Source organism: Saccharopolyspora sp. NPDC049357, from assembly GCF_040677225.1.
Taxonomy (GTDB): Bacteria; Actinomycetota; Actinomycetes; order Mycobacteriales; family Pseudonocardiaceae; genus Saccharopolyspora.
Map to the genome: position 1 here is coordinate 111,691 of NZ_JBFAQJ010000013.1, position 56,212 is coordinate 167,902.

Below are 56,212 nucleotides of genomic sequence, written 5' to 3' on the forward strand. Positions count from 1 at the left end.
GCAGCTGCTCGTGCGGGATCGCCAGGACGTGGTGGGCCAGGCCGGTGGACAGCGCGTTGCCGTCGGCGTCGAAGAGCCGGGCGGCGATCTCCGCGGTGGCGCCGCGCTGGCGGATCGACTCGCGTTCGGCGGGGCTCAGCGCGTCGTAGACGGTCGACTCGTTGGCCTGCCAGGCGCCGATGCTGACCACGGCCTTGGTCAGGTGCTGGAACTGCTCGAAGGTCTCGGCGATGCCGGGCTGGTTGCGCAGGATCTCGGTGGTGCGGCGGTCGGGGAGCACCAGCGGCCCGTAGATGGGGTAGGAGTCGCCGCCGCTGGCCGCGGCCACTCGGCCCACCGTTTCCACCGAACGGTCCCGCATGTCCATGCCCGCTTGGACGCCGCACAGCTGCACGATCGGGCACTTGGGCAGGCTGCGGATCGCCTCCGCCATGGCGTTGACCGATCGTGCCCAGGACAGGCCGATGACGTCGCCCGGAACCGTGATCTCGGAGAGGAGCTGGGCGGCGAGCACGCCCACTCGGCGGCGCAGCTCCGGCCGTTCGGCCTTCGATTGCGCTCGGTTGAGCACCAACACCCGGCGCAGGCCGTAGGCCGTGCGGAGTCGTTCGGACTGCTCCACGTCGACCGGGAAAGGTAACTCGAACGAGATCTTGATCAAGCCGTTCTCCTGGGCCGATGCCAGGATCCGGGCAACCTTGAAGCGGCTGATCCCGAACTCCTCGGCGATCTCCAGCTTCGAACTCCCAGCCACGTAGAACCGGTGCGCGATGGACGCCGCGGTCATGGTGTCGATCAGCCCGCTTCGCGGCCGAGGTGTGCTCATATGAGCACTATAACGTGAAAACTTGACCAGAGGTTGACGCAGTCACCAGTGAACCTCTTCAATGCGGGGCAAGTTCAGGGCAGAGTACAGCGCAGTTCGCTCATATGAGCGCTCTGGAGGCGGAGGTTAGATGCGCGCCGCGATCATTGACGAACCCGGATCCATCCGGGTCGGTGACGTACCGGATCCGGTACCGCGGGAGCGGCAGTTGGTGGTGAAAGTCGGGGCCACCGGGATTTGCGGCACCGACGTGCACATCGCCGACGGGCACTTCCCGCCGACGCCCTACCCGATCGTGCCGGGCCACGAGTTCGCAGGCGAGGTCGTCGAAGTGGGCCCGGACGTGCCGGGCGAGTGGAAGGTGGGCGACCGGGTCGCGGTCGACCCGTCGCTGTTCTGCGGCTACTGCACCCCGTGCCGCAACGGGCACGGAAACCTGTGCGCGAACTGGGGTGCCACCGGCGACACCGTCGACGGCGCGTTCGCCGAGTACGTCGCGGTGCCCTCGGCCAACTGCTACCGGATGCCCGAGGCGCTGAACTGGCAGCAGGGCGCCCTGGTAGAGCCGGTCTCCTGCGCGGTGCACGGCGTCCGCCAGATCGGCGTCGAGGCCGGCGAGAAGTTCCTAGTCATCGGCGCGGGCACGATGGGCCTGCTGATGCAGCAGCTGCTCCAGCGCGCGGGCGCGCAGGTCACCGTCGCCGACCGCAACGCGGCGCGGCTGCCGCGCGCGCGGCGGCTGGGCGCGGTCGCCGTCGTGGAGGACGCCACCGAGCTGGACTCCGACTTCGACGCCGCCGTGGACTGCACCGGCGCGGCCCCGGCCATCGAGACCGCGTTCGACAAGCTGCGTCGCGGCGGACGACTGCTGGTCTTCGGCGTCGCCCCGGCGGAGGCGCGAATCTCGTTGTCGCCCTTCCGCATCTACAACGACGAGATCAAGATCGTCGGTTCGATGGCGGTGCTGCACAGCTTCGGTCCCGCGCTGGACCTCATGGCGATGGGCGCGATCGACAGCGACGAGCTGCTGACCGATGCGCTGCCGCTGGAGGAGTTCGGCAAGGCGCTCGAACTCATGCGCAGCGGTGCCGGTCTCAAGGTCCAGGTCCTGCCGGGAGGTGCGGATGCCTAGGCGTTTAGGGCGCAGCCGAATACGGCTCGCGCTGCTGGCGATGGTCAGCCTGCTGCTGACCAGCTGCGCCGGCGCCGGTGCGATCGGTTCCGGCGGACGAACCCTGGTGATCGCGATCGTGTCCAACCCGCAGATGGAGGACGCGGTCGCGCTCAAGAGCGAGTTCGAGAAGGACAACCCCGGCATCAAGCTGAAGTTCGTGCAGCTGCCGGAGAACCAGGCTCGGGCGAAGATCACCGCCTCCACCGCCACCCAGGGCGGCGAGTTCGACGTGGCGATGATCAGCAACTACGAGACCCCGCAGTGGGCGGCCAACGGCTGGCTGGAGAACCTGCAGCCCTACATCGAGAAGACCCCGGGTTACGACGCGAACGACTTCATCCCCAGCATCCGGGACTCGCTGTCGCACCAGGGCTCGATGTACGCGGTTCCGTTCTACGGCGAGTCGTCGTTCCTGACCTACCGCAAGGACCTCTTCCAGCAGGCCGGGCTGACCATGCCGGAACACCCGACGTGGCAGCAGATCGCCGACTTCGCCGCGAAGCTGGACAACCCCGCCACCGGCGTCTCCGGGATCTGCCTGCGCGGCAAGCCCGGCTGGGGCGAGAGCCTGGCGCCGTTCTCCACGGTCGCCAACACCTTCGGTGCCCGCTACTTCGACGAGAACTGGAACGCCCAGATCACCTCGCCGGAGTTCAAGGCGGCGGCGAACTTCTACGTCAACCTGGTTCGCGAGCACGGTGAGGTCGGTGCGTCCAGCGCAGGCTTCTCCGAGTGCGGCACGCACTACGCGCAGGGACAGGCCGCGATGTGGTACGACGCGACGGTCATGGCCGGCACCAACGAGGACCCGGCCGAGAGCAAGGTCGTCGGCAAGAACGGCTACGTGGCCGCTCCGGTCGAGCGCACCGCCGAGGCCGGCTGGCTCTACACCTGGTCGCTGGCGATGCCCAAGGTCGCCAAGGACAAGGACGCGGCCTGGCAGTTCATGAGCTGGATGACCTCCAAGCAGTTCGTCAAGCAGGTCGGCACGACCTTCGGCTGGAACCGGGTTCCGCCGGGCGTGCGCAGGTCGACCTACGAGATCCCGGAGTACCAGCAGGCTGCTGCCGCCTACGCCAAGCCGACCCTCGACGGCATCGACAAGGCGCAGCAGTCCAACACGATGGTGAACCCGGTTCCGTACCCGGGGATCCAGTTCGTCGGCATCCCGGAGTTCCAGGACCTCGGAACCCGGATCAGCCAGCAGTTGTCGGCGGCCATCGCCGGACGGATCACCGTCGACGAGGCCCTGGAGCAGTCCCAGGAGTACGCCGAGTCCGTCGGCGAGTCCTACCGGGAGACGCGATGAGCCAAACGGTGGTCGAAGAAGTTCAGGCGCCCGTGGTGAACAAGAAGGAGACCACGGCGTCGAGCACCTGGCTGCGACGCGCGCCGCTGCTGCCCGCGCTGCTGTTCACGGTGCTGGTGACCCAGATCCCGTTCCTGATGACGGTGTTCTACTCGTTCCAGTCCTGGAACCTGGTGCGGCCGGGCTCGCGGCACTTCGTGGGCCTGCGCAACTACGTCGACGTCTTCGCCGACAGCCAGTTCCGCGGCGCGCTGCTCAACACCGTGGTGCTGACCGTGGTGTGCGTGTTCATCTCGATGCTGCTGGGACTGGGCCTGGCGATCCTGCTGGACCGGAAGTTCCTCGGGCGCGGTGTGGTGCGCACCCTGCTGATCACGCCGTTCCTGATCCTGCCCGCGGCGGGCGCGCTGCTGTGGAAGACCACGATGTTCGACCCCACCTACGGGTTGCTGAACTTCGTGTTCGGCGGTGACACCGACTGGCTGGCCGAGTACCCGCTGGCCGCGGTGATGACCCAGGTCATCTGGCAGTGGACGCCGTTCATGATGCTGCTGATCCTGGCGGGCCTGCAGGCGCAGTCCAAGGAGGTGCTGGAGGCCGCGTCGGTCGACGGTGCCGGCCGGTGGCGGACGTTCGTGTCGATCACGCTCCCGCAGCTGGCCCGGTACCTGCAGCTGGCCGGGTTGCTGGGGGCGATCTACATCGTCAACAGCTTCGACGCGATCTTCCTGATGACGCAGGGCGGTCCGGGCACCGCCAGCACCAACCTGCCGTACTACATCTACCAGCGAGCGTTCGAGGGCTTCGACATCGGCCAGTCCTCGGCGATGGGCGTCGTGGTGGTCATCCTGACCCTGATCGTGGCGAACTTCGCGCTGCGCTTGATGTTCCGGACCTTCGGCCTGAGCGAGGTGCGCTGATGCATACCGCGAACCCGATCGGCCGGTGGGCGCTGACCGCGTTCACCTGGGTCGTGGCGATCCTGTTCGTCTTCCCGCTGCTGTGGATGGTGGTGACCTCCTTCAAGGAGGAGGCCGACGCCTACACCGATCCGCCGAAGCTGCTGTTCACCCCGACGCTGACCCAGTTCGCCGGGATCCTGGAACGCGGATTCCTGCCGTACCTGGGCAACTCGGCGTTCGTGACGGTGGTGTCGACGTTGCTGGTGCTGCTGCTGGCGGTCCCGGCGGCCTACTCGCTGTCCATCGCGGCGGTGCCCGGCACCCAGGGCGTGCTCGGCTTCTTCTTGTCGACCAAGATGCTCCCGATCGTGGCGGCGATCATCCCGCTGTACGTCATCTCGCAGAACATCGGTCTGCTGGACAACGTCTGGGCGCTGGTCATCCTCTACACCGCGATGAACCTGCCGCTGGCGGTGTGGATGATGCGGTCGTTCTTCCTCGAAGTCCCCAGGGAGATGGTCGAGGCCGCGCGGGTCGACGGCGCACCGCTGCCGGTGCTGCTGTTCCGGGTGATCCTCCCGGTCGTGGCACCGGGCATCGCGGCGACGGCGCTGATCTGCGTGATCTTCTCCTGGACGGAGTTCTTCTACGCGGTCAACCTCACCGCCGCGCAGGCGGGAACGGTGCCGGTCTTCCTGGTCGGCTTCATCACCAGCGAGGGCCTGTACTGGGCGCAGCTGTCGGCGGCGGCCCTGCTGGCGTCGCTGCCGGTGATGGTCATCGGCTGGGTCGCGCAGAACCACCTGGTGCGCGGTCTGTCGATGGGCGCGGTGAAGTAGTCGCCGACCGCGGGGCCGCCGACGCGATCGGCGGCCCCGCGGACTCGGACCGGAGATGAGGATCACACGTAAGGACCCGGTTCGATGAATTAAGGACGTTGGTCCTAGCGACAGCGGTCAAACCTTCGGCATGCTGTGTGTGTCCGCCCGGTCACGGGCAGATGCATTTCGGAGGTTGCACGCTTGTTGGCTAGGGAGACGACGATGGAACAGACCAGGATCGGCGCTTCGGCAACGAACGCGGTCCCCAAACAGGCCGATACCGCCCCAGCGTCTGCTCCTCATGATGTCCCGGCACCTCGTTCCGCCGATGAGCTCAGCGGCCGTCCCCGCTTGATGATCAACCGAGGCAACGCCGCCGGGAGCGGTTTCGTGCTCCAGAACGACCGCACCACCATAGGTCGAGACACCATGTGCGACATAGTCGTGGACGACATCACGGTGTCCAAGCAGCACGCCGAGATCCGGCGCCGGGGCGACGCCTACGTGCTCGTCGACGGCGGTTCGCTCAACGGCACCTACCTCAACCGGCTCCCCGTCGACTCCGCCGAGCTGCACGAGGGCGACGAGATCTGGATCGGCAAGGCCCGCTTCACGTACCGAACCGGTCTGTGAGTCAGCGGACGACGGCCACGGCGCAGTCGGCGTAGTGCACCAGGGCGTGGCTCGTGGAGCCCAGCGTCGTGGAGCGCACGATGTGGCGTCCGCGTGAACCGATCACCAGGAGGTCGGCCTTCTCCGCGGCCTGGAGCAGCGCTTCGGTCGGGGGTTCGAGGCTGACCTCCTGGTGCATCTCGACGTCCGGGTTGGCCTGCTCCACACCCGCGACGCACTCGGCGAGCAGCCGCTGGTTGGCCTCGACGAAGTCGGACTCGTAGCGCCACCCCCGGTTCGGCGGCAGCGCGTCGGGTGCGCGGGTCGCGTCGGCCATCAGCGCGGTGAGCGTCGCCGAGTGCCGGTACGCGAGTTCGTGGGCGAAGGTGATCGCCTGCCCGCTGGTCTGCGAACCGTCCACACCGACCACCACCCGCCGGATCGGCCGGTCGGCCTCGGAGCCGCGCACGACCACCACCGGGACGTGCGCGTTCCGCACCAGCTCGCCCGCCGTGGACCCCAGCAGCACCCGCCGGGCGCGGCTCAGCGGCGGCGGGCCGAGCACCACCATCCCCATCTGGTCGGTCTCCTCGCGCAGCACCGACGCCGGATGCCCCATCTGCACCCGGGTGCGCACCAGCAACTCCGGGAACATCCGGCGGCACTCGGTGGCCAGCGCGGCGAGCTCCTGCTGAGCGCAGCCGTGCCGCATCACCGGCTGCTCGCTGGGCAGGTGGACGCGGGTGAGCTCCTCCAGCGGAACCGGGACGGCGCGGACCAGCAGCAACGCCTCGGTGCGGGACAGCGCCTCGCGGGCGGCCCAGCGCATGGCGAGCCGTCCGGCGTCGGAGTCGTCCACTCCGACCGCAACCGCGCGGTGCTCCTGCGTTCTCATCGCCGTCCAGCTCACCACGAGAAGCGCCGGAGGGCATGGTCAGCTCGAAGTCGCCGACTCCAGGTCGGCGGGACGCAGCGCGATGGTGGCGGTGAGGCCGATGAGACCGGTGAGCACCAGGTAGCCGCAGGCCAGCCACGGAGAACCGCCGCCGACGGCGATGAGCGCGGTGATGATCAGCGGCGTCAGCCCCGAGGCGTAGATGCCGGAGAACTGGTAGACGAACGACATCCCCGTGTAGCGGGAGCGCACCGGCGCCAGCTGTGCGTAGAGCGTGCCCTGGGGCGCGTAGAGCAGCGCGTGCACCACGCCCAGCACCCCGACGATGATCAACCCGCACAGCAGCACGTCACGGGTCTGGAAGGCCAGGAACGCCGGGTAGACCGAGGCGGCGAACAGGCCGGCGCCGAGCGCGTAGGCGCGGCGCGGCGTGATGCGGTCGCTGAGTCGTCCGAACACCGGCAGCAGCACGGCCAGCACGCCCGCGGCGAGCATCACCGACACCAGCACGCTGTTGCGCGGAAGGTGCAGGGTGGAGGTCGCGTAGGACAGGAAGAACACCGCCCAGGTGTTGAAGGCGGCGCCCTCGGCCCAGCGGGAGAGCAGGCCCAGCAGCGTGTTGCGGCGGGTGACCGGGTCGCGGAACAGCTCCACCAGCGGGGCCTTCGCGGCGCCCTGGGTCTGCCGCATCCGCTCGAACGCCGGGGTTTCGGCCACTCGCAGCCGGATCACCAGGCCGATGAGCACCAGCAGGATGCTCAGGCCGAACGCGATCCGCCAGCCGTAACCGAGGAACTGCTCGTCGTCGAGGACGTTGCCCAGCAGGGCGAACAGCCCGGTGCCCAGGCCGAGTCCGAGGGCGAGACCGACCTGAGGCCACGCGCCGTACCAGGCTCGCTTGCCGGGCGGCGCGTACTCGACGGCCATGAGCACCGCGCCCGCCCACTCACCGCCGATCGCCAGGCCCTGGACCACGCGCAGCAGCACCAGCAGCAGCGGGGCGAGCAGGCCCACCTGCTCGTAGGTCGGCAGCGCGCCCATCGCCGCCGTGGACAGGCCCATCAGCAGCATCGTGCTGACGAGCGTGCGCTTGCGGCCGATCCGGTCGCCGATGTGTCCGAAGAGGACACCGCCGAGGGGACGGGCGACGAACCCGACGAAGAACGTCACGAACGCCAGCATCGTCGAGACGGTCGGGTCGTCGGTGGGGAAGAACAGCTTGTCGAACACCAGGCTGGCCGCGGTGCTGTACAGGAAGAAGTCGTACCACTCGACGGTCGTGCCCATCAGGCTCGACACGATCACGGTGCGAACGTCCTTGCGCGGCACGGCGCGCACGTCAGGAGCAGGCTGCAGGCCCGCGGTCATCACTGCCTCCAGACGAGGTGCAGGGGAGGGGGAACACGCCTGGTCAGGCAGGTCGTGACCCGATTTCAACGGAATTCATCCCCCCGATTTCCATTGAATTCCGGGTCCTGATTTCCATTGAAATCGGGGACCTGCGGGACCGGGGAGGTGCGGGGAGTCCGGGGACGGGCCGAGAGGCCGGGTGCTCGGCGCGGGAGGTCGGACGCGGCTCGTCTACGCGGGCGTCAACGGCTCGGACACGCCGCGGACGCCACGCGGAGCAGGTCGACGTGGTGGCGCGTGGTCAGCAGTGCGGGAGGCAGCACGGGTCAGAGCGTCGCCGCCAGATGCCCGCGCGGTCAAGTGAAATCGAGGCAGTCCACTTGTTGGGAAGCGCGGTCCGTTCGTTGACATCGTCCTTCCGGCTGCCGAACGATGACGTTCGTGGAACCCCTGACCCGACGCCGCCACGTGGACTTCCAGCGCGTGGTGACGCAGGCGTGTCGCCGCTGACTGCTCCACCCGCTCAACCCGGTTCACAAGTCCACATCGGACTGATGGAGAAGCAGATGTCCTTGACGTTCCACTGGTTCCTGCCCACTTACGGCGACAGTCGCTACCTCGTCGGCGGCGGGCACGGCACGCCCACGCACACCGCGGGCGGCGCCCGCCCGGCGACGCTGGCCTACCTGGGGCAGATCGCGCGCAGCGCCGAGCAGCTCGGTTTCGAAGGCGCGCTGACGCCGACCGGTGCGTGGTGCGAGGACGCGTGGCTGTCGACCGCGATGCTCGCCGAGGTCACCGAGCGGCTGAAGTTCCTGGTCGCCTTCCGGCCCGGGCTGCTCTCGCCGACCCTCGGCGCGCAGATGGCCGCCACGTTCCAGCGACACTCCGGACAGCGGCTGCTGCTCAACGTCGTCACCGGCGGTGAGAGCCACGAGCAGCGCGCCTACGGCGACTTCCTGGACAAGGACGCCCGCTACGCGCGTTGCGACGAGTTCCTGGAGGTCGTGCGCGGTCTGTGGCGAGGGGAGCGGGTCGACTTCGCGGGCGAGCACGTCCGCGTCGAGGGTGCCGAGCTCACGCGCGTGCCCGACCCGGTGCCGCAGGTGTACTTCGGGGGTTCGTCCCCGGCGGCGGGCGATGTCGCAGCCAAGCACGCCGACGTGTACCTGACCTGGGGCGAACCGCCGGCCAAGGTCTCCGAGAAGATCCAGTGGATCCGCCAACTGGCCGCCGCCCAGGGCCGGACACCGCGCTTCGGCATCCGGCTGCACGTGATCAGCCGCGACACCAGCGAGCAGGCGTGGGCCGAGGCGCAGCGGTTGCTCGACGCCCTGGACCCGTCGGTCATCGAGCAGGTGCAGGCGGGGCTGGGTCGCAGCGAGTCCGAGGGTCAGAAGCGGATGCTGGAGCTGCACGAGGGTTCGACCTCGAAGCTGGAGATCTACCCGAACCTGTGGGCCGGGGTCGGTCTGGTGCGCGGGGGAGCGGGAACCGCTCTGGTGGGCAGTCACGCCGAGGTCGCCGAGCGCATCGAGGAGTACCACGCGCTGGGCATCGACGAGTTCGTGCTCTCCGGCCACCCGCACTTGGAGGAGGCGTACTGGTTCGGCGAAGGCGTGCTGCCGATCCTCGAGCGCAAGGGCCTCTGGCGGCACCCGGATCGGGCCGCAGCCGAACCGGTCCCGGCCAGCATCCCCTTCGCGGGAGCCCCGAGCGCGACGTCCTGAGCCGCACGCCCGCGACCGTGCTAGAACGTGGTTATGGGCAAGGGCGAGCAGGTGCGGGCGCGGTTGATCGACGCGGCGGTGCGCCTGCTCGCCGACGAGGGTCCGCAGTCGCTGCAGGCCAGGCGGCTGGCCCGTGAGATCGGCACGTCGACGATGTCGGTGTACCACTACTTCGGCGGCGTGCCGCAGTTGCTGCGCGGCGTTGCCGATGACGGTTTCCGCCGTCTGACCAACCGTCTCGACGCCGTGGCGACGACGGAGGACCCGGTGGCAGACCTGCTGCGCCAGGCGCTGGCCTACCGGGGTTTCGCCCGCGAGAGCCCGCACCTCCACGACCTGATGTTCGGCCTGTCCGCTCCGGCAGCGCATCCCGAGCCCGCGGACGGGGAGGCCGGCTGGCCCGCGGTGGCGTTCGGCAGGCTGGTCGGCGCCACCGAACGCGCCATCACCGCCGAACGGCTCGACCGGGCAGAGGCGGGTGACGTCGCTGCCCAGCTGTGGAGCGCGCTGCACGGCTTCGTCACCCTCGAACTCGCCGACCGCTTCGCCCACGACGACCCGCTGGCGGACGTGCTGGTGCCGCTGACCGCCAACCTGCTGCGCGGACTCGGCGACGAACCGGACGAGACCTGCACCTCGATCGGGTCCGCGTTCAGCTGACCTCGCCGTGGGCGACACGCGAAACCGCCCCTCACGCCGGACGGAGCTCGGCATTCCGGCGAAGGCGATCGCCGAGGCCATCGCCTTCGCCGTCGACCAGCCCGCGACCGTCGACGTCAACGAACTCGTCGTCCGCCCGACGGCCCCGGCGTGAGGGCTCAGCGCCGCAGGGACTTGATGACGAGTTGGCCGATGACGACGTAGACGAGCGCTGCCAGGCCGTAGTTGAGGACGACACCGAGCACCGCGTCGTCCGGCGTGAACACGTCACCGAGGCCCAGGACCAGCGTCTTGGCCAGGACGTAGACCACGGAGACGAACTCGTTGCCCTGGTTGGCGTCGAAGAGCACGAACAGCACGTGGAGCAGGAAGATCGTGAGGACCACGCTGACCACGACGCGGACGGTGTTCGCGATCCGGTCGGAGTTCTCCTCCCGGCGCCGGCGCTCCTCGTAGCGATCGTCGTGCGGGGGCTGGCCGTGCGGCGGGTACGGGCCGTGACCGTGCGGCGGGTAGGGACCCTGTCCCTGAGGCGGGTACGGGCCGTTTCCTCGCGGCGGGTACGGGCCGTGTCCGTGGGGCGACGGGTAATTCATGGGGCCGGATTGTGGTTGCGGGAGAGCGGTGGAAACAACCCCGCCCTGATAGCGGAGCGTGGAGATGATCGCCACGAAATGTGGCCCGCAACGTGAAGAACCGCCAGCAACCTGCGCGGGCCTGGAATTTCGTGAAGTTGCTCCGGGTAAACAATTTTGCGCGGGCAAGAGAAAGTTGTCAGCGCGTGATTCCGGAGTTCCCGCATCGTTGCCAGAAGTTGTGGGATTGCTCCTATTCGGACGGCATGATCAGCTGCCATGCTCGCTCGCCGCAGCAGCTCGGGAGTGCGCGAAATCCGTGCAGGACAACCAACTTCTTCGGATTGGCAGATGAACTACGCTCAGCAACAGATGGTGCACGCACGGCCACCTCATCACCGACCCAAACGACGCCGCCCGGGCCGCAAGATCCTGGCCGTTCTGCTGGTTCTGGTGCTGGCACTGGTCGGTTTCCTGATCTACGTGGACTTCTCGCTCAAGCGCGAGGCCGCACTTCCCACCTCCGGTGAGCGTCCCGCCGACGGCCCCGGCACCAACTGGTTGCTGGTCGGTTCCGACAGCCGCGAAGGGCTCGACGCCGACCGCCAGGCCGAGCTGGGAACCGGTGACACCGCGGGCCGGCGCACCGACACGGTGATGCTGGTGCACATCCCGCAGGCCGGCGGGAAGCCCACGATGGTCAGCCTGCCGCGCGACTCCTACGTCTCGATTCCCGGGCACGGCAAGGACAAGCTCAACTCGGCCTTCGCCTACGGCGGGCCGCCGCTGCTGACCCAGACCGTCGAGGCGTCGACCGGCGTGCGCGTGGACCACTACGCGGAGGTCGGCCTCGGCGGGTTCGCCGACATGACCGACGCGATCGGTGGCGTGGACATCTGCGTCAAGGAGCCGATGAAGGACCCCAAGGCCAACCTCGACGTGCAGGCGGGCTGCCAGGAGCTCGACGGCCCGCAGGCACTGGGCTACGTGCGCACCCGCGCCTCCTCGCGCGGCGACCTCGACCGCGTCGAGCGGCAGCGCGAGTTCCTCGCCGCGCTGACCGAGAAGGCGTCGTCCCCGGAGGTCTTCCTCAACCCGCTGCGCCTGTTCCCGCTGATCCTGGACACCTCCGGCGCGTTCCTCGTCGACACCGAGGACCACGTCTGGCACCTGGCGGGTCTGGCGTTCGCCATGAACGGGATCGCCTCCGGTCAGGGCGTGACCACGACGGTTCCGATGTCCGGCTTCGGCGAGACCAGCGATGGCGCGTCGGTGGTCAAGTGGGACCAGGACAAGGCTGAGACGCTCTTCGGCGCTCTCGCCAACGACACCGAAGTCCCGGCGGAAGTCATCGTCACGGGAATGTGAGTCGAACGCTCGGCGCCCGATCGGAAACAATTGTTCCGGTTGGGCGCCGATTGTTTTTCCGGAAGGAATTCCTCAGGTGTCGGCGGCGCACCGGAAACCGAGATTCCCGCTCGAACTGTCCGGTGAGTTGGACGTTCTCGCGGCGACCCGGTAGCGGTTGCAGTAGGAGTCGTGGCACAGGTACGAACCGCCGCGCATGGCGCGGTTGTCGGAACCGTCGGAGAAGCGGTCCGCGCACCACTCCCACACGTTCCCCGACACGTTGTGCAGTCCGAAACCGTTGGGTGCGAAGGAATCCACCGGAGCGGTGCCGACGTGACCGTCCTCGGCGGTGTTGCGCACCGGGAACCGGCCCTGCCAGATGTTGCAGCGGTGCTCACCGCCGGGCGTGAGCTCGTCGCCCCACGGGTAGCGGGCCTGGTCGAGGCCGCCGCGAGCCGCGTACTCCCACTCGACCTCGGTCGGCAGCCGCTTGCCCGCCCACTTGCAGTAGGCCGCGGCGTCGTGCCACGAGACGTGCACGACGGGGTGGTCCCAGCGGCCGTCCAGGTCGCTGCCAGGCCCCTCCGGGTGCCGCCAGTCGGCGCCGCTGACCCCGCACCACCACGGGGTCTGCTCCGGGCGGGGGGACTCCTTGCGCAGGTGCCCGGGCAGGAACTTGGCGAACACGTAGGTCCAGCCGAACCGCTCGGCCTCGGTGACGAAACCGGTGTCGTCGACGAACTCCGCGAAACGCGCGTTGGACACCGCGTGCGGGTCGATGGCGAACGAGGCCACGCGGACCTCGCGGACCGGTCCCTCGGCGTCGTCGGGGAACCCGTCGGGGTCCTCGGTGCCCATCCGGAACACGCCGCCGGGAAGCACCACCATGCCGGCCAGATCCCCGCTGCCCCGGGTGACCTGCTGCTCAGAACCGGTCGCCGGACCGGAACGAGACGGAGGACAACAGCCCGCCACCAACCACACCTCCCGCAGTCGAACGCTTCGCGCAGCGCGACGTTACCCGCGCGGCACCCGTTCCGGCCGCCGAGGACGGCCACCGGTGTGACGGCGGCAACTCCCGGGAACCAGCGGTTGACCGGAACCGACATCTCCCACGACCTCACCACGCGCGGACGGAGATGAGATGAGCACCGAGGCGCCCCCGGCAGCGGAACAGCGCGGCGGCCCCGCCGGAACGTGGGCGGCGCTGCGGCCGCTGGTCCTGCGGCTGCACTTCTACGCCGGACTGCTCATCGCCCCGTTCCTGCTCGTGGCCGCCTCCACCGGGCTGCTCTACGTGTTCACGCCGCAGCTGGAACAGCTGGTCCACGACCGGGAACTGCACGTGCCGGCGAGCCCGCGCACCGCTTCGGTGGACGACCAGCTCGCCGCCGCGCAGGCCGCGCACCCGGGTGCCTCGCTGATGTCCATCCGCCCGGCGCCCACCCCGACCGACACCACGCAGGTCATCTTCCACGCCCCGGACCTGCCGGAGAGCTTCCAGCGCACCGTGTTCGTCGACCCGCACACCACTGAAGTGCGCGGAATCCTGGAGACCTACGGCAGCAGCCAGGCGCTGCCGCTGCGCGCGTGGATCGACAACCTGCACCGCGGCCTGCACCTGGGTGATTTCGGCAGGCTCTACAGCGAACTCGCGGCCAGCTGGCTGTGGGTGGTGGTGCTGGGCGGGCTGCTGCTGTGGTTCCGGCGCCGCCGGACCTCCCGCAAGCGGCTCGTGGTCCCCGAGCCCGGCGCCACCGGGCGCAAGCGGCTGCTGTCCTGGCACGGCACGATCGGCACCTGCATCGCGCTGGGCCTGCTGTTCCTGTCGGCCACCGGGCTGACCTGGTCGAACTACGCCGGAGCGAACGTCACCCAGCTCCGCGAGGTGCTGGCCTGGGAGACCCCGACCGTGTCCACCGACGTGGTCGCTCCCGAGCACCAGGGCCACCACGGTCACCACGGGCACACCGCGCACACCGGCGGCGACGTCGGTCCGGAACGGGTGCTGCGCGCCGCCGAGGCGCAGGGCGTGACCGGGCCGGTCGAGCTGACCCCGCCGACCTCGGGCGGGGCCTACGTGGTGCAGCAGGTGCAGCGGCACTGGCCGACCGAGCAGGACTCGGTCGCCGTCGACGCCGCCAGCGGGCAGGTCACCGCGACGCTGCGCTTCGCCGACTGGCCGGTGATGGCGAAGCTGGCGCGCTGGGGCGTCGACGCGCACATGGGCCTGCTGTTCGGCCTGGTCAACCAGCTGGTGCTGGCGGCGCTGATGGTCGCGCTGCTGGTCACCATCGTCCTCGGCTACCGGATGTGGTGGCGGCGCCGTCCGGCCGGTGCCTTCGGCGCTCCGGTCGCGCGCGGCGCCTGGCGGCAGGCGCCGTTGCGCGTGCTGCTGCCGCTGGGGGCGGTGACGCTGGTGGTGGCGTTCTTCCTGCCGCTGCTGGGCGTTTCGCTGCTGGCGTTCCTGGTCCTGGACGCCGCGCTGGGCCGCTGGCGGAGCGCGCGGAGCTGAGGCGCGCGCCTAACGTGACGTTCGTCATCCGCTTAGCGTTCCCGCAGGTGGACCGGCCTCTCGCGATCTCGCCCGCGAAAATCGTTTGACCAGCGTGGATGATGGGAAACATCGCGTGCGTTGGTGCCGGGTGTTCGCGCCGTCGCATCCCGTCGCGACGGAATGCCCTGTCGGATCAGGGCGTTAAGCTGGATCGGAGCTCTGGGGGGACGAGCATGCTTGTGAGGGGACGGTTCACGTGACTCCCCGGCACCGGATCATCTGACCGTCGGCAGGCCACCGGCCGCGCCCGAAACCGTCGCGGACCCCACCGACGCGTGGGTCGACCCGACACGTGATCCGGGCTTCCACCGCCCGAGCGCCAGAACTGCATGCCGCAACGCCGTCGGCGATGTCGGCGAATCCGGCCGGTACCCCCGGCCGGGAGGACAACGGCCGTGACCAAGGCCCCACACGAGCGAGGTGCACGACAACCCATGACCGAGACGGCCGCGATCGCGGAGCCCGACCGGCAGGCCACACCGCCGAGAGCAAACGTGCTGCTGAGCGTGCTGGTCGCCTCGGCCTTCGTGATGATCCTCAACGAGACGATCCTGAGCGTCGCGCTGCGCGACCTCACCGTCGACCTCCACGTGTCCACCACCACCGTGCAGTGGCTGACCAGCGGGTTCCTGCTGACGATGGCGGTGGTCATCCCGATCACCGGGTTCCTGCTGGAGCGCTTCACCCCGCGTCAGGTGTTCATGACCGCGATGGTCCTGTTCAGCCTCGGCACGCTGCTGAGCGGGCTGGCACCCGGCTTCGGGATGCTGCTGGCGGGTCGGATCGTGCAGGCGTCCGGCACGGCGGTGATGCTGCCGCTGCTGATGACCTCGGCGATGCGCCTGGTGCCGGTGGAGAAGCGCGGAGCCACGATGGGCACGATCAGCATCGTCATCGCCGTCGCCCCGGCGGTGGGACCGACCATCGGTGGAGCGGTGCTGTCCTCGCTGGGCTGGCGCTGGATGTTCTGGATCGTGCTGCCGCTGTCGTTGATCGCGCTGGCGATCGGCGCGGTGTGGATGCGCCTGGACAGCGAGACCCGTTCGGTTCCGCTGGACGTGCTGTCGGTGCTGCTGTCGGCGATCGGTTTCGGCGGCCTGCTCTACGGTCTGTCGTCGATCGGCGAGTCCGGTGGCTCGCACGCGGTCCCGCCGTGGGTGCCGCTGGTGGTCGGTGCCGTGTCGCTGGTGGTGTTCGTGGCCCGGCAGCTGCGGCTGCAGCGCGAGGACCGGGCGCTGCTGGACCTGCGGCCGTTCACCCACCGCCCGTTCGTCGTGTCGCTGGTGCTGGCGGCGCTGCTGTTCATGTGCCTGCTGGGCGCGGCGGCGATCCTGCTGCCGCTGTACCTGCAGACGGTGCTCAAGACGACCACCTTCGTCAGCGGACTGGCGGTGCTGCCGGGCGGTCTGCTGATGGGTCTGATGGGACGTCCGGTCGGGCGGCTGTTCGACCGGATCGGACCGCGTCCGCTGGTGATCCCGGGCGCCGCCGCGATGGCGGTGTCGCTGTGGTTGTTCGCCACGCTGACCCCGGAGTCGCCGCTGGGCATGGTGATCGGCTTCCACCTGCTGCTGATGCTCGGGCTGAGCCTGATGATGACGCCGCTGATGACCTCGTCGCTGGGCGCGCTGCCGGATCACCTGTACTCGCACGGGAGCGCGATCCTGGGCACGTTGCAGCAGGTCTCGGGTGCGTTCGGCACGGCGGTGTTCGTGACGGTGTCGTCGCTGGCCTCGGCCAACCCGGCGGGCGTCCCGGACGCCGCGGGACTGCGCACCGCGTTCGTCGTCGCCGGCGTGATCGGCTTGGTCGCCTTCGGCACGGCGCTGTTCATCCGCAAGACCGAGGGCGTCACCGCGGCGGTCGCGGCCCACTGAGCGAGTTCTGGGGGAGGGGCGCGTGGTTTCGACCGCGCGCCCCTCTCGCTGTTCTAGGCCCTGGTGACGCGCTGCTCGGAGCGCAGGGCGCGGGCGAGCGCCTCGGAGCCGAAGTGCTGCGGAACGACGTGATTCGCCTTGAGGCCGAACGGCTCTCAAGGCGAATCAGCGGGTGCTCACCTGCGGGAGCGCAGCAGCTTGTTGAAGGACTTGGCGTCCTTGGTCGCGTTGTGCAGCCTGCCCGCCGAGGCGTCGTCGATCAGCGAATCGATGGTCTCCGACGCGCACGCGCGGTTGGCGCCGATGCCGCCCGCCGCGCCGCGCTTGGCCCAGCCGACCACGTAGGTCCCGGGCTCGACCCGGCCACCGGTGTTCGGGATGACCCCGGTCCCCTCGTCGAACGGCAGTTGCGGGATCTGCACCCCGCGGCTGCCCACCGACCACAGCACCATCCCGGTCGCCACGTCCCGGTTGCCCGAGCCGTCACCGATGCGGAGAGCCCGGACCTGCGGATCGCCGACCACCTCCTGCGGGGCGGAGGAGAAGCGCAGCACCAGGCGGCGGTCCTCACCCGGAGCCCGATCCCAGTCGACGTCCTCGACCGGCAGCTCGCGCAGCAGCGCGGCCGTCGTCCCCTCCTCGGCCGAGGCGATCGACTCCGCCGCGCCCCCGTGGCCGTCGACCACGATGCGGCCCTGCAGCCGCTGCTGGATGCCGACCCACTCCGACCGCGTGAACGCCGCGTGCTCGGGACCCCGCCGCGCGAGCAGCACGACCTCGCGGACCTTGCTCTTGCGCAGGGCGGAGAGCGCGTGGTCGGCGATCGGGGTGCCGACCAGCTCGTCGGGGTCGCTGAGCAGCAGGCGCGCCGCGTCCAGCGCCACGTTGCCGTTGCCCACGATCACGACCCGTTCCGACGACAGCTCGACCGCGTCGGCCGGGGTGTCCGGATGCCCGTTGCACCAGCCGACGAACTCGCGAGCGGCCAGCGTGCCCGGCAGGTCCTCGCCGGGCAGCCCCAGCGTGCGGTGACCGGGTGCACCGACGGCGTAGACCACCGCGTTGTGGTGCTCGGTCAGCTCGGCGTGGCTGACGGTCCGCCCGACCTCCACGCCCAGGTGCATGCGGACCCTGGGGTGCTTGTAGCTGGTCGCGAAGGTGTGCTCGATCTGCTTGGTGCTCGGGTGGTCCGGTGCGACCCCGTACTTGATCAGACCCCCAGGGGTGGTCATCCGGTCGATCAGCGTGATCTCGGCGTCGGTGGAGCGCAGCAGCGACTGCACCGCGTAGCCGGCGGCAGGCCCGGTTCCCACGACCGCCACGCTCGGCGCAGCGGCGTGCGTCGGCAGCGATCGTGGGAACTGGGGCTTTCCCCAGGGGTAGTCAGCCGGGACTTCGGAGAACCGCTCCCGGTTGATGTCGGCGTGCACGGACAGGTCCCCGGTGAGCTTGTCGATCGGGAACACCGCGTCCACCGGGCACGCATCGGCGCAGGCGCCGCAGCCGATGCAGGTGCGCGGGTCGATGTAGAGCCGGTCGGTGGTGCCGAAATCGGGCTCGTCCGGAGTGGGGTGGATGCAGTTCACCGGGCACACCGAGATGCACGATGCGTCGGCGCAACAGGATTGCGTGATCGCGTAGGTCATGGCCGTGGGCTCAGATCATGTGCACGCGCTTGTAGAGCGCGGTGGAGGTACGGGTGAGCAGGCCGGCGTCGTCGAGGAACTCCATCAGCCCGGCGCTGGCGTTGCGCATCAGCGACTTGCGGTGCTGGTTGGACTTGACCTCCGCCAGCGCGCGCTTGGTGTCGATCCCGACCGCGGCGTAGACCTTCGGGCTGACCAGGGCGTTGACGATGACGTAGGCGGCCACGCTGATGATCGCGGCGCTGACGTGGCGCTTCACGCGCCCGATGCTCTGCATGTGCTCCTTGATCTCCTCCCGGGCGAACTTCATGTGCCGGGATTCCTCGACCACGTGGATCTTGGAGCTGGTGCGCACGATGTCGAGGACGTTGTCGCCGCGCATCCAGTCGCGCTGCATCACGTCGAGGACCTCTTCGGCGACCAGTCCGGCGCCGTAGGCCACCTCGCCCGTCGCGAGGCTCTTGAGCCCCCGTGCGAGCTCGATGACGAACCTGCTGGGGAAGTACGCGGGGACTTCGAGCTTCTGGCAGATGCGCGCGAACATGATCGAGTGCCGGCACTCGTCGGCGACCTCGGTCAGGGCGAACTGGAACTCGGAGTTCGCGGGGTCCTTGACGTACTGGTCGCGCAGGATCATCTGCTGGAGGATCATCTCGAACCAGATGCCGGTGCTCATGATCGAGCAGACTTCGTGCCTGGTGAGCGCGATCCGCTGCTGCTCGGTGAGCTCATCCCACAGCTCGGTCCCGTAGAGCGTGCTCCACTCGGGGTTGAGGCCGTACTGGTCCTCGGGAAGCGGGCTCTCCCAGTCGATCTCCGTGCTCGGATCGTAGGAGAGCGTCTGTGAGGACTCCAGCAGGCGGCTGGAGAAGTCCTGCTCGGCGCTCTGGCCGGCAACACCGACGGCGGTCATTGCGCACCTCCGCAGTTCGTCGTACTCGAAGTAACAGGAACAGACTGTACCCCATAAATCCGCGGTTGCGGAGCCCCTTTTTTCCGGCGGCTAGACTTCGTGGGTGACCGCATCAACGACAGGGCAGGTGGACGGGCGGAGCGCCCGGTGGGCCGGGTATCGCGAGAAGCGGCGGAAAGAGCTGGTCGATGCGGCGCTGAGGGCGATCGCCAAGCACGGCCCGGAGGTCTCGGTCGAGCTGATGGCGGAGGAAGCCGGCGTGGCCAGGCCCCGGCTGTACAAGTACTTCAACGACACCGCGGACCTGGGTGCCGCCATCGCCGAGCGCGTCGCCGAGATGGTCACAGCCGAGCTCGCGCCGATGTTCAACCCGCGCGGCACGCCCATGGAGATGATCCGCGCCGCGATCGGCGCGCACACCAACTGGCTCGCCGAGCACGGCAACCTCTACCGGTACCTGAGCATGAACTCGGTGACCGGCGAGGCCGGGCAGAACGTGATCACCGACGTCAAGACGGTCATCGCGCGCCAGGTCACCGGGCTGTTCCAGTACTTCTTGGACCAGTTCGGCATCCAGATCCCGGTCGTGCAGCCGCTGGCCTTCGGCATCGTCGGGCTCGTCGAGTCCAGTGCGGGGAGCTGGCTGCAGGAGCCGAACGGTCTCACCCTCGACGAGCTCACCGACTGGCTCTGCGACTGGACCTGGCAGCTGCTCGACCAGTCGCTGCAGGTCTACGGCCTCGAGCTGGACCCGAATCTGCCGCTGGCAGAAGCGGATCCGGTCGACGACTGACTTCTCCGCAACTCGTCTTGCTCAGCGGTGCGGGTAGGGGAAAGTGCAGCGGCTCCGCGGACTCCGCGCGCCGCTCCTGATGTGGTCAAAACGGCGCCGCGGCGTGCTCGCCGCGGCGCCGCCCAGAACCCCCGGCGGTGCCAGCTGCGACAGCTCGCGGCTGCGCCGCTCGCAACTGATCGGGCATCCCTCAGAGCATGTGCGCCCGCTTGTAGACGGCCACTGCGGGCGGCGTGAGCAGGCCCGCCTCGTCGAGGAATGCCATCAGGCCCGCGCACGCGTTGCGCAGCATGGACTTCCGGTGCTCGTTGGCCGCCGCTGCCGCCACGCCGTCCCGGGGCCGAATCCCGACCGCCTTGTAGACGTGCGGGCTGACCAGGCTGGTGATGATCGCGTAGGAGACCACGGAGACCAGCAGTGCGCTGGCCTGGCGCTGCAGCGGTCCGATGCCCTGCACGTGCGCCTTGGTCTCCTCGCGGGCGAACTTCATGTGCCGGGATTCCTCGACCACGTGGATCTTGGAGCCGGTGCGGACGATGTCGAGCACGCGGTCATCGCGCATGAAGTCGCGCTGCATCACGTCGAGCACTTCCTCGGCGACGAGCGTGCCCGCGTAGGCGACCTCACCGCCGGCGACGCTCTTGAAGACCCGTGCCAGTTCGACGACCGCCTTGTGCGGGAAGTAGGCGGGGATCTCCAGCTTCTGGCAGGCGCGGGCGAACATGATCGAGTGCCGGCACTCGTCGGCGACCTCGGTCAGGGCGAACTGGAACTCGGAGTTCGCGGGGTCCTTGACGTACTGGTCCCGGAGGATCATCTGCTGGAGGATCATCTCGAACCAGATGCCGGTGCTCATGATCGAGCAGACTTCGTGCCTGGTCAGCGTGATCCGTTGCTGCTCGGTGAGCTCATCCCACAGCTCGGTCCCGTAGAGCGTGCTCCACTCCGGGCTCAACCCGTACTGGTCCTCGGGCAGGTGAGCGTCCCAGTCGATCTCGGTCATCGGGTCGTAGGACAGCATCTGCGACGACTCCAGCAACCGACTGGAGAAGTCCCGCTCCACGTCCTGGAAGGCGGTCATGTTCAACACCTCCGCGCACTACGTCGTACTCGAAGTAACAGGAACACGAACGTACCCCATATATTCTTTTTTCTGAACTCCCCCAGAGGCCGACCGAGCTGATCAGGACTTGTCGCGCGCCTTGGCCGCCTTGCGGGCCTGCGCCCGCTCCTCCTCGCGACGCGCTTCGACGCGCGTGGTGCGCTCCTGCTGGAGCCACTCGGGGTCCTCGTCGCGGATCGCGTTGATCTGCTCGGTGGTCAGCGGGTCCGCGTAGCCGTTGCGGGTCAGTCCGCTGATCGAGATCCCCAGCTTCGCCGCGACGACGGGGCGCGGGTGCGGACCGTTGCGGCGCAGGTCGCGCAGCCACTCCGGCGGTTCGGCCTGCAGCGCGTTGAGCTCGTCGCGCGAGACGACGCCCTCCTGGAAATCGGCGGGGGTGGCCTCCAGCAGGACACCCAGCTTCTTGGCCGCCGTGGCGGGCTTCATCGTCTGGACGGTTTTGCGCGACGTCATCCGACCAGCGTAACCGGCGACTCCGGCCGGTAGTCTGGGCAGGTGACAGAGTCGGCCCCGTCCTTCGACCTCGCCTACGTCCCCGGCATCACGCCCGACAAGTGGGCGCGCAAGTGGCAGGAGCGCGAACCCCTCGTTCCCCTCAACCTCGTCCAGACCGCGGCCGCCGAAGCGCCCGGCCTGGTCCGCGAGGGTGAAGCCGACGCGGCGCTGCTGCGGCTGCCGATCGACCGCACCGGGCTGCACGCCATCCCGCTCTACACCGAGCAGACCGTGGTCGTGGTGCCCAAGGACCACGTGGTCGCCGCCGCCGCCGAGGTCACCTCCGAGGACCTCGCCGATGACGTGCTGCTGCACCCGCTCGACGACGCCCTCGACTGGGAGCGCCCGCCGGGACTTCCCGCGGTCGAGCGCCCCGCCACCACCGCCGACGCGATCGTGCTGGTCGCCGCCGGGATCGGACTGCTGGTCGTGCCGCAGTCGTTGGCGCGGCTGCACCACCGCAAGGACCTCACCTACCGGCCGATCACCGACGCGCCCGAATCCACCGTCGCGCTGACCTGGATCGAGGACGAGACCACGGACCTGATGGAGCAGTTCATCGGGATCGTCCGCGGTCGCACGGTCAACAGCACCCGGGGCAAGCAGCAGAGCGAACCCGCGGGCAAGACCAAGAAGGCCCCCGCCAAGCCCGCCAGGACCCAGGCGCGCAAGCCGGCGTCGCGCCGTGGTCCGGCTCCGGGCAAGGGGCGCAAACCGCGTCGCCGCTGACCCACGGGCGGGTGACTCGCGTGGAATTCGAACGGGGCTTCTGATGTTGTCGTGGTCACGACCCGGTTCTGCGATGGAGGTACGAAGATGCCGTTGACTGGCCAGTACGAGCCGAGCCCGACCGAGTTCGTGCGCGATCAGGTCGAGAAGTACGAGAGCTCCGGCGGTACCGAAGGCACCACGATGCACGGGCTTCCGGTCGTCGTGCTGACCACCAAGGGCGCCAAGTCCGGCAAGATCCGCAAGGCGCCGGTGATGCGCGTCGAGCACGACGGGCGCTACGCCGTCGTCGCCTCGCTCGGCGGGGCTCCGCAGAATCCCGTCTGGTACCACAACATTCGCGCCAACCCGAGGGTGGAGCTGCAGGACGGGCCGCAGCGCAAGGACTACGAGGCGCGCGAGCTCAGCGGCGAGGAGCGCGAGCTGTGGTGGGACCGCGCGGTCGCGGCGTTCCCGAACTACGCGGAGTACCAGACGAAGACCGATCGGACGATCCCCGTCGTCCTGCTGGAGCCCGTCGCTTCCTGAGCGGACCCCGAGCTCGCGAGAGGGGAGAACGGCTTCCGGAAGCCGTTCTCCCCTCAGCGGGTCACGAACCGATGGTGGCCATCGGCTCGCCGTTCGCGCGCCTGGTGCGGCCGCGCGAGATCAGCCACCAGCCCAGCGCGATCACCGCGATGATGGCGGGGATCGAGAAGAACGCGATCCGCTCGGCGCCGTCGGAGAAGCCCATCAGGGCGATCACCAGGACGAGGAACGCCAGCGTGGCCCAGCTCGTGTAGGGCGCACCGGGCATCCGGTAGCTCGGCCGCTCGATCTCACCGCGCATGGCCCTGGTCCGCAGCCGCATCTGGCAGATCACCAGCGTGGCCCAGGTCGCGACCACGCCGAGCGAGGCGATCGCCGTGGCGATCTCGAACGCCTGCTCCGGAACGATGCCGTTGAGGATGACGCCGAGCACGAAAGCCGCTGCGGTGAAAAGAATTCCGCCGTACGGGACGCGGCGCTTGTTCATCTTCGCGGCGAACTTCGGCGCCTCGCCGTCGTTGGCCAGCGCCCGCAGGATGCGGCCGGTCGAGTACAGACCGGAGTTGCACGACGACAGCGCGGCGGTGAGCACCACGGCGTTCATCACGTCGCCGACGCCCGGGACCCCCAGGCGGGAGAACACGGTGACGAACGGGCTCTCGTCGGCGCTGAAGACCGTCCACGGCAGCAGCATCGCCAGCAGCAGCACCGAACCGACGTAGAAGATGGCGATCCGCCACACCACGCCGTTGATGGCCTTGGGCAGCACCTTGTGCGGCTCCTTGGCCTCGCCCGCGGTGATGCCGACCATCTCGATCGCGGAGTAGGCGAAGACCACCGACTGCAACGCCATCAGGGTGATGCCGAAGCCACTGGGGAAGAAGCCGCCGTGCGAGGTGAGGTTGGCCGGTCCCGCCGGGGCACCGCCGATGTCGGTGGCGGTGAACACCAGGCCCAGGCCCACGACCAGGAACACCAGGATCGCCAGCACCTTCACCAGCGAGAACCAGAACTCCAGCTCGCCGAACAGCTTCACCGACACCAGGTTGACCGCCAGCAGCACGCCCAGCGCGATCAGCGCCGTGATCCACTGCGGCAGGTCCGGCAGCCAGCGGTGCACGTAGATCGCGACCGCGGTGATCTCGGCGATGCCGGTCATCGCCCAGTTCAGCCAGTACATCCAGCCGGAGGCGAAACCCGCCCAGGGGCCGATGAACTCGCGGGCGTACTCCACGAAGCTGCCCGCGACCGGGCGGTACAGCACCAGTTCACCGAGGGCGCGCATGACGAAGAACGCCGCCAGACCGCACAGCGCGTACGCGACCACCAGCGAGGGGCCGACCGTGGCGAGCTTGCCTCCCGCACCGAGGAAGAGCCCGACACCGATCGCTCCGCCGATGGCGATCATCTGCACCTGGCGGTTGCCGAGCGACTTCGAATAGCCGTCGGCGTCGGTCGTGGGCGCAGCATCCTGCCCCGACCGCAACGATGAATCCACGAAAACCAAGTCCCTTCGTGACCAGGACACGCCGGAGAAAAGCGACGTCCAGGCGTTTTTCGTGCCGGTGCTAGGTCATCCGGCGGGGCGATACTAGTCATCGGAATTTCGCGTCCGCGTTGCGTGCGAGTCAGTTCCGCGTGGTTCTCAGGAATCTTTCCCAGAACCCCTCTGATGTGGTGCGGGTCTCGTAGTCCCTGGTGGATGGTCGTTCCGCTGATCCAGTGGGGATCCGGCTACGCCGTCCAGGTGCGCGCGACATCGGCGTTCGTCGTCATCGCGCGTCCATCAAATGGGAAATTCCCGAGCGTTCTCCTCGATCCGGAAAGGGAAGAACAGGACGAAACCACGCGGAGCCAAGCAATTCGAGGGATTCCTTCCGCTTCCTCCCTCGCGGCCGATCGGTCCCGTGCGCGAGGGCGACGGTGGCGGAGCGGCGCGAACGCTGCGTCATCAGCGCGCTCGCCGCGGACGCGCCGCGTGGCGGGAAGGGTCGGTGCGCGTCACCGCCGCGCCGTTGCGATTCGTGCTCGCACGCCCTCGGAACCGACTTTCGGCAGGGGTCGAAATGTGACCCTGCTTACAGTGTCAACAAATAGTGCCCGACCGATTACTCAATGGCTTCAGCGGCCCGCCACGCTCTGTCAATTGGTTGCTCGCATTTCGCATCGCAATTATTGCGGCGCGTGCGCGACTGTTCACGGACAGTTTTCGAAATGAGGAGTCGATCGCTTCTTCATGATCGTGATTCGTGCCTGTGACCAGGGGGGACGATCACGTGACGCGCAGTGAGATGGTGGTGCGGGCCTCAATAGATTGCTCCATTCGGCCCATTAAAGGATCGTCGCTTGGCGTAAGGATATGAAGTTGTAATGATCCCGCCTTGAAACGGAGACCTAGATGCCCCGGCTCGCAGTTGCGGTTGTCCCGATCGGATTGGCCGCAGCCCTGGGCCTCGGTGCATTGGCAAGCGCCGAAACATCGACCCCGCACAGCGTGGACGCTGCCGCGCATCCGGTCGGTGTGCAGAGCCCCGCCCCCGCCCCGGCCCTGTCCCCCGCACTCCCCGAAGCCCCCGCTCCCGTTGCTCTGGCCCCCGCCGCTGTCCCCGCAGCGCCGGCCGCCCCGAAGGCCGATGAGAAGGCTGAGCAGAAGGCTGCGGACGTCAAGCCGCAGCCGGTCACCAAGGAACTCCCCGTCAACTACGCGGCCCAGCTGACCGGCTACTGGTGCGGGCCCGCCGCGACCCGCATCGCCATGTCCTCCAAGACCGGCGACCTGCCGTCCCAGGCCGAGCTGGCCAAGGAGCTCCGCACCACCGAGAACGGCACCGACCACGTCGGCCAGGTCGCGGACGGCCTGAACAAGCTGCTGGCCCCGACCGGCACGCACTACGTCGCCAAGGACCTCAGCAGCCGCCAGGTGTCGCCGGAGATGACCAACGAGCTGTGGGACGACACGGTTCGCAACATCGACAGCGGCAAGGCCATGGTGGCCAACATCGTCGCGCCGCCCGGCAACCAGCCGCCCGGCTACCCGTCGAGCCAGACGATCTACCACTACGTGTCGGTCGTCGGTTACGACTCCGACAAGAAGAACGTGAAGATCGCCGACCCGGCGAACTTCAGCGGCAACAAGGAGTACTGGCTGAGCCTCGACCAGCTGACCTCCCTGGTCCAGCCGCGCGGCTACGTCGCCTGATCGCACAATCGAGTTCCAGCACCTCGGGTGTTGAACGACCACTGCGGCGGTCCCCTGTGGAAGGGGGCCGCCGCAGTCGTTCGTCGGGTGGTCCGGACAACCTCCTTCCGGTTCGGCGCGTCTGAGTGATGGCGTGACCGACTGGAGGAGGACGACCGTGCTGAAGCGGACCGGGATCATCACCGCGCTCGTCGCGGCCGCGGCGCTGGTGGGAGGCGTGGCCAGCGCCCAGGAGACGTGGACGGCGGAGCCGTTCCCGCAGCGGCCGGACCTCTCGTCGACGATCGCCACCGCGTCCAGCGGTGGCGGCGAGACCTGGGCCTTCGGCTCCTACGGGCAGGCCGGCGGCACCTCGTCTACCTCGCAGGCGTACCGCCGCGGAGCCGACGGGACTTGGGCGGAGGTCCCGGTCCCGTCGATCGGTCACCTGGTGTCCTCGGCCGTGGCCGGGCCGAACGACGCGTGGACCATCGGCTGGGGCTACAAGAACTCCACCGGAGCGCTGTTGCACTGGGACGGCGCGGCGTGGACGGAGGTCCCGGTGGACGTCCCCGGTGCCACCCGGGTGCGCCCCGACGACGTGGTCGCGGTCGGTGACGAGGTCTGGCTGATCGGCAAGGGCTACAACGACGGGCAGGAGTCCCGGCAGCACTCCTTCGCCGAGCGCTGGGACGGCGTGGCCTGGCAGGACGTGCCGCTGCCGGAGTCGGCGAACGAGGGGACGCTCGACGCGATCGGGGGCAGCCCGGACGACCTGTGGATCGCCGGCACCCGGGGCGACGCCGCGATGGCCCTGCACTGGGATGGAACCGCCTGGGCCGAGGTGCCGGTGCCGCCGGTCGAGATGCCCGAAGGATCCCTCTTCGAGGTGAACGACGTGGCGGCCCACGCCCCGGACGACGTGTGGATCTCGGCCGCCGCGCGCATCTACGACAGGCCGGAGCAGACCAAACCCGTGCTGCTGCACTGGAACGGCGCGGCCTGGGGCGAAGTTCCCGCCCCGGCCGCGGGCGCACCCGGTGAGTTCGTCCACGCGGAGGGCGCGCTGTGGAACCTCGCCGATTCCGGTCCGCTCCGCTACGACGGCACCACCTGGCGGGCCGTTGACGGCCCCGCCGAAGGCCCGGTCCACGCCGGAACCGAGGCCGACGGCCACCTCCTCGGCATCGGTTCCACCGGCCCGAGCTACGAACCGGCACCGTTCGCCTCGAACCACAACGGCTGACCGGTCGGGATGAGGCCGAAACACCCTCGCGTGAAACGGGAATCCCCTCGCCATCGGTTCGATGACGAGGGGATTGCCGGTGTTGCTCAGAGCGTGAAGGCCGCCTGGGTGTAGCCGCCGACGGTGGCGTTGCGGTCGACTCCGCCGGGGATGCCGGGGACCTGCCCGGCGTCGCTGTGCTGGTGCAGCGCCAGGCGCGGGTGGCCCCAGCCGGGGTTGCCGGGGTCGCCGTTGTAGCGGGCGATCCACAGCAGCACGTCGTCGCCTGCCCACAGGTTGGGGTCGATGATGTTCTGGAACCAGTTCAGGCTCGCGTACACCAGCACCCCGCGGACACCGGTCGCGATGCGCAGCAGCCGGACGAACTCGGCGATGAAGGCGTTCGGGTCGGGGATCTCGGGATCCTCCATGTCGAGCATCGGCCACATGTTGCCCGGCTCCTTGAGCCCGTGCTGGCCCATCCACCAGGCGAAGTGCCCGACCTGCGGGTCGATGGCTCCGGGGCGGGCGAAGTGGTAGCCGCCGGTCATGATGCCGGCGCCGCGCGCTCCGGCCACGTGGGCGCCTGCCGCGTCATCGACCCACGTCCGGCCTTCGGTCAGCTTCATGCTCGCGAAGGTGATGTTGTTGCCGCGAACCGCCGCCCAGTCGTCGACGGCGTTGTGGTGGCTGATGTCGATTCCGTAGTCCATGGGGCCCCCATCTGGTCGTGCTCGGGTTGCGCAACGCTCGCGGAGGGTGCCTCGGCGTTCCCCGGCCGGACGCTCAGCTGAGCCGGTGATCAACCCGTGCTGCGCACACGGTCCCAAGAAAGGATCGTTTTGTGGGGTGAATGACTGGAATTCCCACGTTCGGAGCACCCGCACGACGCAGTGCCGATTGGTGCACCTGGCCCAGTGATCCGGAACCGGGCGATCTCCCTGTGGTGAGTGCGATGTTCGTGGTCCACTGGGGTGTCGACCGCCGGTGTCGATCTTTGGAAGCATCGGGGGCCGTTGGCCTTCGGAGAGGAGCGGCATTGAGCGACGGCGTGGGGGACCTGCGCACGGACGTGGCGCACGGCGCGCGGATCTACGACTACATCCTGGGCGGCAAGGACAACTACGCCGTCGACCGCGCCGCCGCGGAGGCGTCCCAACAGGTCTGGCCCGGGCTGCCGGTGCACATGCGCGCCAACCGCGAGTTCATGCACCGCGCAAGCCGATTCCTGGCCACCGACTGCGGCATCGACCAGTTCCTGGACATCGGCACCGGAATCCCGACCAGGCCGAACCTGCACGAGGTCGTCCATGAGGTGAAGCCGGAAGCCCGCGTCGTCTACACCGACAACGATCCGATCGTGCTCGCCCACGCCCGCGCGCTGATGACGCGGAACGGGCAGGGGAGGACCGCCTACGTCGACGCCGACCTGCGCGACCCCGACACGATCCTGAACTCGCGGGAGTTCCAGGAGACCCTGGACCCGACCCGGCCGATCGGCCTGATGCTGATCGCGGTCGTGCACTTCATCGAGGACGACGACGAGGCGTTGGAGGTGGTTCGCCGCATCGTCGACGTGCTGCCCTCGGGCAGCTACGTGGCGGCCACGATCGCCACCGACGAGTACGCCCCGGAGCTGCTGGCCGAGGTCCGCCGCGCCTACAGCGAGCACGGCGAAACCCTGAAGTTCCGCTCGCGCACCACTGCGCAGCGCTTCTTCGACGGCCTCGACGTCGTCGACCCCGGCCTGGTCCAGATGCACAAGTGGCGTCCCGACGACCTCGAATCCCTCGACGTCCCCGAGGCCGACATCGCCATGTACGCCGCGATAGCCCGCAAGCCCTGAGCCCGGGGGGAGGCAGTTGGGCGTGGAATCGGTCTGAGTCAGGCGCGGGCCGGCCGGTTGGCGATCTGCTGGGTCGAGGGGTCCACCGGCTGGGGCGGGTTGGCGTGGGCCTGCTGCGGGCGGCCGTTCTGCGAGGTGCTCGGCGGGATCGCCGGGGTGAGCTGCGTCTGCGCGGCGCTCGCCTGCGACGCGCTGGGGGCAGCGGCCGGGGTGAGCTGGGTCTGCTGCGCGGCGTGCGAAGGCCCGGGGGTGACCGCTTGGTTGAGCTGCGTCTGCTGGGCGGAGTTGGCCTGCGCGGCCTGGGCGGCCTGGGCCGAGGTGCTCGAGAGGTTCGAGCTGACGATGCGCTGCAGGTTGCGGTGCGCGTTGTTGAGCTCGTGGCGCATGCCGTGGATCTGCTTGGTCAGCGTGTCGCCCTCGGTGAGCGTGTTGGTCTCGACGGCGCGCAGCAGCACGCCCAGCTGACCGTGCAGGCGCTGGTGCACCTCGGCGAACGTGGCGACCTGCTGCTGCATCTCCAGCGGCGGCTGGGTGCGGGAGATCGCCTTGATCATGGTGTCCTGCCAGCGCTGCCCGGCCTGGCGGTAGTGCCGGTCGGCGGCGGTCCGGTAGTGCGGGGCGACCTGCGTGTCCAGGGACATGCGGATGAGCTCGTGGCAGCTGTTGACCAGTTCGCGGGCGGCCGTGGTCAACGCGTAGGCCCACTCCCACTGCTCGGCCTGCGTGCTGACGTGGCGCTCCTCGCGCGCTTCGTCCAGCTGGCTCCGGGACAGCTTCACCTGTTCCCAGGCGCGCTCGGCCTGCTCGGCGGCGGTCGTGGCGGCGCGCCCCGTCTTCTCGGCGTTGGCCTCGACGGCCGCGGCCAGTCGGTGCACGGCTTCGGTGCGGCGGATGGCCTCCGCAGCGGTCTTCCGGGCCGACCACAGCAGCCAGCCGGAGACGCCGGCGGCCACGAGAGCCAGGACAGCCGGGATCCACGTCACCCATACCTCGGTCCCCATGGGCCCGACGATGACACATGTGCGGTTGCTCCGGTCGGGCGCATGAGCAAAAACTCAAGACGACTACGGGCAGTCGCGGGATCTCACTCTCCGAATGCGACTTGCGCCAAGTGATCTCCGGTGCGCTCGGCTGAAAGGCCCCACGGAGGGCATCATTTCGAAACTGCGCGGTTTCCCGGAATCTTGTCTCCGCCGGGCCGCCCCCATAAGGTCACTCGCGCAACTCGGCTGAGCGAAGGGGAAGCATGTACGCGAGGTACGTCGCGGTGGGGGACAGCCAGACCGAGGGTGTCGGCGACGGTGATGATCAGCGCGGCCATCGCGGCTGGGCGGACCGCCTCGCCGAGGAGCTGGCCGCGCTGAACCCCGAGTTCCGCTACGCCAACCTCGCCGTTCGGGGCAAGCTCATCGGCGAGGTGCACGCCGAGCAGCTCCGGCCCGCGATCGAGTTGGAGCCGGACTTCGCCACCGTGGTCGCGGGTCTCAACGACGTGCTCCGCACCGAGTACGACGGTGATGCGGTCCTCGCTCACCTGGAGCAGATGATCGGCGAGCTCACCGAGGCGGGTGCGCACGTCGCGACGGTGACCTACCCCGACATCGGTGAGATCGCCCCGATCGCCCGCCGCTGGCAACCGCGGCTGGTGGAGTTCAACGCAGGGGTGCGCGAGATCGCCGCGAGGCACGGCGCCACGGTGGTCGAGGCGGACCGGCATCCGGTGTGCGCCGACCGGAGGATCTGGAGCCACGACCGGTTGCACCTCAACCCCGCGGGCCACGCGCTGCTGGCCGGTGGTTTCGCGCACGCGCTGGAACTTCCCGGGAGCGACGATTCGTGGAGCCACCCGCTCCCGGAACGCCGGACGCGGGAGTCCTGCGGGTGGTCGCAGGTGAGATCCGTTGGGCTGCTGTGTTCCTGGCGCCGTGGCTGTGGCGGCGGATCACCGGGCGATCCTCCGGCGACGGACGTACCGCGAAGCGGCCGCGACTGCTGCCGATGCGCTGAGTCGCCCGGAACGCACGTCCGAGCTGGACGATGCTCCCGCGAGGGATCACCCTGCTCGGCGGTGCGGGCTGAGTCCGCCGCCCACCGGCTCTCAGTTCTTGCGACCCACCACGCCGGCGATGCAGCTCTCGGCCTGGTTCAGCGGACGCGACTTGGGGCCGTTCGGCCACCAGAGGTCGCAGAGCTCGATGTCGGCCGGGGAGTCCGGGCTGGGCGGCAGGATCTCCAGGCCGGGGAGCAGCGCGAGGATCTCGTCGCGGGTGCGGAAGCGGCCCGAACCCATCGGGCTGTGCAGGAAGAGCTCCTCCATCTTGCGGGCCAGCGCGCTGTGCTCCGGGGTCTGCGGGTCGAAGAAGTGCGCGATGACGACGTAGCTGCCCGGGGCGAGCGCGTCGATGTAGGTCCGCATCAGCTCCGGGCCGTCGTCGCCGAGGTAGTGGTGGAGGGTGCCGACCTGCAGCAGCGCGATCGGCTCGGCGAAGTCGAGGTGCCTGCGGACGGTGTCGTGGGCGAGCACCTCACCGGGGTTGAAGATGTCGGCGGAGGCGAAGTGGGTGTGGTCGTTCTCCTCGAGCAGCGCCTTGCCGTGCGCGATGACCACCGGGTCGTTGTCGACGTAGACGACCTCGGTCTCGGGATCCACCCGCTGCACGGTCTGGTGCGTGTTCTCCGCGGTCGGCAGGCCCGAACCGCAGTCGAGGAACTGCCGGACGCCGGCCTGGGCGGCGAGGTACTGGCATGCCCGGTTCAAGAACGCGCGGTTGGACCACGCCAGGTCCTTGACCTCCGGGGCCGCCTGGCCGACCTCGTGCAGCACCTGGCGGTCGATCTCGAAGTTGTCCTTGCCGTTGAGCGCCGCGTCGTAGACGCGGGCGATGCTGGCTTGGGTCGTGTCCACGCCGACGGGTGCGGAACTCGGCGCCGTCGAAGGCGTCTCGGACATGCCTGCTCCTGCTTGCTCGGTGGCCACGATCTCGAAATTACCGCACGGTATGCCTCCGGGTACAACAGGATTCGGCGCGAAGTGGCTGGTCTTCGTCCTCTTCCGCTGTCCGCGACGTCCTCGTCCGGCACGCGAACAACCTCACATGGAATCTTCTTGAAGGCAAGATAACTTGGCGCGTGTCACCCTTTTCGCGGATGTGATCACTCCTGGGGTGCGTCTCCGCGCTTCGGCCTGACGTCTCCTCGTCGCGTCAGGCGCGGTGGCGCCGCGCGGCAGCGTTGATGAGCCGCAGCGAAAGCGCAGGGGCGAGACCCAGCAGTTGTGCCGCGAGGCCCCGCGCGGTGGGCACGCAGACCACCTGGCGCCGGGATCTCAGCGCGTTGACGAGGCGGTGCGCCACGTCGTCGGGGTCGAGCAGCCGCCCCCGGTGCCAGAGCACTCCTGCGTTCGGATCCCCTGCGTGCCGCCGGACCATCGGCGTGTCGGTGCCGTCGAGGCATGCCACCGTGGCCCGGATGCGCGAGTCGGCGTTGCGGAGGTCGGCGTTCAGCGACTTCGTGAAGCCCAGCACGGCGTGCTTCGAACCGGCGTAGACGGCGAGGTGGGGGACGGCGCCGAAGGCCGCGAAGGACGCGATGTTGAGGATCGACCCACCTGCGGGCTGATCGCGCATCACCTCGACCGCGGCACGCGATCCGTGCATGGTTCCGAGCACGTTGGTCTCGACGCACCGTTCGATCTCCGCATCGGTGTGGGTCCACGCCGGGCCGAGGGCGAGCACGCCTGCGTTGTTCACCCAGACCCGCACCCGGCCGCGTTCGGCCGCTTCCCGCGCGATCCGACGATGCTGCTCGGCATCGCGGACATCGTGCTCGGCCGACCGGGAACCCGGTATCGATTCGGCCGTCTCGCGCGCGGCCGCGTGGTCGATGTCGGTCGCCACCACGGCGAACCCGGCCGCGCCCAGCCGCCGCGCGATCGCGCGGCCGAGGCCGCTCCCTGCCCCGGTGACCACCGCGATCTCCGGCATCGGCACGTCCTCCTCGGACCGTCCGCGCGAACCCAGCGGCCCGCGCCGCATCTGTCCTCTTGCGCTTCCGGGTGATCTTCGACCTGATCGACCTCATCGGCAAGCGCTTCGGCCAGGTGGCCCGCGCCTACCTGCGGGGAGGGGCGTAGGCGCGCAGGAACGTCTGGACGCCGGCGGTGACGATCTCCTCGCGTTCCGCTTCGTCGATGGTCAGCGCGCCGTAGTAGGTCAGGCTCTGCACCTCGCTCCCCGCCAGGGCGACGAAGTGCCGGGCGGCTCGGCGCGCGTCCTCGATTTCGAGCAGGCCCTCGGCTGCCAGGCCGGTCAAGCGGCGCGCGAGGTCTTCCTGCACCCGCTCGGGCCCGGCCTCCTGCCAGGCGTGCAGGACGTCGGTGGGGATGTGCCCGACTTCGGCCTGGATCTGCCGCACCAGCGCGAAGTGCGCGCTGAACCGGGGCATCACCGTGGTGAACGCGAGTCCCAGCGCGATCAGGTCCGACTCCAGATCGACGATCTTGCTCAGGTTCCGGTCGAGGTCGTCGAGCTGGACCTCGCGGACCTGCGCCGCGCTTTCCAGGATCACCGTGCGGAACAGCTCCTCCTTGTCCTGGAAGTGGTTGTAGATCGTGCGGGTCGACACGTCGGCGGTCTTGGCGATCACGCCGATGCTCGCCCGGGTGTAACCGTCCCGGCCGAACACCTCGCGGGCTCCGTCGAGGATCGCCCGGCGCTTCTCCGGTCCGCGTGACGCGACGTTCTCCCTGCTCAAGTCGCCCTCCTGAAAATAAGTACAACGACCATTGCACTAAGTGCATTACACGTTGTACTTTACCACTTGTCAGTCTCCAGCACCCCGACTCCGAGGAGCGAAGATGTCCGCACTGCGCCTGGCCCTGATCATCGGGAGCAACCGCGAAGGTCGATTCGGGCCGACCGTGGCCGACTGGTTCGCCGAGCAGGCCCGGCAGTTCGACCGCCTGGAGGTCGATGTCATCGACCTGGCCGCGATCCCGCTGCCCACCGCCCTCGACTTCGCCGCCGCGCCGGATCCGCACGTCGCCGAGCTGGGCTCCCGACTGGATGCCGCGGACGCCTACGTCGTGGTCACGCCCGAGTACAACCACAGCTTCCCGGCTCCGCTGAAGAACGCGATCGACCTCTACCGCGCGGAATGGCGGGCCAAGCCGGTCGGCTTCGTCTCCTACGGCGGGATGGGCGGGGGCCTGCGCGCCGTCGAGCAGCTGCGCCTGGTCTTCGCCGAACTGCACGCGACGACCGTCCGCGACAGCGTCAGCTTCCACAACGCCTGGGACCGCTTCGACGACAGCGGCCGCCCGGTCGACGAGGCCTGCAACGGCGCCGCCAAGGGGATGCTCCACCAGCTCACCTGGTGGGCACGCGCGCTGCGCAACGCCAAAACCGCCGAACCGTACGACGTCTGAGGGCCGAACCGTGAAGAACAAGCTGACGCTGACCGTCGTGCTGCTCGGGTACCTGGCGTTGCCGATGTCGATGTCCGGTACGACGGTCGCCCTGCCGCAGATCGGGGCCGCCCTGAACGCCTCCGGCGGTCCCCTGCAGTGGGTGGTGACCGGCTACTTCCTCACCGCGTCGTCGTTCATGCTGGTCGCCGGGTCGACCGGCGACCTGTTCGGCAGGCGCCGGATCTACCGCATCGGCGCGGCGACGTACGCGCTCGGCGGCCTCGTCGCCGCTCTCGCACCGAGCGTCCTGCTGCTGGACGTGGCGCGCACGGTCACCGGCGTCGGCGCGGCCGGGGTGATGGCCGGCGGCGGCGCGATCCTTGCCTCCACGTTCACCGGGAGCGAGCGGACCAAGGCCTTCGCCGCGATGGGCACCATCGCCGGCGTGGGCATGGCGATCGGCCCGACGCTGGCGGGCTGGCTGGTCGGCGCCCTCGGCTGGCGGGCCACCTTCGGGGTCTTCGCCGCGACCGGAGCGCTCCTGCTGGCAGGAACTCTCGCGATGGGGGAGTCCCGCGCCGAGCGCCGCGAGCGGGTGGATTGGACCGGCGCGGTGAGCTTCATCGCCGGGCTAGCCTCGATCATGTTCGCGATCACCCAGAGCTCGCGCGCGGGATGGACGAGTCCGCTGGTGCTGGGCCTGCTCGCCGCCGGGGCCGGGTTGCTCGTGGTCTTCGCGCGCGCCGAGCGCCGCAGTCCGAACCCGGTGCTCGACCTGGCGCTGCTGCGCAACCGGCGGTTCGCGGGCTGGCTGCTGGCCGGTGTCGTGATGGTGCTCGGGTTCGGCGGGATGATGTCGTACCTGCCGACCTACCTGCAGGGCGCGAACGCGATGTCGGCGCGGGACTCCGGTCTGGTCATGCTCATGGCGACGGCGCCGACGCTGGCCCTGCCGATCCTCACCAGTCGGCTGGTCAACCGGGGAGTCTCCCCGCGGTTGCTGATCACCGGTGGGCTGCTGCTGATCGCGGTGGGCAACGCCTGGCTGACCCGGCTGCACCCCGGCATCGGCGGCTGGGAGCTGCTCGGCCCGCTGCTGACCGTCGGGTGCGGCATCGGTCTGGCCACCGGCCTGATCGACGCGCAGGCGATGAACCAGGTCGACCGGTCGCGCACCGGGATGGCCGCCGGACTGCTGAACACCGTGCGAGGAGGCTCGCAAACGCTGGTGATGGCGCTGTTCGGCTCGGTTCTGATCACGCTGCTGACCGGACAGGTCGGCGGGGAGCGGGCAGGCCGGATGGCCACCGGCGAGCTCGCCGGGGCGGAGCAGGCCGCGCAGCTGACGCAGGCCTGGCAGATCGTGCTCTGGGGGATCGCGGCGCTGACCGCCCTGGGGGCGCTGGCGGTCGCCACCCTGCTCACCCCGTCCCGCGATGCCGTCCCGACCTCCCCGGCGGTCCCGGCGACCGCCTGAACGAATCGCCGCGGGGCGCGGGTCTCCTGAGGCCACGCGCCCCGCGGCGCTTTCGCGATGGCGCGACGGCCATCAGGGCGCCGCGGCGGCCTCGGTGCACTGGGCGGTGCCGCGGCAGGTGGCGAGGCCGGTGAGGACGCGGTGGAGCTCGTCGCGACGCTCGGGCGACAGGCTCGGGTAGGTGTTGGTCAGCTGGAACGGGTCGGTCCGTGCGTCGTAGAACTCGCGCTCGCCGTTGACGTACTCGACGTAGGTGCCCTCCGGAGTCCTGATCGCGGTGTAGGTCGGCGGGATCCCGTCGGGCTTCTCCTGACGATCGGGATCCTCCCGCGAGCCGCGCGGCTCGCGGTGTTCGACGAGCGCGACCTCCCGGCCCGTGCCGGGACCGCCTCGGAGCAGGCCCGCGAAACTGGCGCCGTCGATATCGGAACGCGTTGCTGCACCGGCGATTTCGGCGAACGTCGGGCGAAGATCGATGTTCTGCACCGAGTCGTCCACCGCCCGGCCGGCGGGCACGCCGGGGCCGGTGGCGACCAGCGGCACCCGCACGTCGGTGTCGAACGCCGTCTGCTTGCCCTCGGCCAGCGCGTGCTCCCCGAGGTGGAACCCGTTGTCGGAGGTGAAGATGACGTGCGTGCGCTGCGCCTGACCGGTCTCCGTGAGCGTGCGCCGGAAACCGGCGAGCATCTCGTCCACCGCCTGCAACGACTGCGCCCGCTTGCGGAACTTCACGTCCGCCGCCTGGACCTTCGCGGCGGGCAGCGGCGGAAGCAGGCGCAGCCACGCCGGTTTGTCCGAGCGGTCCGGTTCGTCGAAAGCCGGGGTGCGCGGTGCGGTCAGCTCCGGGAACGCGTCGGCGTGCCGAGGAGCGGGGGTGAACGGCCCGTGCGGCGCGAACGGGGCCACCTCCAGGAAGAAGGGCGTGCCCTGGGCGGCGTTGGCGCGGATGAAGTCCTTGCCGCGCTTGGCCAGCACGTCGGTCAGGTAGTCGCCGGGCCGATGCCCGTGCGACCGCAACCGGCCGTTGACGTTGAGCTGGTAGTCGTACTCGGCGTAGCCGTCGCCCGCCACGGCCCACTCGTCCCAGCCCGGCGGCACGAACGGCCGCTCACCTCCGAGCGTCCGGCCCGGCTGGTAGCCGTTGAGGTACTTGCCCATGAACCCCGTCCGGTAACCGGCCTGCTGCAACTGGGTGCCCAGGGTGTCGCGCTCGTCGCGGCGGTGGAACACCGCGAACCCGCCGTCCGGAGGCTCGTTGGTGAACACACCGGTGTTGTGCGGGTACTTCCCCGACAGCGACGACGCGCGGGAGGGGCAGCACAGCGAGTCGGTGACGGTGGAGTTCGAGAACGTCACGCCCTCCCGCTGCATCCGCTGCACCTCCGGCATGAACCGCACCAGCCCCTGGTCCATGTCGTCGACCAGCACGAACACGATGTTCGGCCGGGCCGGATCGCCAGCGGGTTGCGGCGGGGGAGCGGTGCACGCGGCCAGGACCAGGCCGATGGCGGCCACGCAGACGGCCAGCCGCGGACGCGGCATATCGATCATCCTCCAGGGGACTTCGGCGCCGCGCACAGCATGCCCGGCAACCAGCGACGGCAAAAGCCAATGACCAGAAGTCGAACGAGCTTGAGAATTTTGTTCTGCTCGGCGGTGCCGGTGGCAGAAACCCCCGAAGGGGAAGGCGCAGCGGCTTCGTGGTCTCCGTGCGCCGCTCCTTGAGTATGTGAATACGCGGCGTCCCGGCGTACTCGCCACGAAGCCGCTCAGAACCTGCGGGTGCGAGCTGAGTCCCGCACCTGAAGCGGCGGCTCCGCCCGTTCTTCAACAGCACCTAGCGGATGGCGGTGAAGCTGGTGAGGGAGGTCAGAACGCGGCGGGAGACCTCGGAGAAGGTGCCGCTCAGCGCTCGCTCGATCCGGTCGACCTTGTCCGCGGAGAGCGCGTTGCTGCGAGTGAGGATCGACGGTCTCGTGCCGCCGTGGCAGGCGATCAGGAGCCGCCCGCCGGGGCGGGTCACCCGGTGCAGCTCGGCGATGCCCGAGTCGAGGTCCGGCCAGATGGCCACGTTGTTCACCGAGACGACGCGGTCGAAAACCGCGTCGGGGAAACCCGTGTCGGCGGCGGTGCCCAGCCGCAGGTCGATCCGGCCCGCGAGGATCTCGTCGGAGTGCGGACGGCTCGCGAGGTCGCGCATCTCCGCCGAGGGGTCGACGCCGCAGATCCGGCTCGCGCGAGTCCGCTTCAGGAGGCGGATCAGTCCGCCGGGCCCGTAGCCGACTTCGAGGACCTCCGCGCCGGCTGGGACGTCGAGGAGGTTCAGCACCTGCTCCTGGCGGTTCACCCACAGCATGAAGCGGCCGGCGATCCGGCCGCGCGCACCGCGCGGGAGCACGAACGGCGAGAGACCCGGTTCACCCCGGCTCCACGACGTCATGGATGCCACGTCCCAAACCTTCCGCTTCAACCCGGGTTGAAGCCCTGCACGGGAGATTCAGGACCAACGGTACCCACGCGCGATGAACCTGGCCGGTCGAGCGCGCTGCCGGCCGGGCCCATCGCGCGCGGGATCAGAAGAAGACGTGCTCGGGATGCGGGTGGCTGAGGAAGTCGTGGTGCGAGATCTCCCAGCCGTAGGCTCCCGCGTGGCTGAAGACCAGCACGTCACCCGCGCGGATGCGCTCCACCGGCACGTCGCGGGCCAGGACGTCCTTGGGCGTGCACAGCTCGCCGACCACGGTGACCGGCCCGCTCACCTCCGGACGCGGCGCCGTCGACTCCCAGCGGTCCACCGGCAGCACCGTGAAGGGGTGGTTGTGCTGCCAGGACGACGGCAGCCGGAACTGGTGGGTCCCGCCGCGCACCAGCGCGTAGTCCACGCCGTGGTTGCGCTTGACGTCCAGCACCTCCACGGCGTAGCTGCCGCACTCGGCGACCAGGTAGCGCCCGCACTCGAAGTCGATCTCCCGCACGTGCGCGGGGAACTCGGCGAGGACCGACGGCAGGCGTCGGGCGAACGTCGGCCAGTCGAACTGCCGGTCCAGCCGGGCGTAGTCGACGCCGATGCCGCCGCCGACGTTGATCACCTCGCAGCGCAGCCCGAACTCCCGCTCCCACTCCGACACCGTGCGCCCGTAGTGCGCCAGCAGCTCCAGGTGGGCGTCGGCGGAGAGGTTGTTGGACAGCGAGTGCAGGTGGAACCCGGCGAGCCGCACACCGGGCAGTTCGCGGGCCGCGGCGACGCAGGCGGGCAGGTCCTGCTCGTCGATGCCGAACTGGGTGGGCTTGCCGGCCATCGCCAGGGTCGCGGTCGGGAACGGGCCCGAGAGGTTGACCCGCAGCAGCACCTCCGCCGTCGTGCCCAGCCGGGTCGCCGCGGACGAAACCCGGTGCAGCTCCAGCAGGCTCTCCACGTGCAGCCGCTGCACGCCCTGCTTGAGGGCCTGCTCGATCTCCGCGGGCGTCTTGGCCGGACCGCCGAACACCACCGGGACGTCGGCGCCGACGGCACGCGCCTTGTCCAGCTCGCCGCCCGAGGCGATCTCGAACCCGGCGACCAGCGGAGCCAGGGCGCGCAGCAGCGGATCGGCGCTGTTGGCCTTCATCGCGTAGAACATCCGGCAGCGGCGCGGCAGCGTGGCCGTGATCGCGCGGACGTGGTCGGTCAGCCTGTCCAGGTCGTAGGCGAACAGGCACACCGGATCACCGCCGACGCGTTCCCGCACGAGTCCTTCGAGTCGCTCAGTCATGGTTCTCCCGGTGTCGGTCGAGGTGGGCGCGCAGGGCGCGGGCGGCCAGGCCGCGTTCTTCGCCGAGCACGAAGGTGCGCACCCCTGCGGCGCGCCACCGCTCGTGGTCCTCGGGGGTGCGGGGGATCGCGCAGTAGGGCACTCGGTGGGCGTCGCACTCGGCGTGCACGCGGGCCAGCGCCTCCTGGACCAGCGGATGCCGGGTCTGCCACGCGACGCCGTAGGACTGCGACAGGTCCGCCGCGCCTTCCAGCACCAGGTCGACACCGCCACCGGCGAGGATCGACGGCAGCTCGTCGACGCCCTCGGCGTCCTCGATCATCGCGATGACCATGGTCTCCTCGTTGGCCCGGCGCACGTACTCGGTGAGCTCGATGCGCCCGAAGCCCGGCACCCGGCCCCCGTTGAGGCTGCGCATGCCCTCCGGTGCGTAGCGGGCGGCGCGGATCGCCGCGTCCACGTCGGCGCGGCACCGCACGTGCGGCACGACCACGCCCAGCGCGCCCGCGTCCAAGGCCTGCAGGATCGCGCCGGGATCGGCTTCGGGGACGCGGACGAAGGGGATCAGGTCGACCGCCTCGGCCGCCCGGATGAGGTTCTCCAGCTGTTGCGGATCGACCAGGGAGTGCTCGGTGTCGAGGATGACGAAGTCGTATCCCGCGCAGCCGATCATCTCCACCAGCGGCGGTGACGGGATGGAGCAGAACAGCCCGTAGCTCTCACCGCCTTCGGCGAGCCGGCGCTTGACGGTGTTGGGCTTCAGCACCGCTCCACCTCCGCCAGCGGGTTGGGCACGGCGTGCAGCCGCAGCTCGGTGTCCGGGTGCAGCCTGCGGGTGGTCAGCTGCTCCACCTCGATCGCCGGGGTGAACAGCTCGAACAGCTCGAAACGGTCCTTCAGCTCCGGGAATCGGTGTTGGTAGGCGCGGATCTCCTCGGCAACCAGCCGCCAGAAGTCCTGTTCGGCGAAGTCGTAGTGGTCGGCGAGGAAGAGGGCGAGCTCACCGAGGTTGATGAAGAAGAACGCGTCCAGCAGGAAGTCGGTGACCAGGCTCAGCTCGTCGGTCTCGACGAAGGAGTTGCGGTTCTGGTGGTGCGCGGGCGTTCCCGCCAGCTCCGGGGCTTCTCCCGCGAGGTGCTCCCGGGAGAAGCGCACGCCGTCGTGGAAGTCCTTGAGCACCACGCGTTCCGGTTTCCCGTCGACGTGCACCAGGGCCATGTTCTGCGCGTGCGACTCCAGCGCGATCCCGTGCGCGCACAGCAGGTGCACCAGCGGCAGGGCGCTGACCCGCACCACCTGACGCACCCAGTCCTCGACCCCGGAGTCGCGCACCCACGCGTCGATCAGCGGTGTCCCGTCCCGCAGGCAGGCGGTCAGGCCGGTGAACGGGATCGCCCGCTCCCCGGTTCCCAGGTGCGGGTGCAGGCTCTCGCGCCAGATGCACGCCAGCGCACCGTAGGTGTCGGCCTGCAGCAGATCGGCTTCCGGCGTCACCGACACGCCCAGCTCCTCGCCGAGCAGGATCGGCCGCAGCTCGCCGGACAGGTAGTCGTCGCCGGCGACGACCTCGCGCAACCAGTCGGTGATGCGCGGGGCGTTGCGCACGGTGTGCGCGGCCAGGCCGCGGCTGGTGGAGGTGTTCACCATCGACATCGACAGCTTGAGGTAGGGGCGCTCGGGGGCGTCGCGGCAGGTCAGGGTGCGAATCGACTGCTGTGCGAGGAACTCGTGCGGGTCGTCGCCCAGCGGGATCAGCTCACCGCGCCCGAGCTGCTCGGAGAACGCCCGCGCGATGCGCTCCCGCCACTGCCACGGGTGCACCGGGACCAGCACGTAGTCGTCCGGGTCGCGACCTGCGTCCTCGATCCGGCGGTGGAAGTCCCCGATCGCGGTGCCCAGCTGCTCGGCCACGTAGTCGCCGCCGAGGGTCGCGGAACCGCTGACCTCGGTGATGTCGCGGTGGGCCGCCAGCCACAGCGGGCGCAGCGGGTTGGCGAACTCCGGGCCGAAGGCGATGTCGTCGGCGACGTCGAACCCGAGGCGCGACTTGTACGTCGGGTGGTAGCGGTGCCCGTCGGTGATGGCCGATTCCAGGACGTCGTGGTCCGCTGTGGACGGTGGGTCCTCGCGGAGGTGCTCCGACAGAGCGTCTTTGAACAGCGTCTCCTCCAGCTCGCGCGCGAAGCCGGGGAGGTGGCCGGGGTCGGCGTCCAGGGACTCGCGGACCTCCGAGAGGAACCGGGTGACCGACTCGGCCTCGACGCCGTCGCGCAGCACCGGCGAGGTCAGCCCGACCCTGCCGAACCCGAACCTGCGCACCGCGCGGAAGGAGTAGCGCACGGGTTCGCCGTCGCGGTCGGTGCCGGCGACGACGTGCTCGTCGCCCTCCAGGTCGGTGCGCACAGCACCTTCGTAGAGCAGGGATTCGACGAGCTGGCGGAACACCCGGCGCCGCACGTCCGCGGCGCGGGGGTCGCTCAGCGCAGCCTGCACGAGCTCGGCGGTCATCGGGTCACCTCGTGAATCGGGTTGGGGATGTCGACGTAGAGCGGGTTCTCACCGCGCTCGGCGAACCGGCTGAGCAGGTTCGCCTTGGCGGGCAGCGTCGGTGCCTCGCGCAGTTCGGCCGCGTACCGCCCGGGAACGCCGCGCAGGAACTCGCGCACGACCTGCCACAGCACCCGCTCACCGGCGGGTGTGCACCGGCCGAGCACCGCGACCACGTGCCCGAGGTGGTTGGTGACCAGGTGGTACCGCAACCGGTGCCACGCCTCGGCGTCGTCGTAGAGCACCGGGCTGGTCGGGGGCAGGATCCCATCGGGAACGCGATCGCGGTCGGCGCTGGTGCCTTCCATGTCGCGCACGTAGAACCTGCTGGGCCAGCCGTCGTCGGTGTGCAGCAGGCTGTTCTGCACGTGCGCTTCGAAGCCGATGCCGTCGTCGGTGAACACCGCCAGCAGCGGTCCCAGCGAGATCCGCAGGTAGCGGCGCAGCCACTCGGTGACGTGCTCGGTGGTCAGCGGGCCCGCCTGCTCGACGAGGTCCACCAGCGCAGGGCGACCGTGGGCCCGGTCCTCCAGCAGCGCGGCGAGCACGCGCGGCGCGATGTCGGTGCCCGCGAACGGGTTCCGGCGGAACAGCACGGCGAAGTCCGCCGCGAGGTCGCCGACCGCCGCAGGGTCGAGGGTGCGGTAGCCGGTCTCCGGGAGCACCTCGAACCCCTCGTGCTGCCAGCACTTTTCGAGCGCCGCCACCAGCCGACCGGCGTCGGCCGCGCGGTGCAGGTGCTCGACGGGGTTGTTGCGCACGAAGTTGGTGATCCGCACGTGCAGCGGCAGCTTCCACGCGGTCGGGAAGGCGGGATCGCAGACGGTGCGCACCGAGGACGTCGCGTACACCAGCGCTCCCACCGGACCCAGCGGAGTCAGCTGCCCCGCCTCGATCAACTCCTGCACCCGGGGCTGTTCCCGCAGGTAGCGGTCCTGCCACGGGTGCACGGGGAGAACCGAGAGGTCCTCCTGCGGGAGCCACGGCCCGTCACCGACCCGCTCTTCGAGCAGCAGCTCGGGCGCGGCGGCCCAGTGGTGCAGCCGGAACGACGCGCCGAGCTCCGGGGCGTAGCGCTCCAGGTCCTCGTCGCTGATCCCCTCCGCGCTCTTGGGCGTCGGGTGGAACGGGTGCCCCAGCAGCAGCGACTGCTCCGCCTGCCGGGTGATCTCCGCCGGATCGGTCGTGCGCGCGAACGCGGGCCGGTCCAGGTAGCGCGCCGTCCGGGCGACGCTGTTGGCGACCTGGCGGAGGAAGCGCTCCACCGCTTCCTCCGGTGCCGTCGCGCAGCGCCCGGCCAGCTCGTCGGCGACCAGCGCCACGAACTCCTCGTGTTCGAGCGCGACCCCGTCCCGGGACACCTCCGCCCCGTAGACGTGGTGTCCGATCTCGGACCGGTGCCGGACCTCCGCGCACAACCGGCTCGGAGAGGTTTCCCCGGTCCCGGATCGCAGCGGGATCCGCACCGAGCCGGCGCTGAACTCGCCCCCGACTTCCCTGACCAGCGCGTTCAGCAGCCGTTGCCGCGCGGCCGCACGGGCCACAACCTCGTTCACCGCAACACCTTCTCTTGAATCTCAACCGGGGCGGAGGTGTGAGTGGAACCCTCCGCCGCCTTCGTTCGGCCGGCCAGGGCCAGCAGTGCGGCGACGCCCAGCAGCGCGCCGATGAGGGAGAACACCGCCGCCGGCGGCAGCAGGACCGCCAGGACGGCGCCCGCGAGCGGGCCGAAGACCTGACCGAGGTCGAGCACCCCGGTGCTGAACCCGAACGCCGTGCCCGAACCGCGCTCCGGCACGTGGTGGGCGTTGACGTGCAGCACCGACTGCAACAGCGCCGCGAAGCAGAAGCCCTGCACGATCCTCAGCGGGATCAGCGCTTCCACGCTCACCAATCCCTGCAACGCCACCGCGAGCGCGCAGCAGGCCGCCGCCACGGCGAATCCCAGCTGCGCGGGCCTGCGGTCGTTGCGGCGGCCCCACCAGGGACTGCCCGCGCAGGACGCCGCCCAGGTCAGCGCCTGCAGGGCACCGACCCACACCGTCGCGGCGGCCACCGACCCGGACATCTGCTCGACCTGCGGAGCGAAGACCACCACCAGCGCGTAGATCGCGGCCTGCGCCGCGAAACCGGCCAGCAGCATCATTCGGCTCTCCCTGCGCCTGAGCAGGAGTCCCGCGATGGCGCGCGGCGAATGGCGTTCACGCGCCTGCGCCGGTGGTTCGGTCAGCGAGCACGCGGCCAGCACGCTCGACAGCACGAGCATCCCCGCCACCGCCGCGAACAACGGCCCGAACCCGATCCGGTTGGCCAGCAACCCGCCCACCAGCGGCCCCAGCAGCGAACCCGCCGCCGTGGCGCCGAAGAGCATCCCGAGCGCGCGCCCGCGCCGGTCGGTCGAGGCCGCCGCGGTCGCGTAGGACGCGGTCGCGCTGACCACACCGCCGCACGCGCCCTGCAGCAACCGGCAGGCCAGGAACTCCTCCGGTGTGCTCGCCACGGCCATCAGCGCGATCGCGAGGCCCAGCCCGGCGTGGGCGCGCACCACCATCGCCTTGCGGCCGAACCGGTCGCCGACCCAACCCCACAACGGCCCGCTGACCAGCTGGACCACCGCCGGAGCTGCCACCGAAACCGCCGTCCACCAAGGGATCTCGGATCGGGGCGTGCCGAGCCCGGCCAGGTAGAACGGCAGCAGCGGGACGACGATCGTCAGTCCCGCGGTCGCCGCGAACTGCCCCAGGCACAGCACGGGATAGGTCCTGCCCGGCGAGAACATCACGCCCTCAACCCCCCGACCAGCGGATTCGGCACCGACCCGACACCGGCGGGCATGCTCACCCCGCTGGAGCTCCCCTGCCGCAGCAGCGGCTCCAGCACCCGACGGCTGGGCCAGGAGTCGGCTCCCAGCAAGCACTTCCGCAGCACCTCGCGCACCTCGGCGGGCTGCGAGGGCAGGAGCTCCCGCACCGCCTCGTGCAACTGCGCCCACAGCTCCCGCTCGTCCACTCCGAAGTGACGGCGCAGGGCGTCGGCGATGCCGTAGAGGTTGACCTGGAACCCGAGGGTCTGCAGGTAGCCGACCAGCGACTCCGCCGAGTCGAGCCGCAGCGACTGCGGCGCACCGGGTTTGATGACGTACTGCGGATCCGGCGTACCGGCCAGGTGCATCCACTCCGGGAACAGCCGCAGCGTGTCGTGATCGCGCAGCACGAACTGCTCCACCCGTCCTTCTTCCAGCCGCACGACCACGTTCTGCCCGTGCAATTCCGGCAGCACCCCGCGGCTCAGGAAGCCGAACCCGACCTCGCAGAACGAGCGCGCCAGCTCGCCGAAGAACCGGACCGGGTCGAACTGGTCGGAGATCGCCGGTGCCAGCACGTCCCACTCGTGCGCGGCCAGCGCCGCCATCGGCAGCACCAGGCCGTCGAGCTCCGGGTAGATCCGGACCTGCGCGGCGAGCTGCCCTGGGCGGTCCCCGAACTCGTCGTCCGGGTCGTGCCAACCGGCCCAGATCCGCTCGTCGCACAACGCGACCCGCTCGCCCAACGCCGGAACGCGGTCGAGCAGATCCGCCATGCACCGCTGAGCCCGTTCGGCGTTGGCCAGGTAGCGAGGCGGGAGCAACCGCGTCGCGCCCAGCGTGGCGACACCGAGCGGGAGCTTGACGTGCCGGTCGGTCTCGGGTTCTGCGACCAGGGTGCGCAGCGAGGAGGTGGGGTGGAAACCGCCGATCCCGCGCGCCAGCGGAACCACCGCCCCCTCCGCCATCTCCGAGCCGAAGGACTCCGCCAGGGCGTGCTGGAACTGCCACGGGTGCACCGGAATCGGCTGGTAGTCCTCGCCGGCCTCGTCGAGCGCCTGCCGCTCGGCGGGGGAGAGGACCAGCTCGGCGAGGTGGTGCGAGAGCGGGTCGGAACCGTGGGCGAGGCGGTCGCGGCGCACCGCCACCCAGTCCAGGCCCCACGGCTCACCGCGCATCGGCCCGTACCGCTCGACCTCCTCCGCGCGCCACCCCGCCGCCGCCCGGGAGGTGGGGTGGAACGGGCGGTTGCGCGTCGCCGCCAACCGCTCCCCGGCCAGCAACTGCCCCTTCCGCGGCGTCAGGTCGAGGGACGCGCGCTGCTCGCGCAGCACCTCCGCGTGCTCCACCGCGGCCCGCAGGTCCGCGGCCACCTCGGACGAGTCCTCGCTCACCAGCGAGAGGAGCTCGGCCGGTGTCAGCGACCGCGTCCCCTCGAACAGGACCGGGCCGCCGGCGTGGCGATGGCGTTGCAGCGCGCCGCCGGAGATGATCCGGAAGCGCACCGCGCCGGCGGCCAGCGTGATCCGGCCCCAGCCCGACGGCTCCTCGGTGAGCTCGACGAGCTCCTCCTGCAGCAGCACGTCGATGAGGTCTCGCATGACCAGCTCGGCCGATCCGACCTGCATCAGTACAGGTCCAGCCAGGTGCCGACGCCCTGCTCCTTGGCGCGCTCGTAGACCGCGCCGGCGCAGGCGATGTCCTCCACGGCCATGCCCATCGGGTTGAGCACGATGATCTCGTCGTCATCGGTGCGGCCCGGTCGGGTGCCCGCCAGGATCTCGCCGAGCTCGGCGTGCAGCTGCTCGCGGGAGAACGAGCCCTCCAGCACCAGCTGGTTGATGATCTTCTTCTCGCGGTTGCTCTGGTCCCAGTCGTCCACCACGACCTTGTCGGCCTTGAGGAAGACGTCCTTGTGCACGTCCATGATGGACACGTTGCACAGCAGCGCGCCGCGCTTGATCCAGTCGGAGACGATGTAGGGCTCGCTGGTGACGGTGCACGGAACGACCAGGTCACCGGCTCGCACGGCCTCTTCGGCGGTCTCGGTCACGTGGGCCTTGACCGACGGGTACTCGCGGCCGATCCGCTCGGCCAGCGCGTGCGCGGCCTCCGGTCGCTGGTCGTGGAGGTGGACCTGCTGGATGCAGTCGAACTGCTCCAGCAGCGCCGTGATCTGGGTGCTGCCGATGACACCGCAGCCCACCAGCGCGACCTCGGAGAACCCGGCGCGCGCCAGGTGCCGGGCGGCCAGGCAGGTCACGCCCGCGGTGCGCCAAGCGCTGATCAGGCTTCCTTCGAGCACCGCCACCGGGTAGTTGCTCGCCGGGTCGTTGAGTACGATGACCGCGCTGGCGCGCTCCTTGCCGCGCTCGGCGGGGTTGTCGTGCTTGCTGCCGATCCACTTGATGCCGGACAGCCCGGGGTCTCCGACGTGCGCGGGCATCGCGATGATCCGGTCGGCGATGTGGCCCTGCTTGCCCGCGACCCGCAGGTACGGCTTGAGCGGCTGCACGGTCTTGCCCTCGGAGTGCGCGATCAACCCGGCGTTGAGCGCTTCCACGTAGAGCTCGGACGCCGCGCCGCCGACCGCTGCGATGTCGCTGCGGCTCAGGTAGAGCATCTTCGAGGATTCCTCGGTGGTCACCGGTTTTTCTCCTTCGTGTTGCGGTGTTCTGGTCAGTTCGCGCAGCGCTGGCGGGCGGCGTCGAACCAGTCGTCGTCGTAGATCAGGTCGAGGTAGCGGTCCCCGCGATCCGGGAACACCGCCACCACCCGGCACGGGCGGGGGAGTCGGGGCAACGTGCGCTGCACGGCGGCGACCACCGCTCCGGTGGACCCGCCGGCGAAGATCCCCTCGGTGGCGAGCAGTTCGCGGCAGCCCATGGCGGCTTCGAAGTCGTTGACGTGCACCACTTCGTCGATCTCGTCCGGGCTGAACAGCTCCGGGACCCTGCTCGCGCCGATGCCCGGCACGTCGCGCTGTCCGGGCGGGCCGCCGAAGATCACCGAGCCGACGGCGTCCACCGCGATCACCCGCATCTCGGGGAAGTCCTCCTTCAGGCGCCGCGAACAGCCCAGCAGGCTGCCGGTGGTGCTGACCGCCCCGAACAGGTACGACGGCGGTCCGTCGAGCTGACGGCTCAGCTCGTCGCCGGTGCCGTAGTAGTGCGCCTGCCAGTTGCGGTCGTTGGCGTACTGGTTGATCCAGATCGCCCCGGGCGAGTTCGCCACGATCTCCTGCACGCGGAAGATCCGGGTGTGCAGGTAGCCGCCGGTCTCGTCCGGCTGGTCGACGATCTCCACCTCCGCACCCAGGTGCCGGAGGATCGCGACGTTGGCGGGCACGGCCTTGGGGTCCAGCACGCAGGTGAACCGCAGCCCGTGGATGCGCGCGGCGATGGCCAGCGCGATCCCGAAGTTCCCGGAGCTGCTCTCCACCAGGTGGGTTCCGCGGCGGATCGAACCGTTGCGCAAACCGGATTCGACGATGTGCCGGGCGGACCGGTCTTTCATGCTCCCGCCGGGGTTCATGAGTTCGAGCTTCGCGATCACCTCGACATCGGATTGAGGGAAAAGCCGGTTCATCGCGACAGCAGGAGTGTTTCCCACGCATTCGAGAACCGACCCGATTACGGATTCGGTCTGGGTGTCGACGGCCACGTTTCTCCTCAGATCGACGACCGAAAGGCACAGCTACGAGCGGAAACGCTAACAAAGGCAAGGCTAACTTAACAGGATTGATCTGCGAGAGCCAGCGCACATCGGGGTGGCGCAAGCGGTTGCGGATCCTCCGTTGTGAAATTTCCGGGCGCCCATTTCAGGGATTCTGAGCTGCGCTTATCGGGTTTTCAGGGAAAGAAGTGGATCAAATCTTTCCGGATCTTCGACGAAGTGGATTCGAATGCTCCGAATGGGTGGAGAATTCGGCGGTGGCCGCGGGAGAGTCGCCCGATGAGATGGGGCTCCCCGCTGCGATGTTCGCTGGGTCAGGATTGGGGGAGACCCGAGTGGACCTGGAGCGATGAATGCCGGAGACGTTGTCCGTTGAGCTGGCCTACGGAAGGACGGGACTCACCGTCGAGCTGCCGTCCGAGCGCACGACCGTGGTCGCGCCCGCCCACCCGCCGGCGGCACCCGACTCGGCGGCGGCGCTGCGCCGAGCGCTCGCCGAGCCGGTCGCCGGTCCGCCGTTGCGGGAACGGGTGCGGGCCGGGCAGCGGATCGCCGTGTCGCTCTGCGACGCGACCCGGCCGCAGCCCCGCGAAGCGATGGTGCGCGCACTGCTGGCCGAGCTGGAGGGCATCGCGACGCGGGAGGACTTCACGCTGCTCGTGGCCACCGGGACGCACCGCGGCAACACCGACTCCGAGCTGCGGACGATGCTCGGCGACGAGCTCGTCGAGACCATACGCATCATCAACCACGACTGCCGAGACCCCGAAGTGCTCTGCCCGCTGGGAACTTTCGGTGACGGCGTGCCGGTGTCGCTCAACCGGCACTGGGTGGAGGCCGACGTCCGGATCACAACCGGATTCGTCGAACCGCACTTCTTCGCCGGTTTCAGCGGCGGTCCCAAGCTCGTCGCCCCGGGCCTCGCCGGACTGGACACCGTGCTCACGCTGCACGACGCGGCGCGCATCGCCAGCCCGCAGGCGACCTGGGCGGTCTGCGAGGGCAACCCGGTTCACGACGACGTCCGCGCCATCGCGGCGGGCACCGGCGTGGACTTCGCCTTCGACGTGGTGCTCAACCGCGAGCAGCGGATCGTCGAGGCCTTCGGCGGAGACCTGCTCCCGATGCACGCCGCCGCCCGCGAGGTGGTGCGGAGCTGTCGATGCAGCCGGTTCCGCAGCGCTACGACGTCGTGGTCACCACCAACTCCGGGTACCCGCTCGACCAGAACGTCTACCAGGCGGTCAAGGGCATGACCGCCGCCGCGACCGTCGTCAAGCCGGGCGGGCTGATCATCTGCGCCGCCGAGTGCAGCGACGGTTTCCCCGATCACGGCTCGTTCCGCGAAGTCCTGGCGTCCGAGCCCACGCCGGAGGCGCTGCTGCGGACCATCTCCGGGAGAACCGAAACCGTCCCGGACCAGTGGCAGGTGCAGATCCTCGCCCGCGTGCTCGCCACCGCCCGCGTCGGCGTGCACACCACCCACCTCACCGACGCGCAACTGCGCACGGCTCACCTCTACCGGGTCGACGACATCGCCACCGCGGTCGCCGAGGAACTCGCCGCGAGGGGCCCGCAGGCCCGCGTCTGCGTCCTCCCCGAAGGCCCGCAAACCATCCCGTACGTCAGGTGAGCGCACCCTCGATGATGCCCGCGGCGGTGCCGGTGGGCAGGTGCCGGATGGTGCGCAACCCCGCTGCGGCCAGCAGTTCTGCGTACTCGGCGGCCGTGCGTTCGCGGCCGTGGGTCAGCGCGGCCATGATCAGGTCCAGCCGCTTGCCCAGGTGGGGTTCGTCATCGTCCGGCAGCACCTTCTCGACCACCAGCAGGCGGCTGCTCCGGGTCATCGCTCGGGCGCAGGAGCGCAGCACGCGCACGCAGGTCTCGTCGTCCCAGTCGTGCAGGATGCGCGACAGCAGGTAGGCATCGGCTCCGGTGGGCAGCGAGTCGAGGAAGTCCCCCTCGACGACCTCGCACCGGGCGGAAACCCCTGCCGCGGCGATGTTCTGCCGCGCCTGCTCGGTCACCCCGGGCAGGTCGACGAGCACGCCGTGCAGGTGCGGGTGCCGGAGGAGCAGTTCGAGCAGCACGGTGCCGATGCCACCGCCGACGTCGACGAACTTCTCGATCCCGGAGAAGTCGTAGGCGCCTGCCACGGCCGCTGATTCGTCCCCGCTGGTGGCGATCATCATCCGGTTGAATCGGGTGGCCTCCGCCGGCCGATCCGCCATCAGCTCGAAGAACGGCTTCCCGTAGGCGATCTCCGGTCCGGTCCGCCCCTCGGCCACCCGCTCCGGCAGCACCCGCAGGGCGTCCCAGAACAGCTCGCCCTGCATGGTCAGCACCATGTCCCTGGTGCCGGACGGATGCCCTTCTCGGAGGGACTGTCCGGATTCGGTAAGCGAGAACCGCTGCTGTGGGCCTGTTTCCGGTCCCGGATCGGTGCGCAGCAGCCCGGTGGTGGCCACGGCGCGCAGCATCTGGTGCAGCGGTACCGGCTCGACGCCGCGCCTGGCCGCGAGGCTCGCGCACGACATCGGACCGTCGGCGAGCAGGTCAGGAACACCGAGGTCGGTCACCACGTACATGGCTCGGGCGAGGAAGGTGGCGTGCATGGTGTCGAGGACGATTCGCGGCGTGCGCACGGTTTCTCCTGTCGGTGATCAGGCGCTGAGCGCTTCGCGCACGGCTGCGAACTTGGCATCGGTCTCGTGGACCTCGACGTCGGGATCGGACTCGGCCACGATCCCGCAACCGGCGAACAGCCGCGCTCGCGGGCCGGACAGCTGGGCGCACCGCAGCGCGATGCCCAGTTCGCCGTCGCCGCTCGCGTCCAGCCAGCCCACCGGGGCCGCGTACCGGCCCCGGTCGAGGTCCTCCAACTCGGCGATCAGCTTAGCGGCGGCTCGTCGCGGGGTGCCGCCGACGGCGGCGGTCGGGTGCACGGCGGCGGTCAGGCCGAGCAGGTCGACGCCCGATGTGAGCGTGGCGCTCACATCGGTGGCGAGGTGCGCGATGTTGCGCAACCGCAGCACGCTCGGCCCGGAGGTGCGCACGTCGGCGCAGTGCGGCGCGATGGCGGTCAGCAGCGACTCCACCGCGAAGTCGTGCTCGTCGCGGTAGGACGGCGAGTCCAGGAGATGTTCACCGTCGCCCGACCAGCTGGAACCGGCCAGGACTCGCGAGGTCACCTGATCGCCTCGGCGCCTCAGCAACATCTCCGGCGTCGCACCGATCAGGCCGTCGACGGTGAAGGTCCAGCACTGGGGATGCCGCTGGGCCAGCTCCCGCAGGAGGAAGCGCGGATCGATCGGGCCATCGGCCTCGGCGAGCAGGTCCCGAGCCAGCACGACCTTGTCCAGCTCGCCCAGCCGGAGCCGCCCCACGGCCTCGGCGACCGCATCCCGCCATCGGGCTCGGGGAAGCGCGCCCTCGCTCCAGCGCACCCCGACGGGCCGTGCGATCGGGCTGCGCTGCGGGGGAGTTTCGGGCCCGACGGTGGTGACCCGGCTCCGGCCGTCCCGTTGGGTCACCAGGACCTTCGGCACGATCAGCACCGAGCGCCCGCGGTGGTCGAAGGAGAAGCTGACGAACGCCACTGCGCCGGCCGCGTCTCCGCCGAGCGAGGAGACGAAGCCGGACCACGTTCGCGCAGCCTGCTCGTACTGGCCGGGTCCGGTGAACTCGAACCGGGCCGCTTCGCCCCAGCCGATCATTCCTCCGCCGTCGTGCATCCAGGACACCATCGCGTCCCCGTTCGGCGGGAGGGTCCAGAGGTCGGTGCCGTGCTCGACCTCGCGGAGGTGGACCGATGTGCGTTCCGGGAGGGTGGTCGTCATGTGGGCCCCTTGCCTCAGATCATCTCGGTGATGTTCGGTTCGACGCCCAGCAGCGCGCGGCCGAAGATCTCGGAGCAGGACGCCGGGTTGGCCACGGCGTGCCGCGATGCGGCGTGGATGTCGCGCACGTAGGCCTGCAGCGGGCTGCTCTCGCCGAAAGCCGATGCGCCGTGGGCGGTGACGAGGTCGTCGACCGCCTGCCGGCACAGCTGCACGGCGTGGCCGGTGTGCTGGCGGATTCGGGCGCGGGTGAGGTGGTCGGGGAAGGTGCCGTCGTCGGCGTGGCCGTCGACGACGGCCGCCGAGTTCTCCGCGATCAGCCGCGCGAGGTCAATCTTCATCGACGCGTCGGCGACGGCCAGCTGGAACGCTGTGGAGTCGCGCTGCCGCTCGTAGTGGGTGAAGGCGATGCCCTTGGTGTCCGCTGCCGCCACGACGTGGTCCAGCACGGCGGTGGCCATCCCGAGGTAGGGCGCGATCATGTAGCTGGCGAGCGTGGGCATCAGCGCCGCCCGGTAACGGGGCTCCGGGGACCCCAGCGGGAAGCGGCCGTGGATCGCGTCGCTCAGCGGCAGCACCCGGTGCTCGGGTACGAACAGGTCTGTCCCGACGAGCAGGTTGCTGCCGGTCGCCCGCATTCCGATGGTGAACCAGGTGTCCTCAACGGTCAACTCCGCCATCGGGATCAGGGCGAGGGCCGCTTCGCCGTCGCCTCGGGGAAAGCCGAGGATCGCCCACCGGGAGTGCAGGCAGCCGGAGGCCGGTGCCCAACGTCCGCTCAGCACCCACCCGCCATCGACCTGCCGCGCCGTGGATCGCGGGGCCAGCACGGTGCAGACGCTGGTGTCCGGGCCGTCGGCGTAGACCTCCTCCTGCGCGCGTGCCGGGAACAGGCCGCTGATGAACGCGCCGGAGCCGAGGATCATCACCACCCACCCGGCGGAGGGGTCTGCCTTGGAGACCTCGCACGTCGCGTCGATGGCGGTGCGCAACGCGCATTCGCCACCGCCGAAGCGCGCGGGGACCAACGCTCGCAGCACCCCGGTGTCGGTGAGGCAGGTGAGCGTCTCCTCGCTGAGGGCGCGCTGGGAGTCGTTGCTGTCGCGATTGCGTTCGAGCACCTGGTGAGCTGCGGCGGTCAGGTGTGGGAGGTCCGGGTTCGTGGTCACGTGGTCTCCTCGATGCTCGTCGACCTTCACGATGAAGCCGCAGGGACGTGCACCGGTTCGACGGTCGCACTGGCGAGCGCGCTTTCGACGGCCGCTCGCAGCCGTTCGTGCAGCTCGCGGCGATGCGTCCGGTCGACCGGCACCTCGACCACGCGCAGACCGGCGGCTCCGACCAACGCCGTCGCCAGGTCTGCGAGGTCTTCGACGAGGACATGCTCGATCCTGCACGAGGCGCACAGCCCGGATATGTCCACCCGCTGCGGAGTGCCGAAGATGCGCTCGAACGCCGGCGCGTAGGCGTCGGCACCCTGTTCCAGCACCGTGAAGATGCTACCGCCGTCGTCGTTGGCGACCACGATCGTCAGCTGTGGTTCCGGTTCGTCCGGGCCGATGAGCAGCCCGTTCGAGTCGTGCAGGAAGGTCAGGTCGCCGATCAAGGCGTAGCTCGGTCCGTCGTGCGCCAGCGCAGCACCGACCGCGCTGGAGACGACGCCGTCGATCCCGGCCACGCCCCGGTTCGCCAGCACGGTGACGTCCGCACGCGGGTGCGCGGCCAGGGCGATGTCTCGGATCGCGTTGGACGGTCCCGCGAACACCTGCGATCCCGAGGGGACGCTTGCGAGCACGGCGCTCGCCACCTGCGGGCCGGTCGTCGTTGCGCAGGACTCGACCTCGTCGATCGCGGCACACGCGGACCGATCGGCGAACTTCCAGCGTTCGCCGAACTCGGGTGGCGGCTCCCAGCCAGTGGGGAGGGCGCCGACGGCGCGCACCGTCCCCGGCACGTCCGTCCACAGGGGACGAATTCGTCCTCCTGCAGCGGGTGGTACCGCGAAAACCGCGATCCGTTCGTCGGCCAGAAGTCGCTGGACGGACCGGTGCATCGTCGGCCTGCCGAACACCACCACCTGCTCGGGGAGCAGCTGCTCGGCGCGGCCGGACAATGCCTCCGTCAGCAGCAACGGACCCGATCGCAGGGACCGGTGCCACAGCGGTGACCCGGGCTCGGCGAGCACCGGCAACCCCGGCGGGACCGCGTCGGCCCCGCCCTGGCCCGCGATCACCAAGGTCGGAGCCTCCGCGGACAGCGGCAAGGCACCGGCGAAGTTCCCGCCGGGAACGATGGTGCTCCAGGCGAACCCGTCGGCGCGGCCGGCCTCCGGAACGGCGGAGCCGAGGTGATCGGGCACCAGCGGTTCGCGCAACGGGACGTTGAGCTGCACCGGCCCGGGATCGTGCGACAGCGAGCCGAGCGCGCACGACACGACCCGGTCGACGGTGCTCCTCCAGTGCCGCCGAGAGGTCATGTCGGCGATGGGCATCTCGGCGAAGCACCGCAGCGCGCTGCCGAACAAGCCGTGCTGGTCGATGGTTTGGCCCGCCCCGGTGCCGCGCAGCTCGACCGGGCGATCCGCTGTGATCGCGAGCAGCGGGAGTCCGGCGTGGTCGGCTTCCAGCACGGCCGGGTGCAGGTTTGCGGCGGCCGTTCCGGACGTGCACACGACCGGGACCGGTCTACCCAGGTGCATCGCGAGGCCCGTGGCGAGAAACCCCGCGCTGCGCTCGTCGATCCGCACGTGCAACCGCAGGCGGCGCGCGGAATCCGCTTCGTGGAGCGCGAAGGCCAGCGGGGCGTTGCGCGATCCCGGGCACAGGACCGCGTCGCGCACACCGCAGCGGATCAATTCGTCCACGATCGCGTTGGCCTGGTCCGTAGACGGGTTCATGGGTGGTGAACATACGGGCGCGGCCGCTTCAGAGGTGTGAACGAGCGGTTACGTAGTGCACACAACGGGTGTTGTTACCCGAAGAGAAGTAGTTTCCACCGGTGGAACTCCGACTTCACCACCGAGCATCATTCGTCTTGATTGACTTCGATCAACGCCGGAAAAGCATCGCAGTCATTGGGGATTCGTTTCACTCCTCTCATGAGGTCACGTATTGCGCGTGTTGGGAAGGCGTTTGGTCGGAAGTTCCGGTCGTCCGATCGGAATTGCTTCTAATGAAGGGAAGTCGAACCTTGAGCGCTAATGATGTCGCGAGCACCGGTCGACGTTGCGCCCGCGCGGCCGTCACCCTGGCCGCCAGCGGAGCCATGCTGGGGCTGGTCGGTGCTGGTACCGCGTCGGCGCACGAGTCCGCGCCCGAGCCCACCGACGGACCGCTCGGTGCGGTCCAAGCCTCTGCGGGCGCGCTCGTGGGCCACCTGGAGGAGTACCACCTCTCCGACCCCACCTGGGAAGTCGAGAGCCTGCTCACCAGTCCCGAGGAGAACATCCGCATCCACCACGAGATGGCCGACGAGATCATCGATCCGGTCCTCAGCCTGCTTCCGTGAACCCAGCGGCGCGGTGGTCGGCCGCCGACAGCGCCATCGAGGCGACCACCGCGACTTTCCGCGCCGTGGTGCCGACTGCTTCGGTTGTCTC

General features: G+C 69.8%; 52 protein-coding genes and 2 pseudogenes (1 of these 54 cut by a window edge). 24 read left to right on the forward strand and 30 right to left on the reverse strand.

Annotation, left to right across the window (positions count from 1 at the left end):
• Positions 1-826, reverse strand: partial view of a sugar-binding domain-containing protein gene (locus AB0J91_RS13955; RefSeq protein WP_363868005.1) — the 5' portion only. Its footprint begins 155 nt before the window's first position; only the first 826 of its 981 coding nucleotides appear in the window; it begins with the start codon at positions 824-826; its stop codon lies off the left edge, out of view.
• A 130-nt stretch (positions 827-956) separates the two neighbouring features.
• Between AB0J91_RS13955 and AB0J91_RS13960 the strand changes: the two genes are divergently transcribed.
• The 5 genes from AB0J91_RS13960 to AB0J91_RS13980 all read left to right on the forward strand — a co-directional run bounded on the left by AB0J91_RS13960 (position 957) and on the right by AB0J91_RS13980 (position 5,665).
• Positions 957-1,958 (forward strand): zinc-dependent alcohol dehydrogenase family protein, encoded by a 1,002-nt coding sequence (locus AB0J91_RS13960; RefSeq protein WP_363790907.1) that lies wholly within the window; start codon positions 957-959, stop codon positions 1,956-1,958.
• The gene (locus AB0J91_RS13965; RefSeq protein WP_363868008.1) at positions 1,951-3,309 is read left to right on the forward strand and encodes a sugar ABC transporter substrate-binding protein; all 1,359 of its coding nucleotides are present in this window, start codon (positions 1,951-1,953) and stop codon (positions 3,307-3,309) included. The genes AB0J91_RS13960 and AB0J91_RS13965 overlap by 8 nt, the downstream gene beginning before the upstream one ends.
• A complete protein-coding gene (locus AB0J91_RS13970) occupies positions 3,306-4,229 on the forward strand; it encodes a sugar ABC transporter permease (protein ID WP_363790911.1) in 924 nt (307 codons plus the stop codon). Before AB0J91_RS13965 ends, AB0J91_RS13970 begins: the two co-directional genes overlap by 4 nt.
• Positions 4,229-5,050, forward strand: a complete 822-nt coding sequence (locus AB0J91_RS13975) for a carbohydrate ABC transporter permease (RefSeq protein ID WP_132685497.1) — start codon at positions 4,229-4,231, stop codon at positions 5,048-5,050. The genes AB0J91_RS13970 and AB0J91_RS13975 overlap by 1 nt, the downstream gene beginning before the upstream one ends.
• A 336-nt stretch (positions 5,051-5,386) precedes the next feature.
• Positions 5,387-5,665, forward strand: a complete 279-nt coding sequence (locus AB0J91_RS13980) for an FHA domain-containing protein (protein ID WP_363790915.1) — start codon at positions 5,387-5,389, stop codon at positions 5,663-5,665.
• Between the two features lies 1 nt (position 5,666).
• On the opposite strand, the gene AB0J91_RS13985 is transcribed toward AB0J91_RS13980, so the two are convergent.
• The 3 genes from AB0J91_RS13985 to AB0J91_RS13995 all read right to left on the reverse strand — a co-directional run bounded on the left by AB0J91_RS13985 (position 5,667) and on the right by AB0J91_RS13995 (position 8,212).
• The gene (locus tag AB0J91_RS13985; RefSeq protein ID WP_363868011.1) at positions 5,667-6,539 is read right to left on the reverse strand and encodes a universal stress protein; all 873 of its coding nucleotides are present in this window, start codon (positions 6,537-6,539) and stop codon (positions 5,667-5,669) included.
• Between the two features lie 39 nt (positions 6,540-6,578).
• On the reverse strand, positions 6,579-7,907 hold the full coding sequence (locus tag AB0J91_RS13990) for an MFS transporter (RefSeq protein WP_363868014.1): 1,329 nt from the start codon (positions 7,905-7,907) through the stop codon (positions 6,579-6,581).
• 224 nt (positions 7,908-8,131) lie between these two features.
• A complete protein-coding gene (locus tag AB0J91_RS13995; RefSeq protein WP_363868135.1) occupies positions 8,132-8,212 on the reverse strand; it encodes a putative leader peptide in 81 nt (26 codons plus the stop codon).
• Positions 8,213-8,455: 243 nt separating this feature from the next.
• Between AB0J91_RS13995 and AB0J91_RS14000 the strand changes: the two genes are divergently transcribed.
• The 3 genes and pseudogenes from AB0J91_RS14000 to AB0J91_RS14010 form a co-directional block, all read left to right on the forward strand.
• Positions 8,456-9,619 (forward strand): LLM class flavin-dependent oxidoreductase, encoded by a 1,164-nt coding sequence (locus AB0J91_RS14000; protein ID WP_363868017.1) that lies wholly within the window; start codon positions 8,456-8,458, stop codon positions 9,617-9,619.
• Between the two features lie 33 nt (positions 9,620-9,652).
• Positions 9,653-10,279, forward strand: a complete 627-nt coding sequence (locus tag AB0J91_RS14005) for a TetR/AcrR family transcriptional regulator (protein WP_363868020.1) — start codon at positions 9,653-9,655, stop codon at positions 10,277-10,279.
• Positions 10,280-10,331: 52 nt separating this feature from the next.
• Positions 10,332-10,433 (forward strand): annotated as a pseudogene (locus AB0J91_RS14010) (oxidoreductase); the annotation flags it as partial.
• 4 nt (positions 10,434-10,437) lie between these two features.
• On the opposite strand, the gene AB0J91_RS14015 reads toward AB0J91_RS14010, so the two are convergent.
• Positions 10,438-10,875, reverse strand: coding sequence for a hypothetical protein (locus AB0J91_RS14015; protein ID WP_363868023.1), 438 nt, complete (start codon positions 10,873-10,875; stop codon positions 10,438-10,440).
• A 330-nt stretch (positions 10,876-11,205) separates the two neighbouring features.
• On the opposite strand from AB0J91_RS14015, the gene AB0J91_RS14020 reads away from it, so the two are divergent.
• Positions 11,206-12,222, forward strand: coding sequence for an LCP family protein (locus tag AB0J91_RS14020; RefSeq protein WP_363790927.1), 1,017 nt, complete (start codon positions 11,206-11,208; stop codon positions 12,220-12,222).
• A gap of 72 nt (positions 12,223-12,294) precedes the next feature.
• Here AB0J91_RS14020 and AB0J91_RS14025 read toward each other — a convergent pair whose 3' ends face one another.
• Positions 12,295-13,092 carry a formylglycine-generating enzyme family protein gene (locus AB0J91_RS14025; RefSeq protein WP_363868026.1) on the reverse strand — a complete coding sequence of 266 codons (798 nt, stop codon included), beginning with the start codon at positions 13,090-13,092 and terminating at the stop codon, positions 12,295-12,297.
• Positions 13,093-13,348: 256 nt separating this feature from the next.
• Between AB0J91_RS14025 and AB0J91_RS14030 the strand changes: the two genes are divergently transcribed.
• Entirely contained in the window at positions 13,349-14,719 is a 1,371-nt protein-coding gene (locus AB0J91_RS14030; protein WP_363868029.1) for a PepSY domain-containing protein, read from the forward strand.
• 476 nt (positions 14,720-15,195) lie between these two features.
• Positions 15,196-16,638 (forward strand): DHA2 family efflux MFS transporter permease subunit, encoded by a 1,443-nt coding sequence (locus tag AB0J91_RS14035; RefSeq protein WP_363868032.1) that lies wholly within the window; start codon positions 15,196-15,198, stop codon positions 16,636-16,638.
• 176 nt (positions 16,639-16,814) lie between these two features.
• Here the strand turns inward: AB0J91_RS14035 and AB0J91_RS14040 are convergent, their stop codons facing one another.
• Together AB0J91_RS14040 and AB0J91_RS14045 are read right to left on the reverse strand one after the other, a co-directional pair.
• Positions 16,815-18,284 carry an FAD-dependent oxidoreductase gene (locus AB0J91_RS14040; RefSeq protein ID WP_363868035.1) on the reverse strand — a complete coding sequence of 490 codons (1,470 nt, stop codon included), beginning with the start codon at positions 18,282-18,284 and terminating at the stop codon, positions 16,815-16,817.
• A 10-nt stretch (positions 18,285-18,294) separates the two neighbouring features.
• A complete protein-coding gene (locus tag AB0J91_RS14045) occupies positions 18,295-19,197 on the reverse strand; it encodes a diiron oxygenase (RefSeq protein ID WP_363868038.1) in 903 nt (300 codons plus the stop codon).
• Between the two features lie 103 nt (positions 19,198-19,300).
• Here AB0J91_RS14045 and AB0J91_RS14050 point away from each other — a divergent pair, with 103 nt between their 5' ends.
• Positions 19,301-19,990 (forward strand): TetR/AcrR family transcriptional regulator, encoded by a 690-nt coding sequence (locus tag AB0J91_RS14050; RefSeq protein WP_363790939.1) that lies wholly within the window; start codon positions 19,301-19,303, stop codon positions 19,988-19,990.
• 190 nt (positions 19,991-20,180) lie between these two features.
• Here AB0J91_RS14050 and AB0J91_RS14055 read toward each other — a convergent pair whose 3' ends face one another.
• Together AB0J91_RS14055 and AB0J91_RS14060 are read right to left on the reverse strand one after the other, a co-directional pair.
• On the reverse strand, positions 20,181-21,071 hold the full coding sequence (locus AB0J91_RS14055; RefSeq protein WP_363868041.1) for a diiron oxygenase: 891 nt from the start codon (positions 21,069-21,071) through the stop codon (positions 20,181-20,183).
• 102 nt (positions 21,072-21,173) lie between these two features.
• Positions 21,174-21,566, reverse strand: coding sequence for a DUF5997 family protein (locus AB0J91_RS14060; protein WP_363868043.1), 393 nt, complete (start codon positions 21,564-21,566; stop codon positions 21,174-21,176).
• Between the two features lie 42 nt (positions 21,567-21,608).
• Between AB0J91_RS14060 and AB0J91_RS14065 the strand changes: the two genes are divergently transcribed.
• Both AB0J91_RS14065 and AB0J91_RS14070 read left to right on the forward strand, forming a co-directional pair.
• On the forward strand, positions 21,609-22,337 hold the full coding sequence (locus tag AB0J91_RS14065) for a LysR substrate-binding domain-containing protein (protein ID WP_363868046.1): 729 nt from the start codon (positions 21,609-21,611) through the stop codon (positions 22,335-22,337).
• Positions 22,338-22,424: 87 nt separating this feature from the next.
• A complete protein-coding gene (locus tag AB0J91_RS14070) occupies positions 22,425-22,865 on the forward strand; it encodes a nitroreductase family deazaflavin-dependent oxidoreductase (protein ID WP_363790947.1) in 441 nt (146 codons plus the stop codon).
• Between the two features lie 61 nt (positions 22,866-22,926).
• Here the strand turns inward: AB0J91_RS14070 and AB0J91_RS14075 are convergent, their stop codons facing one another.
• Positions 22,927-24,273, reverse strand: a complete 1,347-nt coding sequence (locus AB0J91_RS14075) for an amino acid permease (protein ID WP_363868138.1) — start codon at positions 24,271-24,273, stop codon at positions 22,927-22,929.
• Positions 24,274-25,359: 1,086 nt separating this feature from the next.
• Here AB0J91_RS14075 and AB0J91_RS14080 point away from each other — a divergent pair.
• Positions 25,360-26,064, forward strand: a complete 705-nt coding sequence (locus tag AB0J91_RS14080) for a C39 family peptidase (RefSeq protein WP_363868049.1) — start codon at positions 25,360-25,362, stop codon at positions 26,062-26,064.
• A gap of 157 nt (positions 26,065-26,221) precedes the next feature.
• Positions 26,222-27,289 (forward strand): hypothetical protein, encoded by a 1,068-nt coding sequence (locus AB0J91_RS14085; RefSeq protein WP_363868052.1) that lies wholly within the window; start codon positions 26,222-26,224, stop codon positions 27,287-27,289.
• An 86-nt stretch (positions 27,290-27,375) separates the two neighbouring features.
• On the opposite strand, the gene AB0J91_RS14090 is transcribed toward AB0J91_RS14085, so the two are convergent.
• The gene (locus AB0J91_RS14090; protein WP_363868055.1) at positions 27,376-27,981 is read right to left on the reverse strand and encodes a glycoside hydrolase family 25 protein; all 606 of its coding nucleotides are present in this window, start codon (positions 27,979-27,981) and stop codon (positions 27,376-27,378) included.
• A 326-nt stretch (positions 27,982-28,307) separates the two neighbouring features.
• Between AB0J91_RS14090 and AB0J91_RS14095 the strand changes: the two genes are divergently transcribed.
• Positions 28,308-29,114 (forward strand): SAM-dependent methyltransferase, encoded by an 807-nt coding sequence (locus tag AB0J91_RS14095; protein ID WP_363868058.1) that lies wholly within the window; start codon positions 28,308-28,310, stop codon positions 29,112-29,114.
• Positions 29,115-29,152: 38 nt separating this feature from the next.
• On the opposite strand, the gene AB0J91_RS14100 is transcribed toward AB0J91_RS14095, so the two are convergent.
• Complete coding sequence (locus AB0J91_RS14100) at positions 29,153-30,115, reverse strand: hypothetical protein (protein WP_363868061.1); 963 nt, start codon at positions 30,113-30,115, stop codon at positions 29,153-29,155.
• 245 nt (positions 30,116-30,360) lie between these two features.
• Here AB0J91_RS14100 and AB0J91_RS14105 point away from each other — a divergent pair.
• A pseudogene (locus AB0J91_RS14105) lies at positions 30,361-30,846 on the forward strand (SGNH/GDSL hydrolase family protein); the annotation flags it as partial.
• A gap of 104 nt (positions 30,847-30,950) precedes the next feature.
• On the forward strand, positions 30,951-31,121 hold the full coding sequence (locus AB0J91_RS14110; RefSeq protein WP_363868064.1) for a hypothetical protein: 171 nt from the start codon (positions 30,951-30,953) through the stop codon (positions 31,119-31,121).
• Positions 31,122-31,212: 91 nt separating this feature from the next.
• Here the strand turns inward: AB0J91_RS14110 and AB0J91_RS14115 are convergent, their stop codons facing one another.
• From AB0J91_RS14115 to AB0J91_RS14125, 3 genes are all read right to left on the reverse strand, one after another.
• Positions 31,213-32,064, reverse strand: coding sequence for an SAM-dependent methyltransferase (locus AB0J91_RS14115; RefSeq protein ID WP_363790962.1), 852 nt, complete (start codon positions 32,062-32,064; stop codon positions 31,213-31,215).
• A 253-nt stretch (positions 32,065-32,317) separates the two neighbouring features.
• On the reverse strand, positions 32,318-33,097 hold the full coding sequence (locus tag AB0J91_RS14120) for an SDR family oxidoreductase (protein ID WP_363868067.1): 780 nt from the start codon (positions 33,095-33,097) through the stop codon (positions 32,318-32,320).
• A 127-nt stretch (positions 33,098-33,224) separates the two neighbouring features.
• Positions 33,225-33,866: a TetR/AcrR family transcriptional regulator gene (locus AB0J91_RS14125; RefSeq protein ID WP_363868070.1), complete on the reverse strand. Its 642-nt coding sequence runs from the start codon at positions 33,864-33,866 to the stop codon at positions 33,225-33,227.
• Positions 33,867-33,969: 103 nt separating this feature from the next.
• Between AB0J91_RS14125 and AB0J91_RS14130 the strand changes: the two genes are divergently transcribed.
• Entirely contained in the window at positions 33,970-34,539 is a 570-nt protein-coding gene (locus tag AB0J91_RS14130) for an NAD(P)H-dependent oxidoreductase (protein ID WP_363868073.1), read from the forward strand.
• A gap of 10 nt (positions 34,540-34,549) precedes the next feature.
• The gene (locus AB0J91_RS14135) at positions 34,550-35,998 is read left to right on the forward strand and encodes an MFS transporter (protein ID WP_363868076.1); all 1,449 of its coding nucleotides are present in this window, start codon (positions 34,550-34,552) and stop codon (positions 35,996-35,998) included.
• 72 nt (positions 35,999-36,070) lie between these two features.
• Here AB0J91_RS14135 and AB0J91_RS14140 read toward each other — a convergent pair whose 3' ends face one another.
• The 10 genes from AB0J91_RS14140 to sbnA form a co-directional block, all read right to left on the reverse strand.
• Entirely contained in the window at positions 36,071-37,540 is a 1,470-nt protein-coding gene (locus AB0J91_RS14140; protein ID WP_363868079.1) for a sulfatase, read from the reverse strand.
• A gap of 295 nt (positions 37,541-37,835) precedes the next feature.
• A complete protein-coding gene (locus tag AB0J91_RS14145) occupies positions 37,836-38,438 on the reverse strand; it encodes a methyltransferase domain-containing protein (RefSeq protein ID WP_363868141.1) in 603 nt (200 codons plus the stop codon).
• Positions 38,439-38,571: 133 nt separating this feature from the next.
• Entirely contained in the window at positions 38,572-39,750 is a 1,179-nt protein-coding gene (locus AB0J91_RS14150) for a type III PLP-dependent enzyme (RefSeq protein ID WP_363868083.1), read from the reverse strand.
• Positions 39,743-40,516: an aldolase/citrate lyase family protein gene (locus AB0J91_RS14155; protein ID WP_363868086.1), complete on the reverse strand. Its 774-nt coding sequence runs from the start codon at positions 40,514-40,516 to the stop codon at positions 39,743-39,745. Before AB0J91_RS14155 ends, AB0J91_RS14150 begins: the two co-directional genes overlap by 8 nt.
• Entirely contained in the window at positions 40,510-42,258 is a 1,749-nt protein-coding gene (locus AB0J91_RS14160) for an IucA/IucC family protein (protein WP_363868089.1), read from the reverse strand. Before AB0J91_RS14160 ends, AB0J91_RS14155 begins: the two co-directional genes overlap by 7 nt.
• Positions 42,255-43,853, reverse strand: a complete 1,599-nt coding sequence (locus tag AB0J91_RS14165; RefSeq protein WP_363868092.1) for an IucA/IucC family protein — start codon at positions 43,851-43,853, stop codon at positions 42,255-42,257. The genes AB0J91_RS14160 and AB0J91_RS14165 overlap by 4 nt, the downstream gene beginning before the upstream one ends.
• A complete protein-coding gene (locus AB0J91_RS14170; protein WP_363868144.1) occupies positions 43,850-45,076 on the reverse strand; it encodes an MFS transporter in 1,227 nt (408 codons plus the stop codon). Before AB0J91_RS14170 ends, AB0J91_RS14165 begins: the two co-directional genes overlap by 4 nt.
• Entirely contained in the window at positions 45,076-46,728 is a 1,653-nt protein-coding gene (locus AB0J91_RS14175; protein WP_363868095.1) for an IucA/IucC family protein, read from the reverse strand. Before AB0J91_RS14175 ends, AB0J91_RS14170 begins: the two co-directional genes overlap by 1 nt.
• The gene (gene sbnB / locus AB0J91_RS14180; protein ID WP_363868098.1) at positions 46,728-47,747 is read right to left on the reverse strand and encodes a 2,3-diaminopropionate biosynthesis protein SbnB; all 1,020 of its coding nucleotides are present in this window, start codon (positions 47,745-47,747) and stop codon (positions 46,728-46,730) included. Before sbnB ends, AB0J91_RS14175 begins: the two co-directional genes overlap by 1 nt.
• Before the next feature lie 32 nt (positions 47,748-47,779).
• A complete protein-coding gene (gene sbnA, locus AB0J91_RS14185) occupies positions 47,780-48,763 on the reverse strand; it encodes a 2,3-diaminopropionate biosynthesis protein SbnA (RefSeq protein WP_363868101.1) in 984 nt (327 codons plus the stop codon).
• A 365-nt stretch (positions 48,764-49,128) separates the two neighbouring features.
• Between sbnA and larA the strand changes: the two genes are divergently transcribed.
• Together larA and AB0J91_RS14195 are read left to right on the forward strand one after the other, a co-directional pair.
• A complete protein-coding gene (larA, locus tag AB0J91_RS14190; protein WP_363868104.1) occupies positions 49,129-50,031 on the forward strand; it encodes a nickel-dependent lactate racemase in 903 nt (300 codons plus the stop codon).
• The gene (locus AB0J91_RS14195; protein ID WP_363868107.1) at positions 49,938-50,408 is read left to right on the forward strand and encodes a hypothetical protein; all 471 of its coding nucleotides are present in this window, start codon (positions 49,938-49,940) and stop codon (positions 50,406-50,408) included. Before larA ends, AB0J91_RS14195 begins: the two co-directional genes overlap by 94 nt.
• Here AB0J91_RS14195 and AB0J91_RS14200 read toward each other — a convergent pair.
• From AB0J91_RS14200 to menD, 4 genes are read right to left on the reverse strand one after another with little or no spacing between them, the layout of a single operon-like run.
• A complete protein-coding gene (locus AB0J91_RS14200; RefSeq protein WP_363868109.1) occupies positions 50,401-51,420 on the reverse strand; it encodes a methyltransferase in 1,020 nt (339 codons plus the stop codon). The genes AB0J91_RS14195 and AB0J91_RS14200 overlap by 8 nt on opposite strands.
• A gap of 18 nt (positions 51,421-51,438) precedes the next feature.
• Positions 51,439-52,614 carry an isochorismate synthase gene (locus AB0J91_RS14205; protein WP_363868112.1) on the reverse strand — a complete coding sequence of 392 codons (1,176 nt, stop codon included), beginning with the start codon at positions 52,612-52,614 and terminating at the stop codon, positions 51,439-51,441.
• 14 nt (positions 52,615-52,628) lie between these two features.
• Positions 52,629-53,783: an acyl-CoA dehydrogenase gene (locus AB0J91_RS14210; protein ID WP_363868115.1), complete on the reverse strand. Its 1,155-nt coding sequence runs from the start codon at positions 53,781-53,783 to the stop codon at positions 52,629-52,631.
• Positions 53,784-53,809: 26 nt separating this feature from the next.
• Complete coding sequence (gene menD, locus AB0J91_RS14215) at positions 53,810-55,510, reverse strand: 2-succinyl-5-enolpyruvyl-6-hydroxy-3-cyclohexene-1-carboxylic-acid synthase (protein WP_363868118.1); 1,701 nt, start codon at positions 55,508-55,510, stop codon at positions 53,810-53,812.
• A gap of 293 nt (positions 55,511-55,803) precedes the next feature.
• On the opposite strand from menD, the gene AB0J91_RS14220 reads away from it, so the two are divergent.
• Complete coding sequence (locus AB0J91_RS14220; RefSeq protein ID WP_363868121.1) at positions 55,804-56,121, forward strand: hypothetical protein; 318 nt, start codon at positions 55,804-55,806, stop codon at positions 56,119-56,121.
• Positions 56,122-56,212: the final 91 nt, after the last annotated feature.

Bases quoted from the DNA above. Each gene is read 5' to 3' on its own strand.
- AB0J91_RS13975 (WP_132685497.1), top strand. From the start codon at position 4,229: ATGCATACCGCGAACCCGATCGGCCGGTGGGCGCTGACCGCGTTCACC.
- AB0J91_RS14130 (WP_363868073.1), top strand. From the start codon at position 33,970: ATGTCCGCACTGCGCCTGGCCCTGATCATCGGGAGCAACCGCGAAGGT.
- AB0J91_RS14055 (WP_363868041.1), bottom strand. From the start codon at position 21,071: ATGACCGCCTTCCAGGACGTGGAGCGGGACTTCTCCAGTCGGTTGCTG.
- AB0J91_RS14075 (WP_363868138.1), bottom strand. From the start codon at position 24,273: ATGATCGCCATCGGCGGAGCGATCGGTGTCGGGCTCTTCCTCGGTGCG.
- AB0J91_RS13965 (WP_363868008.1), top strand. From the start codon at position 1,951: ATGCCTAGGCGTTTAGGGCGCAGCCGAATACGGCTCGCGCTGCTGGCG.
- AB0J91_RS14045 (WP_363868038.1), bottom strand. From the start codon at position 19,197: ATGACCGCCGTCGGTGTTGCCGGCCAGAGCGCCGAGCAGGACTTCTCC.
- AB0J91_RS14020 (WP_363790927.1), top strand. From the start codon at position 11,206: ATGAACTACGCTCAGCAACAGATGGTGCACGCACGGCCACCTCATCAC.
- AB0J91_RS14170 (WP_363868144.1), bottom strand. From the start codon at position 45,076: ATGTTCTCGCCGGGCAGGACCTATCCCGTGCTGTGCCTGGGGCAGTTC.
- AB0J91_RS14115 (WP_363790962.1), bottom strand. From the start codon at position 32,064: ATGTCCGAGACGCCTTCGACGGCGCCGAGTTCCGCACCCGTCGGCGTG.
- AB0J91_RS14000 (WP_363868017.1), top strand. From the start codon at position 8,456: ATGTCCTTGACGTTCCACTGGTTCCTGCCCACTTACGGCGACAGTCGC.
- AB0J91_RS14150 (WP_363868083.1), bottom strand. From the start codon at position 39,750: ATGACTGAGCGACTCGAAGGACTCGTGCGGGAACGCGTCGGCGGTGAT.
- menD (WP_363868118.1), bottom strand. From the start codon at position 55,510: ATGAACCCGTCTACGGACCAGGCCAACGCGATCGTGGACGAATTGATC.
- AB0J91_RS14145 (WP_363868141.1), bottom strand. From the start codon at position 38,438: ATGACGTCGTGGAGCCGGGGTGAACCGGGTCTCTCGCCGTTCGTGCTC.
- AB0J91_RS14030 (WP_363868029.1), top strand. From the start codon at position 13,349: ATGAGCACCGAGGCGCCCCCGGCAGCGGAACAGCGCGGCGGCCCCGCC.
- AB0J91_RS14005 (WP_363868020.1), top strand. From the start codon at position 9,653: ATGGGCAAGGGCGAGCAGGTGCGGGCGCGGTTGATCGACGCGGCGGTG.
- AB0J91_RS14160 (WP_363868089.1), bottom strand. From the start codon at position 42,258: ATGACCGCCGAGCTCGTGCAGGCTGCGCTGAGCGACCCCCGCGCCGCG.
- AB0J91_RS14120 (WP_363868067.1), bottom strand. From the start codon at position 33,097: ATGCCGGAGATCGCGGTGGTCACCGGGGCAGGGAGCGGCCTCGGCCGC.
- AB0J91_RS14035 (WP_363868032.1), top strand. From the start codon at position 15,196: ATGACCGAGACGGCCGCGATCGCGGAGCCCGACCGGCAGGCCACACCG.
- AB0J91_RS13960 (WP_363790907.1), top strand. From the start codon at position 957: ATGCGCGCCGCGATCATTGACGAACCCGGATCCATCCGGGTCGGTGAC.
- AB0J91_RS14100 (WP_363868061.1), bottom strand. From the start codon at position 30,115: ATGGGGACCGAGGTATGGGTGACGTGGATCCCGGCTGTCCTGGCTCTC.
- AB0J91_RS14070 (WP_363790947.1), top strand. From the start codon at position 22,425: ATGCCGTTGACTGGCCAGTACGAGCCGAGCCCGACCGAGTTCGTGCGC.
- AB0J91_RS14140 (WP_363868079.1), bottom strand. From the start codon at position 37,540: ATGCCGCGTCCGCGGCTGGCCGTCTGCGTGGCCGCCATCGGCCTGGTC.
- AB0J91_RS13980 (WP_363790915.1), top strand. From the start codon at position 5,387: ATGATCAACCGAGGCAACGCCGCCGGGAGCGGTTTCGTGCTCCAGAAC.
- AB0J91_RS13970 (WP_363790911.1), top strand. From the start codon at position 3,306: ATGAGCCAAACGGTGGTCGAAGAAGTTCAGGCGCCCGTGGTGAACAAG.
- AB0J91_RS14205 (WP_363868112.1), bottom strand. From the start codon at position 52,614: ATGACGACCACCCTCCCGGAACGCACATCGGTCCACCTCCGCGAGGTC.
- AB0J91_RS14175 (WP_363868095.1), bottom strand. From the start codon at position 46,728: ATGCAGGTCGGATCGGCCGAGCTGGTCATGCGAGACCTCATCGACGTG.
- AB0J91_RS14060 (WP_363868043.1), bottom strand. From the start codon at position 21,566: ATGACGTCGCGCAAAACCGTCCAGACGATGAAGCCCGCCACGGCGGCC.
- larA (WP_363868104.1), top strand. From the start codon at position 49,129: ATGCCGGAGACGTTGTCCGTTGAGCTGGCCTACGGAAGGACGGGACTC.
- AB0J91_RS13985 (WP_363868011.1), bottom strand. From the start codon at position 6,539: ATGAGAACGCAGGAGCACCGCGCGGTTGCGGTCGGAGTGGACGACTCC.
- AB0J91_RS14090 (WP_363868055.1), bottom strand. From the start codon at position 27,981: ATGGACTACGGAATCGACATCAGCCACCACAACGCCGTCGACGACTGG.
- AB0J91_RS14195 (WP_363868107.1), top strand. From the start codon at position 49,938: ATGCAGCCGGTTCCGCAGCGCTACGACGTCGTGGTCACCACCAACTCC.
- AB0J91_RS13990 (WP_363868014.1), bottom strand. From the start codon at position 7,907: ATGACCGCGGGCCTGCAGCCTGCTCCTGACGTGCGCGCCGTGCCGCGC.
- AB0J91_RS14040 (WP_363868035.1), bottom strand. From the start codon at position 18,284: ATGACCTACGCGATCACGCAATCCTGTTGCGCCGACGCATCGTGCATC.
- AB0J91_RS14025 (WP_363868026.1), bottom strand. From the start codon at position 13,092: ATGGTGGTGCTTCCCGGCGGCGTGTTCCGGATGGGCACCGAGGACCCC.
- AB0J91_RS14015 (WP_363868023.1), bottom strand. From the start codon at position 10,875: ATGAATTACCCGTCGCCCCACGGACACGGCCCGTACCCGCCGCGAGGA.